The 43,784-nt window shown below is 44.6% G+C and carries 41 protein-coding genes (1 of these 41 only partly in view); 14 read left to right on the top strand and 27 right to left on the bottom strand.

The features are described from left to right. Window positions 1-288 carry the beginning of a sigma-54-dependent transcriptional regulator gene (locus tag R7190_RS09655; RefSeq protein WP_186585530.1) on the bottom strand. The gene continues 1,062 nt to the left of window position 1, outside the view, so 288 of the gene's 1,350 nt are visible here — the first part of the coding sequence; the start codon lies at window positions 286-288; its stop codon lies off the left edge, out of view. Between the two features lie 171 nt (window positions 289-459). On the opposite strand from R7190_RS09655, the gene R7190_RS09660 reads away from it, so the two are divergent. Next, window positions 460-2,520, top strand: a complete 2,061-nt coding sequence (locus R7190_RS09660; protein WP_186585532.1) for a sensor histidine kinase — start codon at window positions 460-462, stop codon at window positions 2,518-2,520. 148 nt (window positions 2,521-2,668) lie between these two features. Then, the gene (locus R7190_RS09665) at window positions 2,669-4,060 is read left to right on the top strand and encodes a glycoside hydrolase family 1 protein (RefSeq protein ID WP_186585534.1); all 1,392 of its coding nucleotides are present in this window, start codon (window positions 2,669-2,671) and stop codon (window positions 4,058-4,060) included. A 99-nt stretch (window positions 4,061-4,159) separates the two neighbouring features. Here R7190_RS09665 and R7190_RS09670 read toward each other — a convergent pair whose 3' ends face one another. After that, window positions 4,160-6,196 carry a PhoX family protein gene (locus R7190_RS09670; RefSeq protein WP_186585536.1) on the bottom strand — a complete coding sequence of 679 codons (2,037 nt, stop codon included), beginning with the start codon at window positions 6,194-6,196 and terminating at the stop codon, window positions 4,160-4,162. 267 nt (window positions 6,197-6,463) lie between these two features. Here R7190_RS09670 and R7190_RS09675 point away from each other — a divergent pair, with 267 nt between their 5' ends. Then, window positions 6,464-6,802: a YggL family protein gene (locus R7190_RS09675; RefSeq protein WP_005374208.1), complete on the top strand. Its 339-nt coding sequence runs from the start codon at window positions 6,464-6,466 to the stop codon at window positions 6,800-6,802. 1,331 nt (window positions 6,803-8,133) lie between these two features. Further along, window positions 8,134-9,033 (top strand): LysR family transcriptional regulator, encoded by a 900-nt coding sequence (locus tag R7190_RS09680; RefSeq protein ID WP_005384184.1) that lies wholly within the window; start codon window positions 8,134-8,136, stop codon window positions 9,031-9,033. On the opposite strand, the gene R7190_RS09685 is transcribed toward R7190_RS09680, so the two are convergent. Both R7190_RS09685 and R7190_RS09690 read right to left on the bottom strand, forming a co-directional pair. Continuing rightward, complete coding sequence (locus tag R7190_RS09685) at window positions 9,001-9,345, bottom strand: DUF5329 family protein (RefSeq protein ID WP_025768060.1); 345 nt, start codon at window positions 9,343-9,345, stop codon at window positions 9,001-9,003. The two genes, R7190_RS09680 and R7190_RS09685, sit on opposite strands and share 33 nt — an antisense overlap. Window positions 9,346-9,440: 95 nt before the next feature. Then, window positions 9,441-10,454, bottom strand: a complete 1,014-nt coding sequence (locus R7190_RS09690; protein WP_186585616.1) for an MBL fold metallo-hydrolase — start codon at window positions 10,452-10,454, stop codon at window positions 9,441-9,443. A gap of 155 nt (window positions 10,455-10,609) precedes the next feature. On the opposite strand from R7190_RS09690, the gene R7190_RS09695 reads away from it, so the two are divergent. The 3 genes from R7190_RS09695 (at window position 10,610) to R7190_RS09705 (ending at window position 12,953) form a co-directional block, all read left to right on the top strand. Then, on the top strand, window positions 10,610-11,224 hold the full coding sequence (locus R7190_RS09695) for a TetR/AcrR family transcriptional regulator (protein WP_025768062.1): 615 nt from the start codon (window positions 10,610-10,612) through the stop codon (window positions 11,222-11,224). Between the two features lie 329 nt (window positions 11,225-11,553). After that, on the top strand, window positions 11,554-12,459 hold the full coding sequence (gene rimK, locus R7190_RS09700) for a 30S ribosomal protein S6--L-glutamate ligase (protein ID WP_005374224.1): 906 nt from the start codon (window positions 11,554-11,556) through the stop codon (window positions 12,457-12,459). 65 nt (window positions 12,460-12,524) lie between these two features. Next, a complete protein-coding gene (locus R7190_RS09705; protein ID WP_005384193.1) occupies window positions 12,525-12,953 on the top strand; it encodes an ATP-dependent zinc protease in 429 nt (142 codons plus the stop codon). Between the two features lie 66 nt (window positions 12,954-13,019). Here R7190_RS09705 and R7190_RS09710 read toward each other — a convergent pair whose 3' ends face one another. Further along, a complete protein-coding gene (locus R7190_RS09710) occupies window positions 13,020-13,745 on the bottom strand; it encodes an MBL fold metallo-hydrolase (RefSeq protein WP_033906547.1) in 726 nt (241 codons plus the stop codon). Window positions 13,746-14,068: 323 nt separating this feature from the next. On the opposite strand from R7190_RS09710, the gene speA reads away from it, so the two are divergent. The 4 genes from speA (at window position 14,069) to R7190_RS09730 (ending at window position 20,992) form a co-directional block, all read left to right on the top strand. Then, entirely contained in the window at window positions 14,069-15,979 is a 1,911-nt protein-coding gene (gene speA, locus R7190_RS09715) for an arginine decarboxylase (protein WP_064369690.1), read from the top strand. 1 nt (window position 15,980) lies between these two features. Then, the gene (speB, locus tag R7190_RS09720) at window positions 15,981-16,901 is read left to right on the top strand and encodes an agmatinase (protein ID WP_064369506.1); all 921 of its coding nucleotides are present in this window, start codon (window positions 15,981-15,983) and stop codon (window positions 16,899-16,901) included. A gap of 408 nt (window positions 16,902-17,309) precedes the next feature. Then, entirely contained in the window at window positions 17,310-18,515 is a 1,206-nt protein-coding gene (emrD, locus tag R7190_RS09725; RefSeq protein ID WP_005374234.1) for a multidrug efflux MFS transporter EmrD, read from the top strand. Window positions 18,516-18,826: 311 nt separating this feature from the next. Next, window positions 18,827-20,992 carry a S9 family peptidase gene (locus tag R7190_RS09730; RefSeq protein WP_186585537.1) on the top strand — a complete coding sequence of 722 codons (2,166 nt, stop codon included), beginning with the start codon at window positions 18,827-18,829 and terminating at the stop codon, window positions 20,990-20,992. 215 nt (window positions 20,993-21,207) lie between these two features. Here the strand turns inward: R7190_RS09730 and R7190_RS09735 are convergent, their stop codons facing one another. The 19 genes from R7190_RS09735 to R7190_RS09825 all read right to left on the bottom strand — a co-directional run bounded on the left by R7190_RS09735 (window position 21,208) and on the right by R7190_RS09825 (window position 38,237). Then, a complete protein-coding gene (locus tag R7190_RS09735; protein WP_031780879.1) occupies window positions 21,208-22,203 on the bottom strand; it encodes a porin in 996 nt (331 codons plus the stop codon). 215 nt (window positions 22,204-22,418) lie between these two features. Further along, window positions 22,419-23,288, bottom strand: a complete 870-nt coding sequence (locus tag R7190_RS09740; protein WP_053304671.1) for a metal ABC transporter solute-binding protein, Zn/Mn family — start codon at window positions 23,286-23,288, stop codon at window positions 22,419-22,421. Window positions 23,289-23,310: 22 nt separating this feature from the next. Beyond that, complete coding sequence (locus R7190_RS09745; protein WP_005393560.1) at window positions 23,311-24,186, bottom strand: metal ABC transporter permease; 876 nt, start codon at window positions 24,184-24,186, stop codon at window positions 23,311-23,313. Beyond that, entirely contained in the window at window positions 24,186-24,914 is a 729-nt protein-coding gene (locus tag R7190_RS09750; RefSeq protein WP_025768067.1) for a metal ABC transporter ATP-binding protein, read from the bottom strand. The genes R7190_RS09745 and R7190_RS09750 overlap by 1 nt, the downstream gene beginning before the upstream one ends. Next, window positions 24,914-25,840 (bottom strand): metal ABC transporter solute-binding protein, Zn/Mn family, encoded by a 927-nt coding sequence (locus R7190_RS09755; RefSeq protein ID WP_005374249.1) that lies wholly within the window; start codon window positions 25,838-25,840, stop codon window positions 24,914-24,916. The genes R7190_RS09750 and R7190_RS09755 overlap by 1 nt, the downstream gene beginning before the upstream one ends. 22 nt (window positions 25,841-25,862) lie before the next feature. After that, window positions 25,863-26,414, bottom strand: a complete 552-nt coding sequence (locus tag R7190_RS09760) for a DUF6162 family protein (protein ID WP_054576195.1) — start codon at window positions 26,412-26,414, stop codon at window positions 25,863-25,865. Then, window positions 26,411-26,731, bottom strand: a complete 321-nt coding sequence (locus R7190_RS09765; RefSeq protein ID WP_005374251.1) for a hypothetical protein — start codon at window positions 26,729-26,731, stop codon at window positions 26,411-26,413. The genes R7190_RS09760 and R7190_RS09765 overlap by 4 nt, the downstream gene beginning before the upstream one ends. A gap of 42 nt (window positions 26,732-26,773) precedes the next feature. After that, the gene (locus tag R7190_RS09770) at window positions 26,774-27,604 is read right to left on the bottom strand and encodes a DUF4198 domain-containing protein (protein ID WP_318137542.1); all 831 of its coding nucleotides are present in this window, start codon (window positions 27,602-27,604) and stop codon (window positions 26,774-26,776) included. Window positions 27,605-27,619: 15 nt separating this feature from the next. Further along, complete coding sequence (locus R7190_RS09775; protein WP_054576196.1) at window positions 27,620-28,159, bottom strand: DUF2271 domain-containing protein; 540 nt, start codon at window positions 28,157-28,159, stop codon at window positions 27,620-27,622. Between the two features lie 21 nt (window positions 28,160-28,180). Beyond that, complete coding sequence (locus R7190_RS09780; protein WP_064369691.1) at window positions 28,181-28,810, bottom strand: PepSY-associated TM helix domain-containing protein; 630 nt, start codon at window positions 28,808-28,810, stop codon at window positions 28,181-28,183. Between the two features lie 133 nt (window positions 28,811-28,943). Further along, complete coding sequence (locus tag R7190_RS09785) at window positions 28,944-30,116, bottom strand: tetratricopeptide repeat protein (protein ID WP_017635539.1); 1,173 nt, start codon at window positions 30,114-30,116, stop codon at window positions 28,944-28,946. Then, entirely contained in the window at window positions 30,113-30,733 is a 621-nt protein-coding gene (locus tag R7190_RS09790; RefSeq protein WP_005374256.1) for an energy transducer TonB, read from the bottom strand. Before R7190_RS09790 ends, R7190_RS09785 begins: the two co-directional genes overlap by 4 nt. Next, the gene (locus tag R7190_RS09795) at window positions 30,733-31,137 is read right to left on the bottom strand and encodes an ExbD/TolR family protein (RefSeq protein ID WP_005374257.1); all 405 of its coding nucleotides are present in this window, start codon (window positions 31,135-31,137) and stop codon (window positions 30,733-30,735) included. The genes R7190_RS09790 and R7190_RS09795 overlap by 1 nt, the downstream gene beginning before the upstream one ends. After that, window positions 31,134-31,688, bottom strand: coding sequence for a MotA/TolQ/ExbB proton channel family protein (locus tag R7190_RS09800; protein ID WP_054579205.1), 555 nt, complete (start codon window positions 31,686-31,688; stop codon window positions 31,134-31,136). Before R7190_RS09800 ends, R7190_RS09795 begins: the two co-directional genes overlap by 4 nt. Beyond that, window positions 31,688-33,055 (bottom strand): MotA/TolQ/ExbB proton channel family protein, encoded by a 1,368-nt coding sequence (locus tag R7190_RS09805; protein ID WP_053350833.1) that lies wholly within the window; start codon window positions 33,053-33,055, stop codon window positions 31,688-31,690. Before R7190_RS09805 ends, R7190_RS09800 begins: the two co-directional genes overlap by 1 nt. Then, a complete protein-coding gene (locus R7190_RS09810; RefSeq protein ID WP_005374260.1) occupies window positions 33,056-33,823 on the bottom strand; it encodes a DUF3450 domain-containing protein in 768 nt (255 codons plus the stop codon). It lies immediately after the preceding gene. Window positions 33,824-33,897: 74 nt separating this feature from the next. Further along, window positions 33,898-35,991, bottom strand: a complete 2,094-nt coding sequence (locus tag R7190_RS09815; protein WP_186585538.1) for a TonB-dependent siderophore receptor — start codon at window positions 35,989-35,991, stop codon at window positions 33,898-33,900. A 207-nt stretch (window positions 35,992-36,198) separates the two neighbouring features. Next, a complete protein-coding gene (locus R7190_RS09820; protein WP_064369509.1) occupies window positions 36,199-37,572 on the bottom strand; it encodes a sensor histidine kinase in 1,374 nt (457 codons plus the stop codon). Then, entirely contained in the window at window positions 37,572-38,237 is a 666-nt protein-coding gene (locus R7190_RS09825) for a response regulator transcription factor (RefSeq protein ID WP_005386018.1), read from the bottom strand. Before R7190_RS09825 ends, R7190_RS09820 begins: the two co-directional genes overlap by 1 nt. Before the next feature lie 230 nt (window positions 38,238-38,467). Between R7190_RS09825 and R7190_RS09830 the strand changes: the two genes are divergently transcribed. Then, window positions 38,468-39,178 (top strand): glycerophosphodiester phosphodiesterase family protein, encoded by a 711-nt coding sequence (locus R7190_RS09830; RefSeq protein WP_132936945.1) that lies wholly within the window; start codon window positions 38,468-38,470, stop codon window positions 39,176-39,178. A 35-nt stretch (window positions 39,179-39,213) separates the two neighbouring features. Here the strand turns inward: R7190_RS09830 and R7190_RS09835 are convergent, their stop codons facing one another. After that, window positions 39,214-39,696: a L,D-transpeptidase family protein gene (locus R7190_RS09835; protein ID WP_017819702.1), complete on the bottom strand. Its 483-nt coding sequence runs from the start codon at window positions 39,694-39,696 to the stop codon at window positions 39,214-39,216. 242 nt (window positions 39,697-39,938) lie between these two features. On the opposite strand from R7190_RS09835, the gene R7190_RS09840 reads away from it, so the two are divergent. Next, window positions 39,939-40,934, top strand: a complete 996-nt coding sequence (locus R7190_RS09840) for a 2-hydroxyacid dehydrogenase (protein WP_132936944.1) — start codon at window positions 39,939-39,941, stop codon at window positions 40,932-40,934. Between the two features lie 85 nt (window positions 40,935-41,019). Continuing rightward, window positions 41,020-41,376 (top strand): YibL family ribosome-associated protein, encoded by a 357-nt coding sequence (locus tag R7190_RS09845; RefSeq protein WP_005374274.1) that lies wholly within the window; start codon window positions 41,020-41,022, stop codon window positions 41,374-41,376. Between the two features lie 163 nt (window positions 41,377-41,539). Here the strand turns inward: R7190_RS09845 and R7190_RS09850 are convergent, their stop codons facing one another. Further along, window positions 41,540-42,571 carry a cytosolic protein gene (locus R7190_RS09850; RefSeq protein WP_171342684.1) on the bottom strand — a complete coding sequence of 344 codons (1,032 nt, stop codon included), beginning with the start codon at window positions 42,569-42,571 and terminating at the stop codon, window positions 41,540-41,542. Between the two features lie 103 nt (window positions 42,572-42,674). Continuing rightward, the gene (locus tag R7190_RS09855; RefSeq protein ID WP_064354473.1) at window positions 42,675-43,436 is read right to left on the bottom strand and encodes a hypothetical protein; all 762 of its coding nucleotides are present in this window, start codon (window positions 43,434-43,436) and stop codon (window positions 42,675-42,677) included. Window positions 43,437-43,784: the final 348 nt, after the last annotated feature.

Here is a 43,784-nt window from a genome sequence, read left to right on the forward strand (position 1 = left end):
CGCCCCTACTGCCATATCGACGTCACCATGTCCGGTGATCAAGATAACTGGCGTTGGGATGTGATTAGCAATCAGGCTTTCTAGTATCGACAAGCCGTCGGTGTCCGGCAGGCGAACATCACTGACAATCGCATCAAATTCTTGGCTAAGAATGGCCGCTTTCCCCTCTTCTCCTAAACTGAATGCGGTCACGTCGAACCCCGCCAGTTGCAGCCACTGACTGGTAGCCTGACGAACAATGTCATCGTCTTCGATAAGTGCAATTTTAGGGGTGTCGTCAAAAGCCATGAGTTACTACCGTAGGTGGAATAGAAATCGCTCTTTGCTAACGGTAGCAAAAACCACTGAGGAGAAAAGGAGCTAGATCTCACTTCTTGCTTACAAGTCTTTAACATCCAACCAGTTAGGCGCACTCTTTAATGACTCTCGGTGAGAACGCATTAGCTGAACGGAGTCAGTATGCAGCGCAAAAGGAATGGCAAAACGTGGCTTGTGGTCGTAATTGCAGCAGTGCTGATGTTGTCTTGTTATAGCGCCAGCAGAGAGGTTGCTCGTCAATGGTTGAGCGTACAAACTCAAACCGAAGCTCAACAAAAACTGCTCGACTATATCGGTGAAGTTCGCCGTGCACTCAAACGTTTCTACCACTTACCTTACCTCGTCACCAATAACCCAGAAACCATCGCTTTTGTGAAAGGGAATCTGACTTATTACGAACCGTTGCAAACCCAACTGACTCAACTAGATAAAGCCGCCAATACGGAAGGTTGGCTAATCCTGTCTAACTCTGGCGAAGTATTGGTCTCAAGTTTGATCGAAGAGCGCTTTAGCCTGTCTGACCGAAAAGCCATTGTGGAACAAATTCACAACCAAGGCGGCGGTGTTTCCTTGGTGAACAAAACCAAAGGTTCGAGCCCATTGTATTATCTTGCAGCCCCTATCTACGATGGTCTGGATATCGCTGGCATTGTGGTGGTGCAAATCAACCTTAGCCTATTGACCGAACAGACCATTACTAGCCAAGACATCATTACGTTGCAGAACCGTCAGCAACGCTTTTTCCTATCGAGCAGCTCGCTCTATAACGCAGACTGGTTTAACGAACCAAGCAACACCGTTCAGTTAGAAACGCAGCGCTTATACGACAACACCAATATCAGTGTGTGGACGCTCAACCAACAGCGTTATTTTGCACACACCGTTAAATTAGATGATTTGAATTGGTACGTCAGCTACCTCACCCCTTCTAAGCCGATTCAACAAACCATCAATGTGATTGGTTGGAGCGTAGCAGCGCTGCTCTTATTGGTTGTATTGCTCGTCATCATTGGCTTACAACGACGACAAAAGCACATCAATCAACAACGAATTCAAGCTCTGTTGGAAGAGTCCCAACGCCGCTTGAAACAGATGATCAATAAGACCCACGTTGGTTTGCTATTGATTGATGAACAAGGTCAACTGTTCGATCTCAACCCAATGGCGAAACGTTTGTTCTGTTTACCAGAAAGCGTCAATCGACACGCTTTTGCTTGGGAGTTATTCGATGCAGGCAATCCTAATTCCACCACACTTAAGTTGCTCAAGGACTTACCTAAACATAAAGAGCTCGCAGAGATCAGTACGGTCGAAACCATTGCCAGACGCAGTGACGGTAGCGTCTTCCCTGTCTTGTTCTCACTGACCAGTTTCCCTTGGCATGGCGAGCAGTATTTCCTTGCGACGATCATCGACATCAGCAAGCGGAAAAAAGCCGAGCAATCACTGCAACAGGTCAACCAAGAACTGGCGCAGCGAGTAGAAGAGCGAACTCAAGCACTAAAAGAGGCGCAAAGCCAGTTGATTGAATCGAGCAAAATGGCCGCCTTAGGTCGCATGTCGAGCGCGATTACTCATGAGCTCAATCAGCCACTGACAGGCTTGCGTACCCTGCTCACAACAAATGAACTGTTAGCAGAACGTGGCGAAACCGAGATGATGAAAGCCAACAACGTATTGGTGCAGAAGCTGATTGATCGCATGGCAAGCATGACCAGCCAGTTAAAGACGTTCGCCTATAACAAACCAGAAAGCCTACAAGCAATTTCTCTTACCTCCGCACTCGAAGAGACCTTGCGCGTCTATCAATCCCAATTAGATAAGGTGGATGTGCGTGTTCGGGTTCCTCATGACTTACCTAACATCATGGGTGAAGAACAACGACTGCTTCAGGTGCTCGGTAATCTTGTCTCGAATGCGCTAGACGCAATGAACAACACCACCAACCCGCAGCTCAACTTGATCGTCAATCCAACTGTTAATCAGGTCGAACTGATCGTCAGTGACAATGGCTGCGGCGTGTCGAATGAGATGCTTGAATCCATGTTCGAGCCCTTCCAAACCTCAAAGAAAATTGGTGAAGGATTGGGGCTGGGTTTAGCGATTACGGCCAACAATATGCGTGATATGAACGGACAAATTACCGTGCATAAGAATGAACAAAATGGGCTGACTTTCACTCTATTGTTCAAATCAGCCTAGGTTGATATTGATTACAAAATCATCATTAGAACTAAGCATCCCCGCTGTTTGAGAAAAATACGATCTCGATACAAGTATCGAGGTGTCTCCTACACTATTCTCAAGCAATAAATCCACAAACATTTCCTAAATATAAAGAGTGAGAAACATGATTAAGTTTCCTGAACATTTTCTTTGGGGTGGTGCCATTGCTGCAAACCAAGTAGAAGGGGCGTACAACCTTGGGGGTAAAGGGTTATCGACATCAGACATGCTGCCAAACGGTATTTTGAGTCCGCATCAAACCCGTGAAGAACGTACACCGGGTATCAAAGACGTGGCGATCGACTTCTACAATCGCTACCCAGAAGACATCGCGCTGTTCAAAGAGATGGGCTTTAACTGTCTGCGTCTCTCTTTGGCATGGAGCCGCATCTTCCCTAACGGGGACGAACTAGAACCTAACGAAGAAGGTTTGGCGTTCTACGATAAAATTTTTGACGAACTTGCCGAGCATAACATCCAACCTTTCGTAACTTTATCTCACTACGAAATGCCTTACGCACTGGTTGAAAACTATGGCGGTTGGGGCGATCGTCGCGTCATCGAATTCTTCGAACGTTATGCCCGCACCGTGCTGGAACGCTACAAAGACAAAGTGAAGCTGTGGTTAACGTTCAACGAAATCAACATGTCTCTACACGCACCATTTACTGGTGTTGGTTTGCAAGAAGACGCCAGTGAACAAGAGATTTACCAAGCGATTCACCACCAACTAGTCGCCAACGCAAAAGCGGTAAAACTGTGTCAGCAAATCGTACCCAACGGCAAGATTGGTAACATGCTGCTTGGCGCAATCAACTACCCATACACCTGTAACCCTGATGACGTGCTTGCTGCCATGCATGAAAACAACAAGTGGTTGTTCTTCGGTGATGTACAAACACGTGGTCAGTACCCAGGCTACATGAAGCGTTACTTCCGTGAAAACGGCATCGAAATTCAGATGGAAGCAGGCGACTTAGAAGAAATTGCGTCTGCGAGTGTCGATTTCATCTCATTCAGCTACTACGCAAGTGGCTGTGCAAGTGCGGATCCGAAACAGAAAGAAGTAGGTAACATCGTCGATAGCGTACCAAACCCATACCTTGAAAAGAGCCAATGGGGCTGGCTGATCGATCCAAAAGGTCTTCGCGTTCTGCTTAATTTCCTACACGATCGCTACCAAAAGCCACTGTTCGTCGTAGAAAATGGCTTAGGCGCGCGTGATGAAATCGACGAAAACGGTGAGATTCAAGATGATTACCGCATCGCTTACTTGAACGACCATCTTGTACAAGCACATGAAGCAATTTTGGATGGCGTTGAGCTGATGGGCTTCACCAGTTGGGGACCAATCGATTTGGTCGCGAACTCAACTGCTGAAATGAGCAAACGTTACGGCTTTATCTATGTCGATCGTCATGATGATGGGCAAGGAACGCTAGAACGTAAACGCAAGAAAAGCTTTTTCTGGTATCAAGACGTGATTCGTACTTCAGGCGGTTCATTGAAAAGCTAAACCTGTTGTCTAGGTATAAAGTGCAACTAGGCATTCGCCTAAACCATCAAGCCCTGCAATTGCAGGGCTTGAATTTTAAGGTGTTTATTCATTTAGAGATTAAACTGCAATCTCTCCACCGTCTTCACGTCGAATAACCACTGTCGCCGCTCGTGGGCGCACAGAAACACCAGCAGGCGTTTCTTCGGCTGCATCTTCACTGTATGGCCAGTTACCTGGGTGCTGAATATTCACAAACAATGATTTGTAATCAGGGCTGATGGTAAAGCCTGTTACTTCACAACCATTTGGTCCGACAAAGAAGCGTTTCAATTCAGCTTGATTATCCGCACCAATCACAGCTTGATCACCATTCTCATCTGTTAGCTTAGATGGCACAACAGCCAACATTTGATCATTGGTGTAAGACGTGACTTCATCTGCGCCGTTATCAGTCTGAATCCACAAAATACCACGGCCATCAAACGCTAATCCGTCTGGGCTCGCAAACTGGTTTAACTCATTCAAGCCAGAACGGTTGGTATCTGCATCACCATTTGCTGGCGAACCAAACACAAAGATATCCCAAGTAAAGTCAGTTGCTGAAGCACCTTCATCCCAACGAATAACATGACCAAACTTATTATTCAAACGTGGATTCGCAGGATTGGTTTCATCTGTACGGCGCGTATTGTTCGTCAATGTTAAATATAATGAACCCGTGAATGGATCAACCGTACACCACTCTGGTCGATCCATTGGTGTTGCCCCAACTAAATCCGCCGCACCCGCAGTATTGATGATAATTTCAGCCAGTGAATCAAAGTGATCCGCTAACGTACCACCAGCGGTTGTTACGCTATCAAGCGTTAATGGTAACCAAGTACCTGTGCTGTCTTCATTGAAGCGCGCCACATACAGTGTGCCTTCGTCCATGTACTTGTCACCCATCGCCAAGCGGTTATCAGGGTTAGCATCTGCTGGATCCCACACTGCCGCAGATTCAAATTTGTATAGGTATTCAAAGCGAGAATCGTGACCAGAATAAAATACCACTGGTTTGCCTTCTTCAAGCTTACCGAAAGTACAGCCCTCGTGACGGAAACGACCTAGCGCAGTACGTTTCTTCGCACGTGAGTTTTGCGTGTAAGGGTCAATCTCGACAATGTAACCGTGACCATTGGCTTCATTACGGTAATCATCCATCGCACTTGCTCCTGTTGGAGCCACATTAAAGCGAGAGAACTCATCAAGACGCTCTTCTGCATTTCCTGCTAATGTCTCCCACAAGTAGCGTGTGCTTTGGTCATCGACACCAATGCGATCTTGCTCTTCTGTACGAGTCCCGGCATTAACAAAGTAACCTGGCCAGTTCTCTTCACACGTTAAGTACGTGCCCCACGGCGTGTAGCCGTTGCCACAGTTGTTTAACGTACCACGCGCTTGGCTGCCATCTGGCGAGAAACGAGTGACAGTTAAAGATGTGTGGGCCACCGGGCCAGACAAATCCATGACTGTCGCACCAGTATAACGACGGTTTAGTGGATCGGTATCAACCAACTTCCACATGTTGTCTTCCAGTTGAATGCGAACCACTGATACACCGTGCGCGTTAATCTCTTTGCGCACTTCATCTACAATGGTACGTACGCCATTTTCAACCGTCGGACCGTTTGGATGCAGTGCTGATGTGTCGATGTACTCGTGGTTAATACATAACAAGCCATCTGTAGTGCTATCGTTCAATGGGAAAAAATGCATGCCGTCATGGTGCATGCCTAGCGCATTTAACTGATCGGTACTGGTGTTGGTACCATCTTTTTGCCATGCGCTGCCTTGTGCATTAAGTGGTGTTCCCCAAGGTACTAGTACTTGTGCGGTGTAACCTTGTGGAATTGAAACTGCGTCAGTGAGTGAGCCAGGGATAGATTCAAAGTTAAGAACGGCTTTAGATGCGCCCGAACCACTGCTTACTGTACTCCCTGAGTCAGACGAGTTACAACCAGCCAATCCGAAAGCACCAAACGCTGTCATCGCACTGATACCTAAACCACCTTTCAGAATGCTGCGTCGAGATAGGCTCGCTTCTAATACTTCTTCAAATGGTTTGTTTTCACTTTGGTTATAACGCGTCGCGTCAAAGGTTTCCTTGCTCATTTTTACTTTCCCGATCTTATAGTTTAATTAATAAATAAGTGATTAGTTGAACGGCAAGAAGTTTGGATAAGAAAAATGACAAAAGTGCTTAAAACATATGAAACTTGTGTTTCAACAATACTGCAAACTAAACCAACACAGCTAACGAAGCAATTAAATTCTGGTCACATAATCACCAACTGTATCGCTTCATTCTGATTTTACTTGGGCTAAAGTGTGATAGAAGGTATAAGGTGTACGAAATCAAATCATCTACGAGAGATAATCATGAAATTAGACAAGATCGATAACAAGAGCCGTCGTATCCGTAAAAAGCTGTTCTTAGGTGAGTTCGCAATCCTAGGTTTCGAGATCAGCTGTGAAACAGACATTAACGACTTCGACCGTTACGATGCATTCGTTGATGACTTTATCGACTACATTGACGAGCTTGGTCTTTGCTTCGGTGGCGGTGGTCTAGAACTGTTTGAAGGCTTCCTATGTTCTACTGACCGTTACGGCAGTGCGACTGAAGAACAGAAAGCGCAAGTTATCAAATGGTTAGAAGCACGCCCAGAAGTGAAAAGCGCGCAAGCGGGCGAACTAGTTGACGCCAACTACCTGTAACTAAAGGGCAACCTGTAATACGCAGAGCTCAATAAATGGTAGAGAAAGCTGGTCTTAAGACTGGCTTTTTTATTTTTTGAAGAATGTGATATTAAAATTGGGTGCTTGGGAAGTTGCGCGGAGTGATTGTGGCATTTTTGAGCTGGCAATCAACGGGAAACTGCGTTCCACAGCCAGCTCGTGCCTTTAGGTATAATTAACTATGATTTTTTAGCTGGGGCGTCTTTCGTGTCTTTCCAGTATTGAATACGCACACGATGTAGCTGAGCTCTTCTAGTCTTTTTCATAGTAAAGTCCCTCATCTTATATAAGTAACGCTCCTCATGGAGCTTATTGTCTAAGGTCGTATCCCCTTCAATCTATAAGGGAATCAATCATTTAACCGTGACCAATTTCACAACATAATGATAATTACCGATATCTTGCAGCCTGTTTTTACTGGCAAACGGCATATTATCTATCTGACACAGTTAACTTACTCACCAGATATGACAGAAAAATGGCAATCAAGTTCCCTACTTATACTGTCATTGAATCTTAATAAGGATTAACAAGGTGGGCATTTCAGATTTACCATACTGTTTATAAAAACCGCAAGAATTTTTATTTCTTTTCAAACAAATCTCTACTCAAGATCAATTCACTTTCATCTTTATCGTCTCCCTTTTAACGCATTGTGATCCAGTTCAATCCACAGAACTCGGAACAAAAAGCGCACATTAATACATTCACCACCAAACTTGTGCGAGATCTCTTACAAGAGTTGTAAGCAAATAGATTAATCACCTCTAAGAGCAATGCCAGAAAAAAACATTAAATATATGATTTAAAAGTAATATTTAAATTCACTTAAAATAATAAGTAAAAATAATTTAGAAAAGTTAATTGAGTCAAATCAGCAAAACATCAATACTCAACTTGTCGACAGGATGTTGGCGGGAACAGGAAAAAAGCCTAAAGGATTGGGTATCTTCAGGATGAAGATTTGATAGCTTAGGATGAGTTGTCAGCAAGGAAGTAGTTAAGCTCTAGGATAGAGTTCGCCCGTCAGGATGATAGGCAAGAATGGACACCGCTAGGAAGGCGATGAACAAGGAACTCGGTTAAAGGACTTAGCCACAATCAAGGATAGATGCAGGGAGCACCTATTAGTAGCTGGATTGCTGCGAAAAAGAATAAGCCCCGTCTGGGAAACCAGGCGGGGTTTTATTTTGTCTGTAATGTATTGATAGCGATTCATCTTTATCGTTTAAGTCTTCTCTGTTTTCATAAAACACCGTGCTATCATTTTCTTTACGTCTCCCAACGAAGCTCTCAGAAAATCACACACTATGCTTAATCCTGTTTGGTTACATACATTTAAGACATTGATTGAAGTCGGTCATTTTACGCAAACTGCAGAAAAACTTTTTATGACTCAGCCAGGCGTCAGCCAACACATCAAAAAATTAGAGCAAAGTTGTCAGCATGCCTTGATCAAGCGCGAAAACAAAAGCTTCGAATTAACCGAACAAGGCAGGATTGTCTACGCATATGCGCTCGAGTTAGAAGATAGAGAGAAGAAGCTGCTCGAAGAGCTCAGTTTTGATGATGCGTTTTCAGGCCACTGTAAACTGGCTTGTTCTGGTGCAATGGCGTTAATGTTGTATGGGCCCATTTTGGAGAAGCAAAAACAGCACCCGAGCTTATCGTTACATTTAGAAGCCGCGCCAAATCAATCTATTCTCAACGCCATAACGCAAGGGCACATCGATATTGGTATCGTGACTGATGTTCCCAACAAAGGTCTGTTTCACAGTGAGCGAATTGGTAAAGAGAGGTTGTGCTTGGTTCTGCCAAAGCATTATCAAAATAAGCAGATAACGCCACAACTCTTGCATGACTGTGGTGTCATTAGCCACCCTGATGCTGAGCATTACATGACGCTGTTTTTTGACCAGTGTGAAGAACCACAGCTCCAAGAAATTAAGATGAGCGATTTACCATTATCCGGCTACGTAAATCAATTGAGCCAAATTTTGCTACCTGTCAGCAAAGGACTTGGCTTCACCGTGCTGCCTCAAAGTGCGGTCGACAATTTTCCGCTAAAAGACACGTTACACATTGCTCAATTGAAAAACACTGTATGTGAAGAGCTATTTCTAGTTCGTAAGCGCAGTCGTGCTCTACCTCTGCGATATCAGACCATCAAAGAAGTGTTATTGGATGTGATCGGTGGTGCGCATCAATGATGTTAGCCACTCTTCGCTGGTAATGCGTTTGTCTTGGCAATCCACCCAATATGGTTTGCCAGATAACCAGCTCTTTGACGCGACCTCTTTTATAAACACATCCACGGAATCAACGTCATCTTTGGCGTAATCCCATTTATTGCGCATGTGTTCTGCCGCTTCTTGATTAGTGTACGCCTTGCCGTTGCGGATAAAGGTGCAAGAGGATTGCTCAACTCGTTTTATCAACGTCGAAATATCTTGCTCTACCCCTGCTAGTGCAAAGGTAGGCAGAATGCTTAATGTAAGTAACAACGTCCACTTTGCTTTCATCGCACCTTTATCCTTATCCCTGACCACATAACTACTAATAGTAACTACTGATAAGTGACTTAACTATTCTGGTGTTTGACTGTTTAGCTCAGCAATTATTGCCACCATGCCTGAGCAGGCTGAGGCTCCGCAATCGCCAAGCGTTGACCAATCTCAGGGCTCACTAACGTTACACCGCGCTCTTCACTAATATCTAACGCGCGTTGCATTGGCTCATTCCAATCGTGCATTGATAAATCAAACGTGCTGTTATGGATCGGCATCATCACTTTGCCCTGCACATCGATGTGTGCTTGAACGCTTTGCTCTGGGAACATGTGAATGTCTGACCAGAGTTCATTGTACGCACCTGTTTCAATCATGGTGAAGTCAAACGGACCGTACTTTTCGCCAATCTCTTTAAAGCCATTGAAGTAACCAGAGTCACCACTAAAGAACACTTTGTGTTGTTGTGCATTGATAACCCAACTGCCCCACAGAGTCGTATCGCGGTCTGTCAAACCTCGACCAGAGAAATGCTGAGTCGGAGTTAGTGTATATTCAATGCCGTCAACAGAGTGTGACTCCCACCAGTCTAGTTCGATCACTTTCTCTTTGGGTACACCCCAATTCACCAGTAATTGGCCAACTTTTAACGGCACCAAGAAAGTGCCCACCTTGTCGCCTAGCACTTTAATAGAAGCTTTATCTAGGTGATCGTAATGGTCATGACTGATCACCACCACATCGATAGTTGGCAAATCTTCTATCGTGATGGGAGTTTTGTGAAAACGTTTTGGCCCAGCCCATTTCACAGGAGACGCGCGATCACTGAATACAGGGTCGGTCATCACCAGTTTTCCATCGAGCTTCATTAATACGCTTGAGTGACCCAGACGATAGATGACGTCATCTTGCTCTTCTAACAGTTGCCGCGCTGTGATCGCATGCACTGGAATTTCAATCGTTGGTGTTGGGTTAAGGCGCCCAGTCGTAAAATACGCTTTCATGATTTCGAACATGTCGCCCAAACCGCTTTTGTATTCCAACTCTGTATTTGCAAATTTGTCCGGGTATGTTGGCGCTTTTTCAGTATCAACATTAGAACAAGAAATCATGGATGTACCCATCGCGAACGCTCCTACTGTGGCTAGCAAAGTTTTTTTCATAAAAAGTTAACCCGAACAAAAGTAAACTACACAGTGCAGTTTACATTCTAATTATCAAAAGTAAACTACTTAGTGTAAAATAGATCAAGAAATGATCTTCTTAAATTAGCAAGCTTATGAATGTAAAAAGAAAAAGTCGTAGCGAAACCAAAAGAGAAGCCATCTTATGCGCGGCAAGGCAAGCGTTCCAAGAGTTTGGGGTGCAAAACACCAGCATGGATAAGCTCTCTGCAATCGCACAAGTCTCTAAGCGCACGGTCTATAATCACTTCCCTTCTAAGGAAGCGATCGTGACGGAGTTGCTGACTGAGCTTTGGCGTTCGTCAATGATGGAAAGCGACATTAAACGCTTGGCCACTCTGCCACTCAAAGATCAATTGATTGAATTACTCTACAGCGAGATCATTGTGGTAACGGAACCAAACTATATTGAGCTGGCAAAAGTGGCATTTGGGCACTTCTTATTTAAGCCGGAAGATCTCAAAGAACAAGCAGAACAAATGTCGAAACAGGAAACCGCCCTATACCGCTGGCTTACTGAGAAATCGAACAGTGGCGCTTTGCAAATTGATGATGTACATATAGCAAGCACTCAATTGCACAACTTACTTAAAGGCAGTGCATTCTGGCCGCAGTTAATGGGAATTCGCCCCTCTTTGTCGAATGAAGAATCTAGGCTGTTAGCTACCCAAACGGCGGAACTTTTTTTAAGTCACTATCAAAACAGCTAAAAACAGCGGTCAAATTGGCCGCTTTTTTAAGCGATAATTCGTGACAAAGCGATGAAATTTTTGCTCAATTTTATTTATCTCACCCTTGACAGTCTCATACCGCAAGGCGTGAGCGTTCGATAAAATATTTTTGTCGTGTCGACGATGCTTTTTCGTTTTCATCTCACAAAAAAACGCCCTAAGGTGCGCACCTCTGACGACGTGGTTGTTCAACCACAATTCTAAATCGTTGAAGTAAGTAGGTTATGTCATAACATGATCACCTGCCTACTGCATTCTATGCTCTATACTTATATTTTAATTTGGTACTGACTTACTAAGGAATTGCCATGCGTATTGCTATTCTCTCTCGTAATGAGAATTTATATTCAACCATGCGCCTAAAACAGGCGGGTGAAGAACGTGGGCATCAAATCGATGTGATCGACACGCTTCACTGTTATATGGACATTACGAGCAACAACCCTAAGATCCGCTACAAGGGTGAAGAATTACCGCAATACGATGCTGTTATTCCACGTATTGGGGCATCTATTACGTTTTACGGCACTGCTGTTGTACGTCAGTTTGAAATGATGGGTACATTTTGTGTCAACGAATCTGTCGCGATCAGCCGCTCTCGTGACAAGTTGCGCTCATTACAACTGCTATCACGTAAAGGCATCGGTTTGCCACGCACTGGCTTTGCTCACCATCCTGACAACATTCAGGACGTGATCAAAAACGTTGGTGGCGCACCTCTAGTGATTAAATTGCTAGAAGGCACTCAAGGCATTGGTGTTGTACTTGCTGAAACAAATAAAGCGGCAGAAAGCGTGATTGAAGCTTTCATGGGTTTGAAAGCTAACATCATGGTGCAAGAATTTATCGAAGAAGCAAAAGGCGCGGACATCCGTTGTTTTGTTGTCGGTAATAAGGTGATTGCCGCAATGAAGCGCCAAGCAAAAGAAGGCGAGTTCCGTTCTAACCTTCACCGTGGTGGCTCTGCACAACTCGTGCGTTTGAGCAAAGAAGAGCGTGCGACCGCTGTAAATGCAGCGAAAGTGATGGGCTTGAACCTTTGTGGTGTGGATATCCTTCAATCTAAAAATGGCCCAGTGGTAATGGAAGTGAACTCTTCCCCTGGTCTAGAAGGCATCGAACTAGCAACTGGTAAAAACATTGCAGGTATGATCTTCGATTTTATCGAGAAAAACGCTAAGCCAAATTCAAACCGTACTCGCGGTAAAGGTTGATTTTTGTTTAACGCACAAGAGAGCCAAAAACCGGCTCTCTTGTTACTCGTCGCTAGGATGACACTATGAATCAGAAAATGATCATTGGGAATGCCGAAGCTATTTGCTTGCCAGAGTTAGGGATTACTCACCTTGAAGCGCGTATTGATACAGGCGCTCAAACCTCTTCATTACATGTAGACAATATTGATTGCTTTGAAAAAGATGGTCAGTCTTATGTTGCATTCGATCTGCACCCAGATGTATACCATTTAGAACAAGTGGTTCGCTGCACAGCGAAACTAAAAGCAAACCGTAAGGTTAAATCTTCTAACGGTACTTTTGAGCACCGCTGCGTGATCACGACGATGCTGCGTATGGGCGACCAACAATGGCCAATCGACATTACGTTGACTAACCGTGAAAAAATGACTTACATGATGTTGTTAGGTCGTCAAGGCATGGCAGACAAAGTGCTCGTTGATCCTAGCCAATCTCACTTATTGGCATCTTAACCCCGTAGCTTCAGATGAGTGATCGAACGTTTTTGTTGAGCATCACTCGTCTGGCTTTATCTTCGCCTACTTCCTACGAAATAACGCAAACAACAATCCCTTCGCTTTAACTTTTGTCACTCGCCAGTGCGTCATTGGCTTAGTCGGCGCTGTATTCAAAATGTGCTGATACGCTTTTTCATCCAAAGTCACCTCTCCCCCATGTGCCAGAAGCAAACATTGCGGATTCATCTCAAACACACGCTTTAATGATTGCCGATATTGATTCGGATGAAATATGGGAAACGGCGCAATCAGATGCTTTTTCACCTGCACCATTAAATCCGCCACATACAGCACATCTTGTTCAGAATGATAAACCGACAGATCTCGATCAGTATGCCCTAGCGTTTCTAGCACCTGCCAATCATCAAATCCAGGAATAAACTCTCCATCAATAAGTTCAATATCTGGCTTTAACTTGCGGGAATACCACAGGTTTTGCTTTGGTTTACGCATCCGATTCGCCATCCAGCGTGCTAACATTAAATCGGTCAAATGCATTAGCCAACCGTCTACACCGCTATACCACTGGCTCTCTCGCTTTGCGGCCAATAGCTTACATCCTGTTAAATCACGTAGTTTGTGCGCACCACCAGCATGGTCTGGATGCATGTGGGTCACAACAACCAACTTTAGGTCAGAAAAAGGACGATGGAGTTGATGTTCAATAAAGTCTTTAAGATGAGGGATGTCTGCTCGACTGGCACCATCAAGCAACAATAATTTATCGGAATATTCGGCGAGATACATGGTCTGAATGTACCCCTGAATTCTGTGCAGCTGCAAAGTATGTCCTTATTTTAGTGAGATGCTTCATGACCGAATCCTTACTGGTCAGACCAACTATAACAGCAGAATGGACGCTTCGGTAAACAAATATTCACACGTAGCGACGACAACAAATCATAATCGAGATGATAGATTTTAATCATTAGACTCAAGGGCCCTTTTATCCGTTAATGCGCGCACACGGAGTTCGTGTCAGGGTATGAGGTAAATACCTCATGATTTGCTTTTTTGTACTTTTCCTTCTAATTAATTAAGGAGTTAAGTACATTTTTGTGAGAATCGAGTTGGAAAAAGCAACTAAATTAGACCGCATCCGCGCGGACTACAACGTTCACTACTGGAGCCAAGGTTTCTACGGCATTGATGACCAAGGCGAAGTATATGTATCACCACGTAGTGATCGTGCACATCAAATCCCTTTCAGCGCTATTGTAAATGAGCTAGAAGCGAAGCAGTTAAATCTGCCTGTATTAGTACGCTTCCCGCAAATCGTGCACCAACGTGTGCATGGTATTTGCCACGCATTCAACCAAGCAATTGAAGAATACCAATATCCAAACAAATACTTGTTGGTGTACCCAATTAAAGTAAACCAACAACGTGAAGTGGTGGATGAAATTCTAGCGAGCCAAGCTCAACTAGAAACCAAGCAGCTTGGTCTTGAAGCGGGTAGCAAGCCAGAGTTGTTGGCGGTACTTGCATTGGCTCAACAAGGTAGCTCCGTGATCGTGTGTAATGGCTACAAAGACCGTGAGTATGTGCGTCTTGCACTGATCGGTGAAAAGCTGGGTCACAAGGTATTCATCGTACTAGAGAAGCTTTCTGAGCTGGATCTGGTACTAGAAGAAGCGAAAAGTTTGGGTGTAAAACCGCGCCTTGGTTTACGCATTCGCCTCGCCTCTCAAGGCGCAGGGAAATGGCAAGCAAGTGGCGGTGAAAAATCGAAGTTTGGTTTATCAGCATCGCAAGTGCTTAGCGTTATTGAACGTCTTAAACGCGAAGGCAACCTAGACGCGATGCAACTGGTTCACTTCCACCTTGGTTCACAGATGGCAAACATCCGTGATGTACGCAATGGTGTGAACGAGTCTGCACGTTTCTACTGCGAACTACGCGCACTCGGTGCAAACATCGAGTACTTCGATGTGGGCGGCGGCTTGGCAGTGGATTATGACGGCACACGCAGCCAATCATCGAATTCGATGAACTACGGCCTTGCAGAATACGCACGTAATATCGTGAACACAGTGGGCGATGTGTGTCTGCAATACGAACAACCAATGCCAGTGATCATTTCGGAATCGGGTCGCTCGCTAACAGCGCACCACGCTGTATTGATTTCTAACGTAATTGGTACCGAGTCGTACCTACCGGAAGAAGTACATGAGCTTGATGATGACGCTCCGCTTTTGCTACAAAACATGTGGCGAAACTGGGAAAACTTACAAGATGGTACAGACGCTCGTGCGTTAATTGAGATTTACAATGATACCCAAAGTGATTTGGCAGAAGTGCACTCTCAATTTGCTACAGGCGTGCTTAACTTGGAACAACGTGCGTGGGCAGAACAATTGTCACTACGCATTTACTTCGAATTAAGCCGAAAGATGAGCACTAAGAATCGCTTCCACCGTCCGATTCTGGACGAGTTGAGCGAACGTCTTGCAGATAAGTTCTTCGTGAACTTCTCTCTCTTCCAATCTCTACCAGATGCTTGGGGTATTGATCAGGTGTTCCCTGTTCTGCCACTTTCTGGTCTTGGCGAGGCGGAAGAGCGTCGTGCAGTGATGTTGGACATCACATGTGACTCTGATGGCGCGATCGATCACTACGTTGATGGTCAAGGCATCGAGAGCACGCTACCTGTACCAGCTTGGAGCAAAGACAAACCGTACCTAATGGGCTTTTTCCTAGTAGGCGCATACCAAGAAATCCTTGGTGACATGCACAACCTATTTGGTGATACCCACAGTGCTGTAGTCAATGTTGATGAACGTGGTCAATTTGAGATCAGTTACATCAACGAAGGTGATAGTGTAGAAGACATGATGCGCTACGTTCATATCGACGTGGATGCGATTCGTGACAATTATAAACAATTGGTTTCACAGCGAGTTGAAGCCAATGAACAAGCACAAATCCTAGCAGAACTAGAACAAGGTCTAGCAGGATACACCTATTTAGAGGACTTCTGATATGAATGATTTGTTTACTAAAACTGATTATTCGCTTTACTCCAACTCTATGTCGTTTTTACGTCTGCCGTACATTCGTAACCCGGTATCGGCAGACGCAGACGTTGTGGTGTTGGGAGTCCCTCTGGACATGGCAACATCTGGTCGTCCAGGTGCGCGTATGGGTCCAGATGCAATTCGCCGTGCCTCAGTCAACTTGGCATGGGAAGGTAAGAAGTTCCCTTGGAGCTTCAACGTATTGGATAAACTGAAAGTGATCGACGCAGGTGATCTCGTGTTCGATTGCGGTGATGCGGAAGATTTTACTTACCGCCTTGAAGCGGCAACCTGTGAAATTCTAAAAAGTGGTAAAACCATGTTGGGATTGGGCGGTGACCACTTCATCACGCTACCTATCCTGCGTGCCTATGCGAAGCATCATGGCCAAATGGCTTTGATTCACTTTGATGCTCATACGGACACCTATGCAAATGGCAGTTCATACGACCACGGTACGATGTTCTACCATGCGCCGAAAGAAGGTTTGATCTCAGCAAAGAACTCAATACAAATCGGCATTCGTACGGAGTACAAACAGCAAGATCACGGCTTCAATGTGATTAATGCGATGCAAGCGAATGACATGTCGGTGAACGAGATCCTAGAAGAAATTCGTCGCACCGTCGCAGACAAGCCAGTATATGTCACTTTTGACATCGACTGCTTAGACCCGGCCTTCGCACCGGGAACTGGTACACCAGTTTGTGGTGGCTTGAACTCAGACAAAGCGCTGAAAATTATTCGTGGTTTAGCCGGCATGAATATCGTGGGTATGGATGTTGTCGAAGTATCGCCTCCATACGACCACAGTGATGTTACCGCACTAGCGGGAGCAACCATCGCACTAGAAATGCTTTACGCATACGCATCTGAGCGCGAATAGACATAATCATTTCTAAGGGAGCTTCGGCTCCCTTTTCTTTCTGATGCCTTCCTCTACCTTTTATTCACTCGTTTCATCTTGAACTCAGATCAACCGATCAGACGCTTTATTTTTGCACTTTAACCATTAAAACCAGTTACCTATAAGGCTCATTCTATTCACGAAAAGTAAAAGATTTAACGTAATTAGACAAAGAAATGCACCGCTTTTTGAAAACAAAATCGGATTACTTTTTCTAATTGAAATCATAGATTTTTATCTTGCTCAACTTCACACTTTTTGATTGCTAATTATACAAGCAAGCACTATTATCTCGCGCAAATACCCCGCAACACAAGAAGTCAGTTGGCACTCTGTAAAAGAGCGCTAAGGGTTTTTACGTCTTAAATTTTTTGGAGAGATACGCAAATGTCTGCTTCGTTTCCATTAGCGAAACTTACCTTTTTAATCGCTATATTGACTGCCGTGGGTCAAATGACCCAGACAATGTACGTGCCTTCAATCGGTCATATGGCGGGCGAGTTTTTGGTATCTGCGTCATCACTTCAAGCTGTGATGGCTTGTTACCTAATCCCATATGGCTTGTCGCAATTTGCGTATGGCACACTATCGGACCGCTTGGGACGCAAACCGATCATCATCGTCGGGCTGCTTATCTACATCGCGGGTACACTGGTAGCATTATTTGCACATCAATTTGAATGGTTCTTGATTGGTAGCTTTATCCAAGGCTTAGGTATTGGCTGCGGCGGTGCGATGTCACGCACTCTGACTCGCGATTGCTTTGAAGGCTCTGATCTACACAGAGCAAACAGTTTAATTAGCATGTGTGTGATTTTCTCACCATTAATGGCACCAGTATTAGGCGGCTACCTAACAGAAGCTTTCGGATGGCGGTCGAGCTACTTGTTCTTAGCGCTATTTGCTATCGCGGTTGTGATCACCATGATGACAAGCATGATGGAGACGCTACCAAAAGAGAAACGCAAATTCGAACCAGTAGCCAAAAGCTACAAACACGTTTTGTCTGACCGTCGCTTTCAAGGCTTTTTGATTTGCCTGGTTGCAACATTCGCTGGTGTGGGTGTATTCGAAGCGGCGGCTGGGGTGTTGTTAGGTGGGGTATTAGAATTACCTGCAACAACGGTAAGTTTGCTGTTTATATTGCCGATCCCAGGTTACTTGGTGGGTGCGGGCTTATCTAGCTACATCGCAAGACGTCGCTCTGAGCGTCGTGCTTTAAACGTAGGCTTGGTCTCTATTTTTGTGGGCTCTGCTATTGTGCTCATCCCAGGCTTGTTTGGTTTGACCACGGCGTTAACGCTAGTTGGAGGCGCAACCGTGTACTTTTTGGGTGCGGGTATTCTCTTCCCAGCAGCAACAACTGGAGCGATTGCGCCATTCCCATACCATGCAGGAACAGCAGGCGCGACATTAGGTGGCATGCAAAACTTGGGGGCAGGTGTCGCAACTTTGCTCGCGTCACTATTTCCAGCGCATAACCAGATGCCTTTGGGCATTTTGATGATGGCAATGTCGGTAATTGCAATGCTTGGGTTAATGTGGGTGAATCGAGCACACAATCACTCAAACGAAGTACCGCAAGTTATCTGATCATTATCAGCTTACTTTCAAAATCCAAAAGGGACACACTCAACAAGTGTGTCCCTTTTTTCATATCACACTATATCGATTCCCCGATGAGAATGATTTAACTTTCGAATTGATATTTGTTAAAAATAACAGCTGCTTACACAATGTGTTTTCAGCGCCCTTCAAATTGAGTATCCAACTCGGAAATATTGAGGATTCTCACTTTTTCGGTATACCCCATAACAAAGAATGGACAACTGAAAACCACTAACAAAATGAAAGCCCAGCCCTCAGGATGAGGCCACTTGGGTGTACAATAAGGATAAAATCAGATGCGTTTCACTTTAACTACGTTGGCCGTCTCGGTCGCGCTTGTCGCCGGATGCAGCAATCAAGGAATCCCCAGCATGACTCAATACTCCCAAACACAGATCGTTGCTCAACAAACTCAAGCTCCAGTTGCGAAAAAAGTCCCTCACGCGATGACTATTCATGGCGATACCCGCGTTGATAACTACTACTGGATGCGTGACGACGAACGTAAAGACCCTGAAATTTTACAGCACCTAGAGACAGAAAATCAGTACGCAGAAACCGTTCTAAAGCACACTGAAACACTTCAAGATACGCTATTTGAAGAAATTAAAGGGCGCATCGCAAAAGACGACAACTCAGTACCGGTTCGTAAAGGCAACTACTTCTACTCCAGTGAAGTGACCGGAGATAACGAGTACGAAGTCCATTTGCGAGCTAAAGACTTTGCAGGCAAAGACAAACAAATCATTTTAGATGTCAATGAACTAGCAAAAGAACATGAATTTTTCAGTATCGGCGGCCTATACGTTAGTCCGAATGAAAACTTATTGGCGTATGGCGAAGATACATTAAGCCGCCGCGTGTACACCCTTAAGATCAAAGACCTGACAACAGGCAATTACCTACAAGATGAAATCGAAGGGGCCTCAAGCGCTGTCGCATGGCAGAACGATAACAACGCCTTTTACTACATCAAAAAAGATCCACAGACCTTATTGGGCTACCAAGTTTATCGTCATGTATTGGGCACACCACAAAGCAGCGATGAGCTGATTTTTGAGGAAACCGACAGCGCCTATTACACCTCACTAAGCAAAAGCAAAGATGGCGAAGATATTTATATCTGGCATTCGAGTACAGAAACCAGTGGGGTCTCTATTATTGATGCGAACAACCCTAAAGCAAAGGCGAAACCGTTCTATCCTCGTGAAGATGGCATTGAATACAGTATTTCTAAGCTAGGCGATTGGTACTACATTTATACTAACTATCAAGCCGTCAACTTCCGTTTGATGAAAGTTCATCAAAATGACATGCATGACCGCTCTAAATGGCAAGATGTGATTGCGGCAGACAACAACACTCAACTTGTCGACTTCGAGTTATTCGATGATCACATCGTCTATGAGCAGCGCTCTAACGGCCTAGCAAGCGTCACTGTACGTCAGCTTTCAACAGGAAAAGAATTCCCCCTCACATTTAATGACGATGCGTTTGCTGCCTATTTGACAGGTAACCTAGAGCTGGATAACGAGAAAGTTCGTATTTATTACAGCAGTTTAACCACTCCAGGAACCTACTACGATTTCGATCTAAAAACGGGCGGGTCAGAAGTCATGAAGCAAACACCTGTACTTGGTGATTTTAATCCTAACAATTACCAATCAGAACGCATCATGGTCACAGCCCGTGACGGTAAAGAAGTACCCGTTTCTTTGGTGTATCGTAAAGACTTATTTAAGAAAGATGGTACAAATCCACTCTACCAATATGGTTATGGATCTTATGGCGCAACCATTGAGCCAACTTTCCGCTCGACACGTTTGAGTCTATTGGATCGCGGCTTTGTTTACGCCATTGCTCATATTCGTGGATCTGAAATGCTTGGCCGCCCTTGGTATGAAGACGGTAAAAAACTAACCAAGCAAAACACATTCAACGACTTTATTGATGTCACTAAAGGTTTGGTTGAACAAGGCTATGGCGCTAAAGATAAAGTCTTCGCTGTTGGTGGCTCTGCAGGAGGTCTCTTAATGGGGGCTATCATCAACCAAGCACCAGAACTGTACCGCGGTATCGGTGCACATGTTCCGTTTGTGGACGTGGTAACCACTATGTTCGATGAATCAATTCCATTGACCACCAATGAGTATGATGAATGGGGTAACCCAAATAACAAAACATACTATGACTATATGTTGAGTTACTCGCCTTACGACAACATCAAGGCGCAAAACTACCCGAACATGTTGGTAACGACTGGCTTGCACGACTCTCAAGTACAGTACTTTGAACCAATGAAGTGGGTCGCCAAACTTCGTGAAATGAAGACAGACGATAACGTCTTGTTGTTCAAAACCGATATGGAAGCCGGACACGGCGGCGCATCTGGTCGATTTAAGCGCTTAAAAGAAGATGCGCTAGAGTATGCCTTCTTCCTCGATTTACTCGATAAAAAATAAGCGTATTAATAGAACTGTATCTCTAACAACAAAAAATGCCCGCAAGTTGCGGGCATTTTTATAGACGCACTCTCTAAACAAAGAGTTGAGTTACCTAAGCACAGAATGACTAGCGTCTCTTATAGCCAAAGGATAGCAGAAAGAAAAACGCCTACTCACAACGAGTAGGCGTTAACACAATAAATGTGTTTAGGCAGTAGAAACTGGCCTATTTATTAGAAGTAGTAACGAGCACCTAGAGTCCAGTAGTCGTTCTCTTCATTGTTGTAGTCGTTACCTAGATCAAACTGGTAAGCTGCAAACGTTACGAAAGCAGGAGTTACAGCGTACTCTGCTTGTAGCGCAGTTTCGCTTGAAAGTGTCTTGTTGTCTTCTTCGTCTTCTACGCCTTCGTAGTTAACGCTGAATGTCCAATCGTTTACGCCGTATGCCAAAAGAGCTTCAAGTTGAGAAGTGTCTTTACGCATTTGGTAGAAGTACTCGTTCATACCGTATACTACTGCTGCGTATAGACCTGAACCGTACTGACCGTAGTTTACAGAGAATAGGTGTGATTCAGCATTCTTAGTACCTAGAGTCGCGTTTTTAACATCACCGCCGCTGTATACGTAGCCTAGACCAAAGCCAGCTACAGAACCGCTCAATGCAACTTGACCACGTTGCTCGTATGTTGTTGCATCTGAAGTTTGCTCACCTTGCCAACCTAGACCTAGGTTGAAAGCAAAACCTTCACCAAATTCAAAACCTTTACGGTAGCTAAGCATTTTATCAGCACGAGCTGAGCCTAGGTTGCCGTGGTTGTCGTACAAAAAGTCGTTCGCAAACGCGATTGGTAGATCCGCAACGCCAGCGACATCGTAGTAAGGTGACCATTGAGTACCTGCTACTAAACGGCCAAACTGCTCATGAGTAGCACCGATGTAACCTAGACGAGTTTTGAACGATTGCTCGCCACCGTTTAGGTAGTTAAGCGCCCATTCACCTTTAGCGTCGATAGTAATACCGTTGCCAATGTCTTTCTTACCCGCAACGTTAATACGTGGAGACACTTGGTGAACTTTTACATCTTCTTCGAAATACTCACCCACGCCAACTGAAACGTGACCGCCGATCGATAAAGATGTACCATCGCTGTTGTAAACTTCTGCTGCGAAGGCCTGTGAACCACATGCTAGTGCCGCCACTGCAACGGCTAGAGTTTTCATTTTCATTGTTAACATCCGTATAGTTGTTTGTACCGGTTCGCTTAGAAACAGATTAAATCCGAATCAATCGCAACGAACACATAACAAAGTAGTAATGAAATAGAAATGAAACAAACACTTTCTTATGCAACCAGTGGTATTAATGCTCACATTTTGAACTGAGTCACAAAAAAATAGGGAACTTTTCATTCCCCATCATAAAATCTGTGGCTTTTTACGTGTCACATCTCCCAACGTGCGAGTGGCTTCTCAGTTTTGATACCCTTACTGCCCCAGCGGTCAATAACATCAATTTGCAGTATGCGGCTCGGTTTAATAAGCGATGTCAAGGTTTTCGACGGTCGTTTATCCGTCACTAACCATAGCGTTTTATCTTGTTCAAACTGAGCTTTTAAAGATAATTTGTCTTCTTCTGTCCACTCGAGTTCCGGCTTAAATTCGCGCCCAACCACAAACAATTGGTTGCCAGAGGCAAAGTCCTCTAATGACTCACTCATCAGTACCACTGAATCGATGCCTTTATCGAAGATCTCTGCCTGTTGTTGGTTGATCAGTTCACGCACATTGAGCATAAGAGCCTGTTGATTCGTTTGAATAGCCTTTTGGTGTTCAGGATATACACGTTGTAGATCCTCTCCAACAATGCCCGCCATTCGGATTAAGTTTGTAGGGTTCAGCCATGCGTACTTCGATGTTGACCCGTTTTCCAATGTCAGTACTGCAACTCCTTGAGCTCTAGGAGAAATGGCCTGCGATGCATCGATTTCAATCAAGTGAATGTTGCCCTGTCGAGCGTAAACATAAGTCGGGTCTTGTTTCCAAATCGCACCAAGAGTAATAGCAACCGTCGCGACTTGACCCGCTTGCTTAACTTGCTCTGTACCTTTATTTGCGAACCAGTTTTCAAGACGCTCAACGCCGTAACGCTTTGGAGGCAGATACTGAGTCTCTATCCCTGTACCTTTCATGAGTTGCTCAGACAACATGTACGTGACGGGAGTGCTGGTTAAAATGTCTTTGGCGCTTGCCAACGATGGAAGTGTTGTCGCTATAACCAAACCAAAAGTTATCGCTAATTTTTTTATCTTCATGTTCATTACTTTATAAAAATGGTTACGCTTTTTGGATAATTCGGTAAACCGTTGCTGTTAGGAAAAATGCCGCAGAAACAATGATGATGGATGCGCCTGATGGCACTGGTAGCTCAAGCTCCATTGGCAGTATGGTTCCTACTAAACACGCAATGGTTGCCAATAAAGAAGAAAGGAGAACAAAACTGCCCATGCGTTTAGTCAATAACCGAGCCGTTGCACCAGGAATCAGTAGCAATGCACCAACCAATACCGCGCCAATAATCTTTACCGCGGCGATGGTGACCAAGGTGATCATCATGACAAATAAGTAATCATAAAAGCTGGTATTAAAGCCGCGTACACGTGCAATATCCGGGCTGATACAAGTTAGCAAAATGCGGTTAAACGTTGGAATAAGAAGCAGTAATATGATCAAACAACTGATCGCTAAAATAAGGATATCGTTGTCCGTCACAGTCAAGATCGAGCCAAACAACACGTTCTCCAACATGTGAATGTTGATCTTGCGAGCAACGTACATTAACAGCGCAGCACCAACCGCTAACGCTAGTGCAAGAAAAACCCCAACCAGTGTGTCGTAAGGTACATTCGTACGATTACGAACAAAGTGAAGTAACAGCGCAAAAATCATACAAAAGCTAAACAATCCGATGATCGGATTCTCTGGCGGCTCACCGAGCAACACACCAATCGCGATTCCGGTAAGCGCAGCATGCCCAACCGCTTCAGAGAAAAAAGCCAGTCGCTTGGCGATGACTAATGTACCAAGACCACCAAGTAATGGCCCTAATATCAGCGCTGCCACAATTGCGTTCACCATGAAAGCATAAGAAAAGCTATCGCTTAACCATCCAGCTTCAACGCCGCTAACCGCTAACTCTCGCAACCAATCCATTATGCAGCCTCCACTTTTGCTGTGTAGTGCTTGAATAATGTTTCTATACGATCAGGACTTAGCACATCTGAATGGTGCCCTGACGCCACAATTTGACGATTTACAACATGGACCTGCGCATCTAAACGGCGCACTGCGGTCACGTCATGGTGCACTGCCAGTACCGTTTTGCCTTCTCCAACGACTTCATGAATCAAACCTTCAAGATATCGAACACCTTGCTCATCCATGCCAGTTGTAGGTTCGTCTAAAACCAATAAATTGGGCTCATCCAGTAAAGCTTGCGCAAACAAAACACGCTGTTGCTCACCGCCAGAGAGTTGCCCCATACGACGATCGCAACGCGTTGCCATACCCACGCGATCCAGCTGGGCCAGGGCATGTTGAGTTTGTTTCGTTTTACGTCGCCAAAATAGAGGGATACGAGTTTGGTTAAGCAGTACAAAATCCATCACGGTTAACGGGAGGCTTGCTTCAAACATCGCTTTTTGTGGCACATACCCTATCTTCCCCGATGCAGCTGATGGTTCTGGCCAATTGAGCGCTATGTTTCCCGAAAATGGCGTGAGTCCAAGTACCGAACGAAGCAAAGAGGTTTTACCACCGCCGTTCGGTCCCATAATCACGTGACATTTCGCGTTCTCGAATTCGGCGCTGATGTTCTGCAAAATGATATTGTCGGCGTATTTTAGGCCCACGTTACTTAAGGAAACGGAAGGTCCAGTCATTACGCCTTTTCCCCTGCTCGCTTACTCGCCACAAATTTCATGGCTTCGATTAGTGTTTCCACATTATCTCGCATCTCAACCTCGACTTTATCAGCCTCATACTCACCGTGAGTCATGTGAGAAAAGCGATAAAGCTGCACCCCAGTCGCCTCTTCGATGGTATCAACAAAGCGATTCGGCATATTGAGCTCATAAAACAGCACATCAATGCCCGATTCACGAATTTTCTCTATCGTTTCCTGTAGCTGACTTGCACTTGGTTCAACACCATGAGCAGGCTCAATGACAGCGGCAACGTCAACACCAAACTCCTGAAGGATATATCCGTAAGCATTGTGGGTTGTCGCCACCTTCATACCAGCCGTGTCCAACTCACCAAGAGACAACATTGCATCACGCTTCATCAGGCGAAATGTTTTCGCGTATTTACGAGCATTTTGGCGATAGAACGTAGCATTGTCTGGGTCCAATTGGCTTAGCTCACTCGCGATGGTGTAAACCTTTTGAATGGTTGTTGATAGACCGACAAAGGTGTGAGGGTTCACTGCTCCTTGACCAACAGACTGCCCCATAGCGGGCAATAAAGGCACTTCTTTGTTCGCTTCGATAACCACGAGATCATCACGCTGAGAAGCCTTGATCACTTTCAGTGCAAAATCGTCATGACCAATACCATTGATCACTATTACGTCCATTTCATTTAAGCGCTTAAGATCATTAGGTTGTGGCAAATAGTTGTGAGGATTAAAACCAGCATCAACCAAAGGAACGATGTCCGCCTTCTCACCAACAACGGCTTTAACATAGCTGTAATAAGGTTGAAGCGTAATACCAATACTGAGTTTATCGGCAGCAAAGCCAGTAGAAGACACCGTCAATAACGCGGTGGCTGTAAGAATACGACGTAAAAGAGAGCGTTTGATCATAGTACTTATCAATTATGTTGTCTTAATGGGCGTGAGAGTGAGAGGAAGAGTCTGACAGAATGATTTGTTTCCAACCGAAATCGTGGCGTTTTGCTAGCTCGCTCAATCCCTCCACATTTAACGAACGGCTAGAATCATTAAACCAAATATCAGCTTGAGAACTGCGGCTATCCAACAGCATGGAAGCAGAGCCTTGGGCACTGGTCTTCACGCCAATGTAGACACCGTCATCAATTCGTTGCCACTGATGAGAGCCTTTACGCTTCCAGTTTTGGTCTTTCACGAATGGAGCAATCCAAAGCGCCTCCATATCAGAGATCTCAGGCCAAGTTCCGGTATCTAACTGCAAATCACGAATCTCTTCATGAGCGAGCTTAAGTTCAGCGATCAACCCCAACTCATTTTGATGTAAATCCGTGATTAACACTTGATGAGACTGCATGTCTGGCTTTTCAGTCGCGACCTGATGGTAGGGCATAAGTATGGCTGCTGAACTGAGAATCGCTGCGATTGTCAGTGCGACCCACTTTCCTTCTCGGTTACCATCATCAGGGCGAACTTTCTGAACGCTCATTTCTCTTTCAGCTCAACGATATCCACTTCCACCGGGCTTTCATGTCCGGCATCAAATACCAAATAGAAATCTGTTTCAGGGTGAGTAAATTCTGCGATGGAACGCTTATCTGTTTTTTCTTTGGCGATCAGATTGTCGTCGTAATCGTACATTTCGACATCGTAGTCGACCGCTGTCGATCCATCCGAGTAGCCCGCTTCACAAATCACTTTATCTTGCGCCAAGTGACAGCTCATCAGAGGAAAATGTGCAGCAGCGTGAAAGGACGCAAATCCAGAAAAAAGCAAAACCGCTTTTAGAAGAGAAGTGTTATTCATGATAATTCCAAAATGGCCCAGCAATTGCTGAGCCTAATTCGATTAGTTAAGTTGAGTTTCAAACGTAAGGTGAACATTGGCACTCGCTTTATCCGCCAATGGATTATCTTTCAATTCACCTTTGTAGTTCGCTTTCATTAAGTAGCGCCCGGCGACTTCTGGCGTGAAGATCACTTTGCCATCTTTATCGCTCACCACATCGATTTGTTCTTGATGGTTTCGGTACATAGTACCTTCACGTGTAATCTCAGCAGTAACGCCCTCTTGTGGCTCTCCGTTAAAGAAAAACTGGAAAGTCACAGGCTCACCTTCAATGATGTCCGATGGATGCGTGATCGGTTTCATCTCCGGCATTTTGCCTTCAATCTCCAACGCTTTGTCCGTTGGCATACCAACCGTAATGTAGCTTTCTGCTCGGGTGTAACTTAGTTGAGTAACCACATCACGCGCTTGCTCGGGAAGCACATCACCACGCTCAGCTTTGCTTGCTCGCGCCCATTTCACCGTATCACGACGGCCCGCTTTGTATTGTGTGTAGTAGCTCGGCTGATTATTAATCGCAACTTTGTGCGTGCCTTCTTCTGTAAAAAAGAAATCAAACATAGAGCGACGCTTGCCACGAACAACAAAGTTAGGACGCTCAGAGCGGCCATCCGGCATCACCACAAATGCCTGATCACTACCCGCAGGCTTATCAAAAACAAACGTTCCGTGAGAGGCAGTAACATCAAATGTCAGCCAGTCACCGCCTTCTTTAGAAACCGTAAAGTGAGAGGGCAGAACCCAACGTGGATGTGCTTGCGCGGTGGTGGTTACAGCCAATCCCATTGCCATTACACTCGCCAATGCCACTGCTTTCATTTTGGTTTTCATTGTTGTGTCCTTTAATCACTTAACTTGATAATTGACGGTGATGACACCCGTCTCTTGTGTTGGTTTAAGCTCATAGCGCACGTCACTGTCCGCTAGCGTTATTTTTTGACGTAAGTAGTTTCGCCCACCGTGTTCACGAACGACTTCGACGTACAACGTGTAATTTCCTTGTTCCAAACGCTCCCCTGAGTCATTGGTTCCATCCCAGACAAAGCGGTATTGACCAGCAGGACGTGTTGCAGAAGTCACCGCATCAACAAGTTCACGATCATAACGACCCGCTTTTCTCCACCAGCTGCGTAGATCTTTTAACCATTCGTCTTTCCCTACCCATAACTGAATGGTTTTAACCGGTTTACGCTGATCGTTTTCAACCCAAACCGCCACATAAGGGCGTGCATACATTGAGGTATCTATCTTTGGAAGTTCGAGTTCGAAGTCGACCTTCGCGTTATCTGGTAGAGGCGCCGCGGAAAGAGAGAAAGGAGTAAAAGCCGCGATCAAAGCGGCTTTACAAAAGTGATTACGGCGGAAAAATCTTCCTGTGTTCAACATAAGTGTTCTCTAAAAAAGCTGTTATGGAACAGCAACAAAATAAATTACGAGCGACAGTAACGTACCAAAGCTCATCCATTGCATTGACGTTCTGAGCGTCTTCTTCTTAGGCAGTAACAAGCACACGCCTGTAAGAACAAAAAACACCATCAAAAGCGCAGTGACGTCGATAAACCACTTCCAAATCCCACCACTGTTGCGTCCTTTATGTAGATCGTTCAGCAGCGCAACAATACCGTAGTGCGTCGTTTCGACGTCTGCTGAACCAGTAGTCATATCAATAAAGACCGTAGCGTTATAACCCGGGCCTTTAAAATCCATAGAAAGCTCTCCGAGTAACAACTCACCTTGCTCAACTTCGGTATACACATCTAGTGCGGAGGGAGTGCCGCGAAGCTCGGTTTCTTTAGTCAAGAAAGCCACCAGCCCTTCACGATTAGGTTGAAAGGTATCTGAATGTGAGAATAAAACTGAGTGCGGAACCGTCAGAGTATGTTGTTGAATGATAGGTTCGCTGCGTTCAAACAATTCGGGGCGATTGAGGGTAATACCAGTTACTGCAAAAAACAGCGTAACTAAGAGAAGAGCCATCGAAATATAGATATGTAGGCGGCGAGCCCAAGTTTGAACACCTTTGCTTTTAAGCAACATAGAAACAATCATCACCAATAAATGTGGGGCATAATTTAGGTGATAATCATTCGTATTGGCATTTAATTTACATTGTTTACTTTAAACAAAAAAATACCCGAGACTGAGCTCGGGTATTTAATAAAAATGTTCGCTATGAGTTCTGCGTCGATTCTACTTTGCGTAGCTGTGATAGATACTTAACCCAACTCTTTGCCTGATTCGATGGCTTAATCTCATTCGCTCTTTTGGCATTAGCGAGCGCATCGTCAAACCGCTTAAGTTTGTAGTAAGCGCGAGTTTTGATAAGTGCAACATCCGCTTTACGACCTCTGACCTTATCGAGCGCGGCAATGGCATCTTTATAATGGCCTTCTTGCACCAACAGTTGAGAATAGTTCCAGTAATACTGCCTATCTAGCTGAGCTGCAATACGCCAGCTATCAATAGACTCTTCCCACTCTTTTGCCATTTGCCAATACGTTGCTTGCTGAGCTTTTAGCTTACTATTCGAGTTTACATCCTCTAGCTCGTTCATCACCAACGCAGCTCTCTCAGGAATACCTCGTTTCGCGTACAATTGTGCCAGCAGCTTTAAGTCATCTTGGCTAAGTTGTAACCCTTTCAGTTTTGCCAACGCCAAAGAGTCTAGGGCACGTTTGTTGTCATCAACCCGTAGGTATAGAGCAACAAGCTGACGCCACCATTCAATTCGCTCAGGTTCAATCACGATTAAGCGTTTGATGGTCGAGATTGCCGGCTTCCACTTTTTCAGTTCTAGCTCAGCAGAAAGCTTTATCGACAATGCGCCAAGCTTGTCTGGCTGACCAAATTTCTCATAACGAGCCATTGCTGAAAGCACTTTTTGCCACTGACTCAGTTGATAATGAGATTGGGAAATACGCAGCCATAGCTCATGCGCTTTTTGACCTTTAGGAATGTTTTTGCTCAAGGCATAGTAATGAGGTAAAGCCTTAGAAAAACGTTGCTCGTTCAGCAGTATATCAGCCAACATTTTTCGGGTTTGCCATGCTTGCTCATCTTGTAGCAAACCACTATTGACTGCCAACTCAAGTTGCTTAATCGCCGCTTGAGTTTGCTCGTTCTGCCAGTAAAAAATACCCAACATTCGAGCGACATAAGCTTGGTCATATCCACGAGAAAGCTCCATAGCTTCAAGAGATGAAATCGCTTCTTTCAGTTTCTCTTCTTGAGCCAAATTATGTGCTCGTTGAACTCTCGCTGCGGTGTATTGGCTTAACTCACTGGCAATGGTTGAGAGTGCACTCAGGCTTAATACCGTACCGATTAAGAATTTTTTCATCATTTGGCTAACTTGAACTCCACTTTAGCGGTTTGTCCGAACTGCTCAATTGACACACCATCCTCAACTTTTGGCTGATACTTCCATTTTTTAAGCGCACGGATTGCTTCCCTTTCAAACATGCGCTCGGGCTCAGCCTCGATCACTTCAATATCTTTTGGTCGTCCAGTTGCATCGATCGTGAAACGCATAATGACATAACCTTCCACTCTACGTTTCAGCGCCTTACTTGGATAGCGAGGATCAACACGATACAACGGCAGTGCTTGCTGGTTGCCCATTGTTCCCTTCAAGTTTGGTGCACTAATCGCGATGCCTTCAAGGGCAGTGTTTAAACCTAAAGCACTGACTGGCGTCATCTGACTCATTGGTTCCATTTGAGTGTCAGCTTGAGACAGATCCATTGGCTCCGGCGCTTGAGGTGGTTCTGGTTGCTCCGGCACTGAACGTTGACGACGCTGCACGTCTGCTTCATTCTCTACCATCACCATATCAAAACGAACGGCTTCTGAAGCTTCTGGCGCACGCTGGTTGCCTTTATCAACCATCCACGCCATAAAGCTAAACAAGCTCACAGAAATTAACAGTGATGCTGGTAGTGCAAGTAACAGCCTGCCCATTAAGGTTTCTCCGCCGCCAATGCAATGTTCTTCACACCTGCCGCCTTTGCAGCGTCCATCACTTTCACGACAGTGCCATTGTAAGCATGCTCGTCAGCTTGGATAACTAACGAAGCATCAGGCTGATCAAGTAACAGGTGCTCAATAGAGGCCTCAACACGCTCAATATCAACCACTCGTTTGTCGATGTACACATCATTCGCTGCCGTTACTGCGATAAAAATGCCCGCGTCTTTTTGGCTTACTACATTAGAAGCCTGAGGGCGATTCACTTCTACACCGGATTCACGTACAAACGAACTGGTCACAATGAAGAAGATCAACATGATGAAGACGATATCAAGCATCGAGGTTAAATCGACTTGAGCTTCATCTTGTTGGTTAGGTCTGCGTCCGAGTCTCACTTTTGACTCCTTAAAGATTGTTCTAACTGGATAGCTTTTCGTTCACACACTTTGCTAAGGCGAGCATGAATAAACATGCCCGCAAGCGCTGCTACCATACCTGCCATGGTTGGCAGCGTAGCAAGTGAGATACCAGAAGCCATCAATTTCGGATTGCTGCTGCCTTGCGATGCCATTACGTCAAACACCGTAATCATGCCTGTCACCGTCCCTAACAACCCTAGCATTGGGCAAACCGCCACAAGTAGCTTAATAGTCGATAGGTTTTGGCGCAGTTCGATTTGCGCTTTTGCAATCCATCCTTCACGGATTTGATGCGCGTACCAAGAGTGGTGCTCTGATCTTGCTTGCCACTGCTCACAAAGCTGTTTTTTTACCCTAGGGAAAACCGTTGTGAGATAAATAACTCGCTCCATAACCAACAGCCAGCACACCGCCACGACGGCGGCCAACCACCATAGGATTTGACCACCTTGCTGCATAAAGCTCATCAAGGTTGTGGCCCAATCCTCACTGATCAAACCCAATGTGCTGAGTAGGATCTGCTCCATTACGCTGCGTTCTCCGCTAAGGTGTTAGAATGGCTTTTGTTACTCGGCATATCACGCTCAGCTTGTTCTGCAACTAAACCGATGCCTTGTTTTTCTAAGATACTGCGAATATTTTCTGCTTGAGAGCTCAATACGTTGTGCGCTAATAGCAAAGGCATGGCTGAAACAAGGCCAAGTACGGTAGTCACAAGTGCCATTGAAATACCACCCGCCATTACTTTCGGATCACCATTACCAAATTGAGTGATGACTTGGAAGGTTTCGATCATACCCGTTACCGTGCCTAATAGGCCAAGCATAGGAGCTAGAGCAGCAAGAAGCTTAAGCATCGACAACCCTTTTTCTAGGTGGGTTTGCTCATCAACAACGGCTTCCAAAAGACGTAGTTCTAACGCTTCTACGCTGCGATGCTTGTCTTTCTGGTATACCGCAAGCACGCGACCCAAAGGGTTGTTTCCTGGCTGCGCTGGGGTTTTCAGTTGCTTCATGATTTTCTGGCGCGAAATCATCAGAGATGCACCACGTACGAGCGCAATCAATAGGCCGATAGCCAATAAACCAAGGATGATTTTGCCGACAACGCCACCCGCATTTAGGCGATCAGCCAAAGTCGGTGAGTTTGCGAGCTGCTCAAGAAGAATGCCACGTGACGGATCTATGACAAGCGCATCAATGTCACCAGAGGAAATAGTATTCGCTGTTGGACCGCTTTCAGGCTGACGAAGATAGTTTACCGCATCTCCGCGTTGACCATTCCACTTAACGTAGCCAGTGTCATCCAGCAGCGCCATAGAACCAAGACGAACACCACTAACCGTTTGTTCACGACCCTCGCCATTTAGCAGTGTGAAAGAGACGTTTGCCATTTCACCGCTTGCTTTGATTTGTTCTTCCATGCTGCGCCACATCGCCTGAAGTTGGGTCAACGTTGGCAGTGATTTAGCCGCAACAATAGCATCGATATCTTTCTGATATGAGTTTGCATCTACACCGGTTACTGAGCTTTTTAGCTCAGACTCTAGCTCTTTTGCGTTCTGGCGAACGACGCCAAATAACTCACCTAGGCTCCCGGTTTCTAGACGCAACTTTTCTTCTAGCTGTGCCAGTTCTGCTTCATTTTCACCGAAGGTAACACTTAATGAGTCCGCCTCTGCTTGAAGAGCAGCACGCTCTGCCACCAATTTATTCTTTATAGCCTGTAGGTCTTGCTCTGTTTGCTTAAAACCTGATTCACGCGCGACATTGTGCGATTGCTGTTGACGATTTTCTTGCTGCGCCTTTTGTAACAACGCATCACTAGCAAAAGTTGTATAAGGCATTAATGCGGCTGTCGAGATTAATGCAACCGATAACCATTTTTTCATCATTTATTTGCCCTCCGCAGCGGTTAACGACACTGGCAGAGTTAACATACTCGGCGCGATCTGTTTATTCGCCATAGCGAACGCTTTGTCTAGCTCTGATTTTTGCTCAGAACCCACTTGTTGCCATGCTTGTTGTTGCTGTGACCAGCTCCAAAATGTGTCACCAGATAAGCTACGCGCTACCAAAGACAAACGGCCTAAATAGAGAATGTCCGCCTCCACAGCTTCATTGTCACCCAGGTTAATCTTGCCTTGGTAAACGCCAAGCTTGGTGCCGTAATCCATTTCAATTTGGTACGCTTCTAAAATACGACGAAACTTCTCTGCATCCGCAACGTCTGCACGCGTCATCATGGAATCCAGCTTTGCAATTCGCTCCTCACGTTGCGCTTTGCGTATAGGCTTGTCGTTAGCGACGAGCACTTTTAAGCCCTCAAGCATGTGATACATTAAAGGCACGACACCTTGACGAGTTTGAGCAATCTGTTCAATTTGCTCGTTCAAGCTATCAACTTCTTGATTTTGGCTCTCAACAAGGCTTGCAAGATGATCGCGATAAATCTTCAAGTTACCGACTTCTTCTTGCAGCTGCTCAATTTCAGCTTCTAGAGTAAGTGATTTTTCTGCGCTTGCATCAATACGTTTTTGGCTTACCGCCGACGACTGGTTTGTTTTACTCTGCACAGCTTGTGCATCGTTTAAGTTCGCCGCGTGAGCGGGAATCAAAACCGATGATATCAACAGAGCGATACTTGATTTCATTAGATTCATACGAGTTATATTTCTGTGTTCCAAAAACGACCAAAGGGGAAGACTACCCTTCCCCTTTAATAATCAAATTGTTATCAGTACTTGAACTGGATTGTTGCCATGTAGTTGCGGCTTTCTCCAACCACAACCCCACTCGCACCTTTTTGCTCGCCATTCGTGCTACCACCACCTGCGAAGTAGTCGGTATCGAATAAATTCTCGACATTGAATCGAGCAATGATATCCAAGTTTTCATCGTACTTATGTTTGTATGACACGCCCATATCAACGCGAGAGTAGCCATCTTTCTTGAAGGTGTTTTTTGCATCACCGTAGCGATCACCTTCATAAATCAAACCAAGGTTTAAGTTAGTGTTGTCTTGAACCTTGTAGCTAGACCATAGGCTTGCCGAGAACTCTGGCACGTCTACAGGGCGGTTGCCCTCATATCTTTCTGCCTTCTTAAGCTCTGCATCCAAATACATTGCAGAAGCGGTTAGCGACAACTCTGGGGTCACAAAACCTTGAGCCATTAACTCAGCGCCTTTGTGAACTTGCTCACCACCTTGCGTTTTCTTGTGTAGGAGATTGCCGCCCGCGTCTTTGCCGCTTTCAACATCCAGCGAGATGTTCTCTAACGTGATATCAAACACAGCACCAGATACAAATAAACGCTGATCAAACAGTTCCCACTTCGTACCGATTTCATAAGAGATACCACGCTCAGCGTCGAGTTTCTCACCTTCATTGATGTAGGTACGACTACCGTTGCTGACTTCACCTTGAGGCATGAAGCTTTCAGAATACTGAACGTAAACCGAGCCATTCGTCGATGGGTGGAATATCACACCTAACTTTGGAGAAACTTGGTTTTCGGTCAGTTCATCATCACGCTTTTCGTCATAACGAACACCTGCAAGCACTTGCCAGTAATCATTAATCGTCATCATATTTTGCGCGTAGATACCCCAAGTATCGTACTCAGCTGTTGGTGATTTCCTCGAACTACTATAGCTAGGCTTAGGCACCGTTTCTCCTGGCGCAATACTCGCCTCATTATGAAATGCCATAAAGCGATCATAACTGTAGTCTAAGTAGTTAGCGCCCACTAACAACGTGTTTTCCGTACCGAACAAAGTAAAGTCCGTCGTCACATCTATATATGCAGTATCAAATACCCAATTATCGGAGCGATCGTTGCCTCGATGCTTAATCGTATTTAACTCTTCATACTGATCAAACTTAGGGTAAGACTCTACATCAAAACGCTTAAAGTCTTGGCGGTTGTAACCTGCTTTTACGTTCACGTTATCCGTGACTTGCGCATTAATATCGACACCGTAGTTTTCTACTTCGTTATCAATTTCAGACCACTGCGCATCCCAAATGTACTTATCACCGCGAACCGCTTTGCCATCAACAATGTATGCGCCAGAGTCTACGCTACCATCGTCTTTCGTGCGATCGTAATGCGCTGACACCATAAAGTTGTCGGTGATGTCGTACTCAACCACTAGGCCCGCTACCGTACGATCTGTTCTAGGCTCAGTGCCATCACCGTACCTGCGCCAAGAGCCGTAGCTTTCTTTGGCAAAAATTGCGCGCGCACGCAGTGTCTCTGCATCATTTAGCGCGCCACTCACATCAAGCACAGTGCGTGAGTGATCATTCGAACCTAGATCTTGACTCAAACTTGCTTGTGTTTGAGTTGTTGGTTTTTTCGAAACCATGTTTACCAAACCACCCGGCTCAGATTTACCGTATAGCAGACCTGATGGACCTTTAAGCACTTCAACACGCTCTAAAAGCTCAATTGGCTGACGGTAGTGTGACCAGTGTTGACGACCATCACGAAGAAAACCGTCTGAACTGCTAAGTTCAAAACCACGTAGAGAGAAACGTTCGCGGTTACGGCTTGTACCACCCGCGCTAACACTTGCATCGTTACGTAGCACTTCACCAAGTGTACTTGCACGCTGCTCATCAATTACCGTTTCATCGATAACCGCTACTTGTCCCGGCGTTTCCAGCTGCGTCATTTCCATGCGCATTGCTGTACTGTTTGTATCTGCCTTGTAGCCGAACTCTCGACCTTCTACAACTACATGTTCGTCTGTTTGAACTTCCGCCACTGCAGGTGTTGCTAACACTGCACCGATCACTAACGCCAAATGGCTCTTAGTAAACATATCCTTTCACTCCGATTATTATTTTTCGGGTCACATACTTGTTGAATGCGATTCCCTCTTAATTATTTCGCGGGTGAATATAAGTGATAAGTATTACCATTTGCATTAAATTTACATTCTTTGCATTTGCAAACTTTTGTAAAGTACTCTCTGATGATGCGCCATGATAATGTGACATTAATCACAAAAATTACGACTTAATCATACTTATTGCTTGAACACTAAAGTAACCCTCAAACCGCCTTGCTCACGGTTTTTCGCCGTGACTGCTCCACCCATAATACGCATGGATTCTTTGACAATCGCAAGACCTAAACCGTAGCCACCAAGCTTTTTATCTCTAGAAGCATCTAAGCGTGTAAACGGATCAAAAATATCGACTAGCTTGTTCTCTGGAATACCAGGCCCATTATCAGATACTGACATGGTGGTGAATTGCTGCCCTTCTTTGACATAATTTTCCAGAGAAACTTCTATCTGAGATGCTTGTCCTGAATATTTAATGGCATTACCAATAAGATTGTTCAAACAACGAATGACCAGCGTTTCTTCACAAATGGCTTTAGCACATACAGCTTCTGAGCGGAAAGACAACGTCTGTTCTGACTTCAAATCTATTTTGCAACGTTCTACTTGCGGGGAGAGCAAAACTTCTAAATCACAGCGTTTCGTGGCTTTGTCGAAGCGCGCATTTTCCAAGCGACTGAACTCCAATATATCGCTGATCAAATGGTTTAGCTCTTTTGCTTCATCTTCTAGCCTTGTCACTAGGCTTTGCTCACTTTCTCCAACACGCTTTCGCAAAAGATGTAGAACCAAGTTCTGCCTCGCTAACGGCGTTCTCAATTCGTGAGAGACATCTCTTATAAGCAGTCGCTGCTTTTCAGCGAGAGAATGAATCTGTTGCGTCATGTGATCGAAATCTTGCGCTAACTCGTTAAACTCACGCGTGCTCGACTTCAGCTCTTTCACGACACTGACATTAAAATCTCCATTAGATAGCTTTTTGCTTGCTTCTCTCAATCGATCCAATGGTTGCTGTAAGTTACGTGCCATTAGCAGTGAAAAGAGCGCCAAAATAACCACTGCAATCACGACTTTGAGAATAGAGAAATACAGAATGAAGTCATTTGCAGGGTGCAGTCGATGTGGCAATTGAATCACTAAAGTATTGCCATGAACTAAAGGAATATTGATGATGGGGCGATTCACTTTCCCCTCAAGTTGATCATCAATGCTTCTCTTAAATTGAAGTTTGAACTCGAAGTGCGGATGCATCAGACGGTGCGTAACTGGTTGCTGATGTTCATTCAACACAAATAAATAAAAGTTTTGCGCATTTGCCCAGTCAGCAAGTTCGTCCATGTCTCCGTGCTCAATCAATACATTGGCTTGATGTGCAAGGTCTAGCATTTCTTCTCGCACACTATCGGGCACTTTCAACATGGCTTTCACCAGAGCTTGTTCCGCTAAGGATTGCACGACCAAAATGCTAATGACAATTGCGGTCATACAACTAAATAACTTGAACGCTAAGCTGTCTTTACGTTTTGCAATAAAAGGTGGACACCGGAGCTTCATTAACGGTTTACAGCCTCTAAATAACTGTAACCTTTGCCACGGAAGGTTTTGATATGTTGCTTGGAAAGCCCCGCTTCAACTAACTTGCGACGTATGTTACTGATGTGCATATCAAGGTTGCGATCAAAAGGACTCAGCTCTTTCTTTAACACTTCAGTTTGAAGCTCTGCTTTTGAAATCACGACTCCTTGGTTTTTTACCAAGTAGCTCAATAGTTCAGCTTCCGTACTTGTGAGGGGTAAGCTATTAAGCTGGTCACTGATCGTTTGAACGGTACTACACATCGTCTGACGTTGACGTTCCAAGCCAACACGACGAAGAATCGCTTTGATGCGCATTAGAAGCTCAGCGACATTAAAAGGCTTTCCGATATACTGATCGGCCCCCGCTTGGTAACCATCAAGCATCGAGTTTTCATCGTTGAGAGCGGTAAGCATTAGAATAGGTGTCGCGAAGCGCTGACAGATCCTACGAGCAACTTGCATGCCGTTAAGGTTTGGTAACATGACATCAAGCAATACAAGATCTACAGGCGTTTTTTCCATATATTGCAGCGCACTTTCACCGCAATGCACAGAAGAGACGATGTAGCCCTCCTCTTGCAAAACCGCTTCTAACAGCTCACACAAAGGAACGTCATCATCGACTATCAAAACTCGTGACATTACCACTCACCATTCAAATAAAAATGGTTCGCATTTTATTACTCATTTACCAATTAAACAACTACACACTCTAAGGCTTTAAGTCCACAGGACTCAGTCCAAGAAGCAGCAACGTGCCATTAGAGTTTAATGTTCACTTTTACTAAAGGTTCCTAACAATATGCACCTAGATATATCTTCATAGAAAAAACGAGTACAATCTGGCAACCGCAATGCAAAAGATAAAGCGAATGGAAACGTTATTAATTGGTCACCGTGGCGTGGCAGGTTCATACCCTGAGAATACAAAAATAAGCATTCAAGCAGCCATTAACCTGGGGTTGAAGTGGGTGGAAGTGGATATACAGCCTACCAAAGATAATGTTTTCGTGGTTTGCCATGATCATACCGTCAATCGATGCAGCAATGGACAAGGCCGTGTTGATGAGCTCACCCTGGAAGAGTTAAAAGCATTAGATTTCGGTAGTTGGTTTAGCACAGACTTTTCAGGCGAGAAGATCGTGACACTAGATGAACTGCTCACTTTAGCTACTGAGAATAAGCTTAACTTGAATATCGAAGTTAAAGTAGACAACCATCCAGCGGAAGAAGTGGCGCAGACTCTCGCCAATGCGTTAGCAAAAAGTCCAATGCCGCAAGAGAATGTACTCCTATCGAGCTTTAGTCATGACATCATTAGAGCGATGCACAAATACTGCAGTGGCTACCGATTGGGTGTGTTAAGTGAATTCTTTACGAGAAAAGATAAACGCCTTTTGGAAGAAGTTAGTGCCTATAGCTGCAACCTAAACATTAACTGGGTTCGTACTCGCCAGATAAACAAACTCCAACAAGCCGGTTACAAAGTGATGTGCTATACGGTGAACAATCCAAATAAACTGAAATACCTGCCTCAGTTAGACGGTATTTTTAGTGATCATCCACAGCGCTTTATGCCATAGCCTATAAGAGCCAGAACATTAAAGGGGACCTTTTATTACCACTCAATCTGAATTGGTGTCCCCATCTCGACAAGCTGGATAAATTCGTCCATCTCCTCGTTGGTAATCGCAATACACCCATTAGTCCAATCAAAACTTTGGATATAAATCGGCAACTGACTCTCACCGTTTTTTAAGCCATGAATTTTGATGTTCCCTCCAGGGGAGACACCTCGGCGCTTCGCTTCCAACGTATCAATCGCATCAGGGTAACTGATATGCACAGAACGATAAAAAGCAGAGTCCTCTATAACATAATCTAGAGTGTATTCGCCCTCTGGTGTGCGATTGTCTCCCTCTTCTTGTTTATGTCCTTGAGGGTTCGCTCCTAAAGCAATTCGGTATTCTTTTAGCACTGCTCCTTGTTCCATCAAATACATTCGACGCTTAGACTTGTCGACTTTAACGAGGTCAACAGCTGCGTGAGTGCCAGAAGCAAACACACAACACAAGAACATAGAGCACCATTTTACTGACATTGTCGTAACGCCTAAGCTAATAAAGTGAACAAGAAAAGAGCGATAATGCTAGTCAGTTAATGCTCGTAAAGCAAACAGTATCTAATGCGGAACCGTAAGATAGCACTCGCTGAAAGGCGTACTTCTTATTGTTATTTGATACAACAAAAGTCAAAGAGAAGATTTCTCTATTCATTGCGGCTAAGTTGCATTACTTTATAAGCATATTTATTTATAAAGTCCGCACTTTTTGAGAGGGAACCATGATTAACATTGCTTTTTTTAGTGCAAAATCCTACGACGAAGCCTCTTTTAATAAAATTAAAAATAACCGCGATTTTGAATTTCACTATCACGACTTCCGACTAACCGAAAAAACAGCCAAGATGGCGCACGGCAGTGATGTCGTATGTGCGTTTGTTAATGATGATCTTTCAGCTCCTGTCCTTAAACAGCTTTCTCTGGGCGGGACCAAGCTTATTGCTATGCGCTGCGCGGGATATGATAAAGTTGATCAACAAGCAGCCAAAGAACTAGGCTTACAAGTGGTTCGAGTTCCTGCTTACTCACCAGAAGCAGTGGCAGAGCACACGGTTGGTTTAATGATGTGCCTAAACCGCCGTCTTCACAAGGCCTACCAACGCACACGTGACGCCAACTTCTCGCTAGAAGGTCTTGTTGGCTTTAACTTTTTCGGAAAAACCGTTGGTATTATTGGTACGGGTAAGATTGGTATCGCGACGATGCGTATCTTCAAAGGGCTTGGCATGGAACTGCTTTGCTACGACCCCTACGAAAACCCATTAGCGCTAGAAATGGGAGCCCGTTACTGTTCGCTTGAAGAAATCTACGCTAATGCGGATATTATCTCTCTCCATTGTCCAATGAGTGAAGAAAACTATCACTTATTGAACGAAAAAGCCTTCGCGCAAATGAAAGATGGTGTAATGATCATTAACACCAGTCGAGGCGAGTTGCTAGATTCACTAGCGGCGATAGAAGCGTTGAAACAAGGTAAGATTGGTGCGCTTGGCCTAGACGTGTATGACAATGAAAAAGACTTATTCTTCCAAGATAAATCTAACGATGTCATTGTAGATGATGTTTTCCGCCGTTTATCGGCTTGTCATAACGTGCTGTTTACTGGCCACCAAGCATTCTTGACTCACGAAGCACTGAATAATATTGCCTCTGTGACGCTTGATAACGTCGAAGCCTTTTTCTCTGGTAACGTATCGGGCAATGAACTGATTAACTAAAGCCAGACAATCGAGAAGTATAGTAGAGCGTGTGATCTCAGCTATGCTATACTTCTCGACTATTTAAAATTTGAGCCAAATTACCATGAGCATAAAAACTGATATTCAAAAGCTGCACAACCGTTTAGATACATGCCAACGTAAACTTGATGCGGCACGTTCTCGTGGTGATCACGAAATGATTACAAAGTTCACGGATGAAGTAGAACAGCTTACCAAAAAGCTTAACCAGTTAAAGCACAAGCAAAACTATGAGCTGAACAAAGAACGTAAAAGCTTACTTGATATGCCTTTCTCTCGTGAAATCACCAAAGCAGAACAAGCGGACATCGGCAAACTGAAAAAACGCGTACGCGGCTTAGTAATCGTTCACCCATTAACAAAAGTTGGTAAAGAACTTCGCCTTGATGTGATGACAGGCTTTGCGCCAAAAGAGTTTTAAAACTCGCATTAACATTTATGGAGCCCAAGCATTTGCTTGGGCTTTTTATTTTGTACTGCTTCATTAGATTTCATCGAAATATCAATCCATAAGCTATTAAAAAGGCCAGCGACAAAAGCCACTGACCTATTTCGACCAATATCGTCCGCATTACATCTCCACGTTACGACAGTTGCTGCAACTTGCGCTCCACAACGGGATCATTCGGAACCAGCTGCTGAGCGACTTCCAAAAGCTGTACTGCATCTTGCGGGTTGTCATACTCATGCTTAAGTGCAATATCAACAAGTGGCTGAATATCGATTTGCGCTTGATGCTCCTTCACATGTTCTTTCTTTTCTTCAATTAGTACATTATGAGCGGTACTCAGTAAGTTTAAACGATGCTGTGAGCTCGCATTCGCCTTGTTAAGGCACTGATAGTAATCTTCTTTTAAGCGCAGCGTTTTGGTCTGATGACGAAACTGCGCTATATCTATCTTCTGATAACGTATAAAGTCTACGGCCACTTGCTTATAAAAACCGAATTTATTCAAATACGTCGCGTGGGTACCATGTCCCATCCCGAAGACTCTTAAGTGAGTGAGCTCTGGGTAGCGTTTGGCGTGAAGGCGGTCGATTTCATTAGTTGGATCATAAATGATGTAGCCTTTTGCATCGCCAAGGTCAAGGTCGTGATACTTTCCTTCCCAATCAAATTGTTGGGCTAATTCAGTACTTGGCCTATCATCCCATGGCACCAAAACTTTGTTTTTTGTGCTGACCGGGTGAAACATCAATACTTGATCCAACTTTAATAGATTGGAAAAGGCACCAATAGCAAAACCACCGCGGCTAAGTCCATAGCCTAAACGACATTCAAAGGGCTCAAGTAAAGTCGACAGTTGCTCTAGAAAGAAAATTAAATTACGGCTACGAAACCAGTTACTTTTCCCAAGATGCTGAAATGAAATAATATTTACTTTTTGTTTCTGGGCTAAGCGATAGCCCCAAGGCGCAAAGTCTGAGTGTAAGTCCTGTACTTGTAGATTCGTACCAGCAGGGGAAAAGGTGAACAACAACGGTTTATTGCGGTCGACAAACTCATACTTAACAAATACATCATCAAGTAAGTCCTCCCCGGACATCGGTAGCCTGGTTTGCTGTTCTTCACGAGAAAGAGCCAGCCATTCATCCAACCAGTACAGTAACTTCATTAATCCTCCATCTAAATTGCGCCTAGCAATTGTGTTAAAAATCTAGTTTTAGTGTGTGATCATCTCCCCCCTGGTTACAGGGGACTCTGATATCAGTCCTCTTTTAAAACAAAGCGTGAATTTGCTTATTAAATTGGTCAATATCTAAGGTTTGATGGCGAACAAACTCCTGCGCCACCAGATTAAAAAATTCTAATTTATCTAATTGTGTGGATTGAGTGCCGTGTCCCATACCGACGACTTTTAAATGGGTAAGCTCTGGATAACGTTTAGCATGAAGACGATCAATGCGATTGGATGGGTCATAAATAATATAACCTTTGGCATTGCCCAAATCTCGATCATGGTAGCCGCTTTCCCAAGCAAACTGCTGAGCAAGCTCAGTACTCGGCCGATCATCCCAAGGCACTAACGCTTTATTTTTAGTGCTAACAGGATAAAACAACAAAAGATGTTCTAGTTTCAGCAAGTTAGCGAACGCGCCAATTGCAAAGCCACCTCGACTTTGCCCATAACCCAAACGACATTTGAAGGGATGAAGCAACTCAGATAGCTGCTCCAGAAAGAAAATCAAATTCCGACTACGGAACCAATTACTTTGTCCTAAATGTTGAAAGGCAATAATGTTTACTTGTTGTTGTATTCCGAGCTCGTAGCCCCAAGGAGAAAAATCCGGAGTTAAATCTTGTACCTGCACATCAGTACCGGAAGGAGAAAATGTAAACAACAATGGCTTGTTAAGATCAACGAGTTCATACTTCACAAACACATCATCAAGTAAATCGTAGCCAGAGATAGGTAAAGCCATCTCTTGTTCTTGTTGAGTAAGAGCTTGCCATTCATCTAACCAGTAAAGTAGCTTCATTTTTTCTCCAAGTACATTTGCAGTATTTAGACTGGGACTCTATCAAAATGCGTTTAAGCATCCCACGTTGAGACTTAACAAAGCTCTATTTGAAGCCCAAATGAGACGTATGGAAATGTCTTCGATTGAAGGTATTACTGCGTAAACTAAACCCAATGTAGGTACGCAAAAACTTGGAGAAAGAGCTAGAGAAAAACCAATTAGAAGTTTCGATAACAGCGGTTAAAAAACAGCAGATACAAAAAAACCGCTGTAAGAACAGCGGTTTTTTTAAAAGTGGCGGAGAGATAGGGATTTGAACCCTAGATACGCTATTAACGTATGCCGGTTTTCAAGACCGGTGCTTTC

Source organism: Vibrio sp. 1078-1 (assembly GCF_033340475.1).

Coding starts and splice junctions, on each gene's coding strand:
- R7190_RS09660 (WP_186585532.1), top strand. CDS start 460: ATGCAGCGCAAAAGGAATGGCAAAACGTGGCTTGTGGTCGTAATTGCA.
- R7190_RS09665 (WP_186585534.1), top strand. CDS start 2,669: ATGATTAAGTTTCCTGAACATTTTCTTTGGGGTGGTGCCATTGCTGCA.
- R7190_RS09670 (WP_186585536.1), bottom strand. CDS start 6,196: ATGAGCAAGGAAACCTTTGACGCGACGCGTTATAACCAAAGTGAAAAC.
- R7190_RS09675 (WP_005374208.1), top strand. CDS start 6,464: ATGAAATTAGACAAGATCGATAACAAGAGCCGTCGTATCCGTAAAAAG.
- R7190_RS09680 (WP_005384184.1), top strand. CDS start 8,134: ATGCTTAATCCTGTTTGGTTACATACATTTAAGACATTGATTGAAGTC.
- R7190_RS09685 (WP_025768060.1), bottom strand. CDS start 9,345: ATGAAAGCAAAGTGGACGTTGTTACTTACATTAAGCATTCTGCCTACC.
- R7190_RS09690 (WP_186585616.1), bottom strand. CDS start 10,454: ATGGGTACATCCATGATTTCTTGTTCTAATGTTGATACTGAAAAAGCG.
- R7190_RS09695 (WP_025768062.1), top strand. CDS start 10,610: ATGAATGTAAAAAGAAAAAGTCGTAGCGAAACCAAAAGAGAAGCCATC.
- rimK (WP_005374224.1), top strand. CDS start 11,554: ATGCGTATTGCTATTCTCTCTCGTAATGAGAATTTATATTCAACCATG.
- R7190_RS09705 (WP_005384193.1), top strand. CDS start 12,525: ATGAATCAGAAAATGATCATTGGGAATGCCGAAGCTATTTGCTTGCCA.
- R7190_RS09710 (WP_033906547.1), bottom strand. CDS start 13,745: ATGTATCTCGCCGAATATTCCGATAAATTATTGTTGCTTGATGGTGCC.
- speB (WP_064369506.1), top strand. CDS start 15,981: ATGAATGATTTGTTTACTAAAACTGATTATTCGCTTTACTCCAACTCT.
- emrD (WP_005374234.1), top strand. CDS start 17,310: ATGTCTGCTTCGTTTCCATTAGCGAAACTTACCTTTTTAATCGCTATA.
- R7190_RS09730 (WP_186585537.1), top strand. CDS start 18,827: ATGCGTTTCACTTTAACTACGTTGGCCGTCTCGGTCGCGCTTGTCGCC.
- R7190_RS09735 (WP_031780879.1), bottom strand. CDS start 22,203: ATGAAAATGAAAACTCTAGCCGTTGCAGTGGCGGCACTAGCATGTGGT.
- R7190_RS09740 (WP_053304671.1), bottom strand. CDS start 23,288: ATGAAGATAAAAAAATTAGCGATAACTTTTGGTTTGGTTATAGCGACA.
- R7190_RS09745 (WP_005393560.1), bottom strand. CDS start 24,186: ATGGATTGGTTGCGAGAGTTAGCGGTTAGCGGCGTTGAAGCTGGATGG.
- R7190_RS09750 (WP_025768067.1), bottom strand. CDS start 24,914: ATGACTGGACCTTCCGTTTCCTTAAGTAACGTGGGCCTAAAATACGCC.
- R7190_RS09755 (WP_005374249.1), bottom strand. CDS start 25,840: ATGATCAAACGCTCTCTTTTACGTCGTATTCTTACAGCCACCGCGTTA.
- R7190_RS09760 (WP_054576195.1), bottom strand. CDS start 26,414: ATGAGCGTTCAGAAAGTTCGCCCTGATGATGGTAACCGAGAAGGAAAG.
- R7190_RS09765 (WP_005374251.1), bottom strand. CDS start 26,731: ATGAATAACACTTCTCTTCTAAAAGCGGTTTTGCTTTTTTCTGGATTT.
- R7190_RS09770 (WP_318137542.1), bottom strand. CDS start 27,604: ATGAAAACCAAAATGAAAGCAGTGGCATTGGCGAGTGTAATGGCAATG.
- R7190_RS09775 (WP_054576196.1), bottom strand. CDS start 28,159: ATGTTGAACACAGGAAGATTTTTCCGCCGTAATCACTTTTGTAAAGCC.
- R7190_RS09780 (WP_064369691.1), bottom strand. CDS start 28,810: ATGTTGCTTAAAAGCAAAGGTGTTCAAACTTGGGCTCGCCGCCTACAT.
- R7190_RS09785 (WP_017635539.1), bottom strand. CDS start 30,116: ATGATGAAAAAATTCTTAATCGGTACGGTATTAAGCCTGAGTGCACTC.
- R7190_RS09790 (WP_005374256.1), bottom strand. CDS start 30,733: ATGGGCAGGCTGTTACTTGCACTACCAGCATCACTGTTAATTTCTGTG.
- R7190_RS09800 (WP_054579205.1), bottom strand. CDS start 31,688: ATGGAGCAGATCCTACTCAGCACATTGGGTTTGATCAGTGAGGATTGG.
- R7190_RS09805 (WP_053350833.1), bottom strand. CDS start 33,055: ATGATGAAAAAATGGTTATCGGTTGCATTAATCTCGACAGCCGCATTA.
- R7190_RS09810 (WP_005374260.1), bottom strand. CDS start 33,823: ATGAATCTAATGAAATCAAGTATCGCTCTGTTGATATCATCGGTTTTG.
- R7190_RS09815 (WP_186585538.1), bottom strand. CDS start 35,991: ATGTTTACTAAGAGCCATTTGGCGTTAGTGATCGGTGCAGTGTTAGCA.
- R7190_RS09820 (WP_064369509.1), bottom strand. CDS start 37,572: ATGAAGCTCCGGTGTCCACCTTTTATTGCAAAACGTAAAGACAGCTTA.
- R7190_RS09825 (WP_005386018.1), bottom strand. CDS start 38,237: ATGTCACGAGTTTTGATAGTCGATGATGACGTTCCTTTGTGTGAGCTG.
- R7190_RS09830 (WP_132936945.1), top strand. CDS start 38,468: ATGGAAACGTTATTAATTGGTCACCGTGGCGTGGCAGGTTCATACCCT.
- R7190_RS09835 (WP_017819702.1), bottom strand. CDS start 39,696: ATGTCAGTAAAATGGTGCTCTATGTTCTTGTGTTGTGTGTTTGCTTCT.
- R7190_RS09840 (WP_132936944.1), top strand. CDS start 39,939: ATGATTAACATTGCTTTTTTTAGTGCAAAATCCTACGACGAAGCCTCT.
- R7190_RS09845 (WP_005374274.1), top strand. CDS start 41,020: ATGAGCATAAAAACTGATATTCAAAAGCTGCACAACCGTTTAGATACA.
- R7190_RS09850 (WP_171342684.1), bottom strand. CDS start 42,571: ATGAAGTTACTGTACTGGTTGGATGAATGGCTGGCTCTTTCTCGTGAA.
- R7190_RS09855 (WP_064354473.1), bottom strand. CDS start 43,436: ATGAAGCTACTTTACTGGTTAGATGAATGGCAAGCTCTTACTCAACAA.